The organism is Paenibacillus alkaliterrae (assembly GCF_021532375.1).
GTDB lineage: Bacteria > Bacillota > Bacilli > Paenibacillales > Paenibacillaceae > Pristimantibacillus > Pristimantibacillus alkaliterrae.
The window spans coordinates 1-50,370 of the sequence record NZ_JAKGAP010000049.1; the positions used below are offsets into that span (position 1 = coordinate 1).

Below are 50,370 nucleotides of genomic sequence, written 5' to 3' on the forward strand. Positions count from 1 at the left end.
GACTTGCTCATTACTTTTTTATCGCTTTTCTCACAATCCGTTAGGATTGCAAGGGCAGTTTCACTCGTTGTTCAGTTTTCAAAGAGCAATCTTTTCTTTCGTTTGTTTCGCTCGCCGTCCGCTCGTTTCTCTCGGCCGGACATACAATATATCACGATTCGATGCATTCTATCTACAGGTAATTCTTGTCATTTATTCGTTTTGTACTTCTCAGCCTTCTGTCTTGCGGCCAGAATAAGAATATATCATGTAATCTATTGTAATTGCAACTATTATTTTATTTTTCCCCAAAATAAATAGAATAGCAGGAATGCATTATGCTGCCGCTTACTCGAAAATGAATACATATCTGATTGTATGCAAATAATTAGGTGTCAGTTATAATGCGACCCGACCACGACGGATATATTTCCGGTACATTTCCATAAGAGGAGCGAATACCATTGGAAAAGACCAAATCACGTAAGCTGAACATAACATTCAAGAGCGACATGGACTTACTTGATCTAAATGAATCAAAAGGGAAAAAATCGAAATCGGACAAAGGTTCTAAAGGACGTATTTGGGAGTTCATTGCGATAGCCACCATCCCGATGGTGCTCGTATTTGGCAACTCGATGCTGGTGCCGGTACTCCCCGAAATGCAGAGGGAGCTTGATATCAGCAAATTTCAAAGCAGCTTGATTATAACCATTTTTTCCTTAGCCGCCGGGATTTTCATTCCAATAATCGGTTATTTATCGGACCGCTTCGGCCGAAAGGTCATTATCATTCCAGCATTGATCATTTATGGAGGAGGAGGGGTATTGGCCGGGTTTGGCGCCATATGGAGTTCCTATTCAATCATTATTACTGCTAGAGCGATTCAAGGTCTTGCGGCCGCTGGAACGGCACCGATCGCCATGGCGCTCGTAGGCGATTTATACGATGGCGGGACAGAAAGCAAAGCTCTTGGCTTGACCGAAGCTTCTAATGGGGCGGGGAAAGTTTTAAGTCCGATTATCGGTTCGTTGCTTGCTTTGATCGTTTGGTACGCTTCTTTTTTCGCCTTTCCGGTGTTTTGCGCCCTGTCGCTGCTAGCCGTGCTTTTTTTGATTAAAGAACCGAAGCATAATCAAAAACAGCCATTAAAGGAATATGTCAAAAAAATTAAACATCTGTTCAAGGAAAAGGGCCGATGGCTTATCACTTCTTTTTTTGCAGGCTCATTAGGGCTTTTTATTTTGTTCGGCGTGCTTTTTTATTTGTCCAATATTCTTGAAGAGAAACCTTACAACATTGACGGCGTCAGAAAAGGTTTGATATTAGCCATTCCATTGCTGTGCATGGTCATCACTTCTTATACGACAGGGAGCCTGATCAAGAAAAATGGCGTTTTGATACGCTGGCTCATGAATATCGGGCTGGTTGCCATGACCATTTCTCTAGCCGCCACTATTTTCTTTTTTAAAAATATTTACGTATTTATCGGACTGTTAACGATCAGCAGTATCGGTATCGGACTGCTTCTCCCGTGTCTAAATACAATGATCACAGGTGCCGTTCAGAAAAGTGAACGCGGAATGATTACTTCCCTTTATAATAGTTTACGATTTTTAGGGGTAGCCGCCGGACCCCCTTTATTCGGTTGGATGATGGACAAATCGGATCGGATTGTTTTCATCACCGTATCCGCACTATCTTTGCTTTCACTTGGTTTGGTGTTTTTCTTGATCAAACCACCGCGCGAAGTCAGCTGATTGGCCGTGAAAATTTTTGAAGATATAACCAGTGCCGATTTTTAAGCGTTGATCGTTAAATGATTCGAATCTGTTAAGTTACGGGCACACGCCCGGAACTGTCCGCATATGATACTCAAGTCATTCGATGACGCGAGAACACATATAAGAATTGAGGAGATAACAGATGAAATGTTCCCTACCTGCAGTTTGGCCCGCAGAGTTGCATGACCCGAGCGGAATTCGCAAAGCGTCCGAACTTGAAACCGATAATCGCAACGCGGATCGGATTGCCAGGCGCGGTCATACAATGGTCATCGATAAAGGTCTCGGCAGAAACGCATTTATGGATTTAATCGAAACAGCCGCAGACTATATCGATTGCGTAAAATTCGGCTTCGGAACATCCCCTCTCTATAATACTGATCTGCTTCTTTACAAGATCAAATTAGCAAAACAGCATGGCATTATGGTCATGCCAGGCGGTACACTGCTGGAAATCGCCGTTCAACAAGATGTGGTCAATGCGTTCTTCGATACGATAGGCTCCTTCGGTTTTAATGGTATTGAAGTGTCCGATGGCACGATTGAGATTTCTCGCAAAAAACGGACAGAACTGATCCAAGAAGGTTTGAAGCGCGGTCTTCGAGTCGTAACGGAGTATGGCAAAAAGCTGTCAGGCTCGCTCATTGATGCAACGAATTTGGCCGTTACAGCCGAGGCTGATTGGGATGCAGGCGCTGAACTTGTAACTCTGGAAGCCCGTGAGTCTGGTGTTGGCGTCGGTATCTTCGATGAGAATGGAGAATGCCGGGATGAGATTCTCGATGACGTCCTCAGGTTTGTTCCGGATACGAAACGACTGATGTGGGAGGCGCCGCTTAAACATCAACAGATCCTGCTTCTGCGCAAATTTGGTTCAGACGTGCATTTGGGCAATATTCCAACTTACGATACGCTTGCCCTCGAAACGTTGCGACGCGGACTTCGTTCAGATACATTTGAATTTGGAATTCGGGAGAAACAGGCCAATGCTAATTATTACATGATATAACGGATGAACTTGCTGAATAATTAGAAAAATGGCGCTCCGTTATGAGCGCCCCTTTCCATTTAACTATTTTTCAAATCAAAGCTCCCGCATTGCGGACGACTTGCATCGCTTGCTCATGATCCTCTTCCTCAACTACGACGGTCAATAAAATATCGCGTCCCGTTACTTGATTATCCGCCCCTCCGGAACTCATTCCACTAGCGCTCACGCTGGCGGCGCTCAATATACCAGCGTTACGATCTATAAAATCGCCTCCCAGCGTCAAATAGCCCAAGCCCGGAAAATCGCTGGTCAGCGGGTTCTCAATATGGTCGCTTCCATCCCCTGTATATCCATCGAATCGGTTTATCGAAGTGTCAATGATGCGCAGCGATTTTAACTGCGTCAAGGCTTCTTCCGCTTGCTCTGGACTTTTGAAAAAAGCAAGAATGTTTTTTTCAACCATCTTAAACTCCCCCTTTAATTAGGTATCCGCCGTAGTTTACCAGAGTGTGAAGCGATTTATGCACTTTCCTAAATTACTGAGCTAGAAATCGATTAACCGCATTAAAAATACAGCCAAGGGAAAATATATGGATGAGCGAAAAGGAAGCATATATTGAAGAATAAGAGGTGTGACCCATTATGGAAAACGAAAAAGTAATAAGCGGCACAAACGAAGGAGCGAAAGGCGCTGTTCAACAGCCCAAAATCGTAGCGGAGATGCCTCAGGATAAAAAACTTAAAAATCCGGAAGAGGCTGCACAAAACGACGGTTTCCCCGGCTCTTGCCAGCTTTAGCTGTCCGCCCACGAGAGGGCGCTTATTTTACAGCGTCCCTCCAATGAAGTGAATGACCTCCACAAAAAAAAGCTGTTCACACCTCTGCCCTCTCAAGGGTTAGGTAACGAACAGCTTCGCTTACATAAAAAGTTGTGTCTAGACTAATGCTTTTGCAGCAATGTCAGTGCGGTTTTGCTTGCCTTCGAATTGGATGACGCTGACCGCTTCGTACGCCCGGGCGCGCGCCTCCGCGATATCGCGGCCGCGGCCGACGATGCCGAGCACGCGTCCGCCGCTTGTTACGAATTGACCATCCTTCTCAGCGGTACCCGCGTGAAATACAAGCGCACCTTGTGCTTCCGCTTCTGCAAGACCGGTAATAACGCGGCCTTTAGGATAGGAGGCCGGGTAGCCCTCAGATGCGACAACGACGCAAACCGCCGCTTCTTCGCTCCACTGAATGTCCAGCTGGTCCAAATGACCGTTCATCGATGCGAGTACGATATCGACGAGATCGGTTTGCAAGCGAGGCAATACGACCTGCGTTTCCGGATCACCCATACGCGCATTGAATTCGATCGTTTTCGGGCCATCCTTCGTAATCATAAGTCCCGCGAACAATACGCCGCGGAAAGGCCGGCCTTCGCTAACCATCGCTTTAGCCGCAGGGATAATAATGTTGGCGATGGACTCATCAATGATTGCTTGATCGATGTGGGGAAGCGGCGTGTATGTGCCCATGCCACCGGTGTTCGGCCCTTTATCGCCATCAAAAATCGGCTTATGGTCCTGTGCAGGCACCATCGCGCGAACGGTCTCGCCGTCAACGAATGCCAGAATCGACATTTCTTGTCCTTCGAGAAACTCCTCAATTACGATTTGGTTGCCCGCCTCGCCAAACACTTTATCGACCATCGCATCGCGCAGCGCTTGCTCCGCTTCCTCAAGCGTAGCTGCAACCGTTACGCCTTTGCCTGCTGCCAAACCGTCAGCCTTGATGACGATCGGAGCGGATTGCCCGCGCAGGTAAGCGGACGCGCTTTCGTAATCGGTGAACGTTTCGTATTTGGCCGTCGGGATGTTGTATTTTTTCAGCAAATTTTTCATGAAAATTTTGCTTCCTTCAATTTCCGCCGCGTTTTTGCGGGGACCGTACGCTTGTATTCCAGCTGCTTCGAAGGCATCTACGATTCCATCCGCTAGCGGATCATCCGGGCCCACGAAGACGAGATCGATAGCTGCATCCTTTGCAAAACGGATCAGCTCATCGAATTGGCTGACCGGAATCGGCACACATTCGGCAAGCTGCGCAATACCGGCATTGCCCGGCGCGCAAAATATTTCCTTTACCTTCTCGCTCTTCTTCAGAGCCCAGACGATTGCATGCTCCCGTCCGCCGCCGCCTACTACCAAAATACGCATAACAATTAACCCCCTTAATGACTATATGAAACAGATACAGCCGCCGCCCTCGCCAGCTCTTTGTCGTTCACGCGCGGCTGTATCTTTGCAATTTAGTGCTTAAAGTGACGTACTCCTGTAAATACCATAGCGATGTTATTCGCGTTAGCTGCTGCGATCGACTCTTCGTCCTTGATGGAGCCGCCTGGCTGGATGATCGCGGTGATACCCGCTTTGGCAGCCAGCTCAACCGTATCGCCCATTGGGAAGAAGGCATCGGAAGCAAGCGCTGCGCCTGCCGCTTTCCCGCCAGCTTGCTCGATTGCGATCCGAGCCGCGCCTACGCGGTTCATTTGGCCTGCGCCAACGCCAACCGTCATGTCGTCCTTGGCAAGCAGAATCGCATTCGATTTCACGTGCTTAACGACTTTCCAGCCGAACAAAAGCTGTTTCAGCTCTTCCGCTGTCGGCTTGCGGTCCGTTACAAATTGCAGGTCTGCTTCAGCCAAGCTGTGAACATCGCTTTCTTGTACAAGCATGCCGCCGTCAACCGATGTAACGAGCCACTCCGGTTTGCGTTCGCCAGCTGCAGAATGCTCGCCCAGCTTAAGCAGACGAATGTTTTTCTTCTTCGTTAATATATCAAGCGCCTCAGGAGTGAAATCCGGAGCAATGATGATTTCGAGGAAAATGCCGCCGAGCAGCTCAGCCGTATCCGCGCCGAGCATGCGGTTAGCGGCAACGATCCCGCCAAAGATCGATGTCGGGTCAGCCGCATAAGCTTTCTCGTACGCCTCGTGGATCGTTGTGCCGATACCTACGCCGCAAGGGTTCATGTGCTTAACCGCGACAACGGCAGGCTCATCGAACTCTTTAAGAATCGCAAGCGCAGCGTTCGCATCGCTGATGTTGTTGTAGGAAAGCTCCTTGCCGTGCAGCTGCTCAGCAGTCGTTACGTTACCGCTTGCTGCCAGCGGCTTGCTATAGAAAGCAGCCTTTTGGTGCGGATTTTCGCCGTAGCGGAGATCTTGAACCTTTTCATAAGTAACCGTGTAAGTCTCAGGAAGAGGCTCGCCCATTTGCTTCGAGAGGTAATTGGAGATCAAGGAGTCGTAAGCAGCTGTGTGACGGAATACTTTGGCAGCAAGACGTTTGCGTGTTTCGAGCGTCGTATCGCCCTGCGCCTTCACTTCTTCCAGAATCGGGCCATAATCGCCGGCATCGACGACAACCGTTACGAAGGCATGGTTTTTAGCAGCCGAACGAAGCATGGTAGGGCCGCCGATATCGATATTCTCGATTGCATCCTCATAAGAAACGTTAGGCTTTGCAATCGTTTCTTTGAATGGATACAGGTTAACGATAACTAGGTCGATGTAGTCCAGACCAAGCTCCTTCATCGCTTTTTGATGCTCTTCATCGTCACGAACGGCTAACAGGCCGCTATGTACAGCCGGGTGCAGCGTCTTAACGCGTCCATCCAAAATTTCCGGGAAGCCCGTCACGTCGGAAATGCCGATAACTGGAACGCCTTCCTTTTGCAGCAGGCTGAATGTACCGCCCGTTGAAATAATTTGCACGCCCTGGTTTGCTAACTCTCTGGAAAACTCCACGATTCCCGTCTTATCCGAAACACTGATTAACGCTCTGCGAATAGCCATGCACATACCCTCCTTCATTTATTTGACCAAAACTTGTACTTGTTATGGATCGAAACTTCACAAAACCGCCTGTTGAACTCTCATACGCCTCAGCCGCCAGCCATAGGGCTCTTTTCGCCGTTTCCGCCGACATTAGTTCTAATTTCTAGATCAAATCAGCCTTAACTAACCCAAATGTGATGAATAGAGCTAATTTTCAGCTCTATTCAGTCAGCGTGCTAGCGGCGCACGGTCACGCGGCGGCCATCCAGCGAGACGCGTCCCTGCGCGATTTGCTGGATGACGGCCGGCAGAAGCGCCTGCTCCGCTGCGTGAATCCGCCCGGCCAGCGAGGCTTCCGTGTCCTCGTCCGCCACCTCGACCGCGGTCTGCGCGATGATCGGCCCGCTGTCCATGCCGCCGTCCACGTAATGGACGGTTACGCCAGTCAGCTTGACGCCGTATTCCAGCGCCTGGCGAATGCCGTTCACGCCGGGAAAAGCCGGCAGAAGCGCCGGATGAATGTTAATCATCCGCCCGTAGAACGGCTCGACCAATACCGTCGTGATAATGCGCATGTAGCCCGCAAGCACGATCAACTCGACGCCGCGGCGCTCAAGCTCGGCGATTATTTCCGTCTCGTACGCTTCGCGGGACGGGTATTCCTTCGGCGTGAACAGGAACGTGTCCACGCAGGCTTTCCGTGCGCGCTCCACGACCGGAGCGGCAGGCTTGTCACAAACAAGAAGCTCGATGGTTACATCGAGCTTCCCCTCCTGCACCGCATCCGCAATCGCTTGGAAGTTCGTACCCTGTCCCGAAGCGAAAACGGCGATGCGAAGTGCTCCCATTATACGTCCGCTCCCGTAAACGTCACGATGCGGCTTCCTTCCGTAACCGTTCCGATACGGTAAGCCTCTTCGCCAAGCTCCGCCGCAATGCGCAGAGCCTCGCCAGCCTGGTCAGCCGGAACGACAACGACCAGACCAATCCCCATATTAAAAGTCATGAACATGTCGCGGTTCGTAATGCCGCCCTTATTCTGCATCAAATCGAAGATGGGCAAAATCGGCCACGAGCCGTATTCCACGTCAACGTTAACGCCATCCGGAAGTACGCGCGGGATGTTCTCGATAAAGCCGCCGCCCGTAATATGCGCCATGCCTTTCACTTCTACCTTCTCGATCAGCTTAAGCGCCGATTTCACATAGATGCGGGTCGGCTCGATCAGCACGTCGCCAAGCTTCGCGCCGCCAAGCTCTTCAAGCTGCTGGTCCAGCTTATAGCCTGCTTCTTCAAGCAGCAAGCGGCGGACGAGCGAGAAGCCGTTGCTGTGAATGCCGCTGGACGCGAAGCCGATAACGGCGTCACCGGCTGCAATCGTGGAACCGTCGATCATTTTTTTCTTGTCGACGATACCAACCGTGAAGCCCGCGATATCGTATTCGCCGCCTTGATACATGCCCGGCATTTCCGCCGTTTCGCCGCCGATCAAGGAGCAGCCCGCTTGCACGCAGCCCTCCGAAATACCGGCAACAATCGCTTCGATCTTCTCAGGCACGACCTTGTCGCATGCCAAGTAATCGAGGAAGAACAATGGCTCCGCACCCTGTACGATAATGTCGTTCACGCACATCGCAACGGCATCGATGCCGATCGTGTCATGCTTGTCCATGGCAAAAGCAAGCTTCAGCTTCGTGCCGACGCCATCCGTACCGGATACGAGCACAGGCTCGTCATACTTGTCCTTGTTCAAGCTGAACAATCCGCCAAAGCCGCCAAGCTCTGCCAGCACCTCCGGGCGGTAAGTCCGCTTTACGTGCTTCTTCATCCGTTCAACCGCTTCGTTACCAGCCGCAATATCGACGCCGGCTTTTTTGTACGCTTCTGACACTCTCGGTCAACTCCTTAACATGTATTCAAGCTCATTACTTTATGCTATTAACAACTGCAGCTTTTGTCCGATTCCTCATTGACATAGGTCGGATAGTCATTATCGAAACATGCCAGGCACATGCCGCGATTGTATGCTCCGTCATTACCGCCAACCGAATCCACAAAGCCTTCCTCGCTCAAAAAGGATAAGGAATCCGCGTTGATTTGCTTCCGGATCTCCTCGACCGTCCGGCTAGAAGCGATCAGTTCCTTGCGGTCAGGCGTATCGATGCCGTAGTAGCAAGGATTTTTGAAAGGCGGCGATGTAATCCGAACATGCACCTCCGTTGCCCCTGCCTCGCGAAGCAGATTCACGATCCGTAGGGAGGTCGTGCCGCGCACGATCGAATCGTCAATCATGACGACGCGTTTGCCTTCAACGACTTTACGGACGGCGGACAGCTTCATCTTTACGCCCTTCTCGCGAAGCTCTTGAGAGGGTTGGATAAACGTCCGGCCGGTATATTTGTTTTTGATCAGGCCAAGCTCGTAAGGAATGCCGGTTTGCTCCGCATAACCGATCGCCGCCGATATACTCGAATCGGGCACACCCGTTACGATATCCGCATCCACGAACGATTCCTGCGCAAGCTGGCGGCCCATCCGTTTGCGCGCCGAGTGAATGTTAATGCCATTAATATCGCTGTCCGGACGGGCAAAATAAATATATTCCATCGCGCACGTCGCGCGGCGCTCTACCTTGGCATATTGATCCTCTCGCATGCCGTCCGCGTCAAAAATGAGCAGCTCCCCCGGCTGAACGTCACGCACGTATTCCGCTCCGATCGACTCGAATGCGCATGACTCGGACGAGAACACATAGCCGTCGCCTATGCGACCCATCACGAGCGGACGAAGCCCGTTCGGATCGGATGCAACGAGCAGCTTGTCGTTCGTCATAATCAGGAAAGCGAAGCCGCCAACAATACGCTGCAAAGCTTCCTTCGCAGCCGTCTCGAATTCCTTTGGCGAGCGGGCAATGAGATGCGCGATAACTTCCGTGTCGCTGGACGTTTGGAAAATCGAACCCGACATTTCCAGCTCCTTGCGAATTTCCGGCGCATTCACAATATTGCCGTTCGTAGCAACCGCCAGGTCGCCGTCCCGATAGCGGAAAATAAGCGGCTGCGCATTGGCCAGCTTGCTCTCCCCTGCCGTCGAATAACGAACGTGACCGATGGAGCGGTCGCCTGCAAGCATATCCAGCTTATCCTTATCGAATACTTCCTTTACGAGGCCCATGCCGCGGTGGTAGGCGAACTTATTGCCGTTCTTCGTATCTACCGTACAGATGCCCGAGCTTTCTTCACCGCGATGCTGCAGCGCATGCAGGCCGTAATAGGAAAGATTAGACGCGTCGGGGAGATTGAATACCCCGAACACGCCGCACTCTTCACGCAATTTATCGAAAATATCGTCCCGGCCAATGCCCTCGTTATAGTGGTCTCCCGTCCATAACAATGGCTCCTGTCTTATTTCATCAGACATGGAATCGCATCCTTCCAGACCTTCTCCAGTTGTTGTACCGGCGCCTGAATGCCGGCTTTTCCGTTTACGTTAATGGTCAGGCTGCTGCCTTGAACAGTTCCTATTTGTGAATGGACAACGCCTTGCTCCGCAAGCAGAGCTTGCAAAGCTGCCGCTTGGTCCGGTTTCGCCGACAGCAAGATACGCGATTGCGATTCGCTGAATAACAGGTGATCGGCACGCAGGTCAGTCGTCAAAGCAACTTCCGCGCCAAGGCGGCCGCTGATGCAGGATTCCGCGACAGCAACCGCGATACCGCCCTCGGACAGATCATGCGCCGATGCTACCAGACCTTTTTGGATAGCGCCTAGAACAGCATCAAGTACTTTCTTTTCCGTCGCAAGGTCAATCTCAGGCGGACGGCCTGCTGCCGCGCCTTCCAGCACGTATTGCAATTCGCTTCCGCCCAGCTCCGCTTTCGTCTCGCCAACAAGAATAATAATGTCGCCTTCCGCTTTAAATCCTTGCGTCGTAATGTGATCGATGTCGTGTACGAGTCCAACCATACCGATAACAGGAGTCGGGTAAATCGCACCCTTCGCGTTCTCGTTGTACAAGCTTACGTTGCCGCCGATAACCGGCGTATTCAATATCACGCAGGCCTCGGACATGCCGTCGGCCGATTTCTCCAGCTGCCAGAACACTTCCGGCTTCTCCGGGTTGCCGAAGTTCAGGTTATCCGTAACGGCAAGCGGCTCTGCGCCGGAGCAAACGATGTTGCGGGCCGCTTCCGCAACCGCTATGCGTCCGCCAACCTCAGGATCAAGATAAACATAACGTCCATTGCAGTCCGTTGTCATCGCAAGCGCCTTACGCGTGCCGCGAATGGTTACGACTGCCGCATCGGAACCCGGTTGAACGGCTGTCGATGTGCGAACCATGTAGTCATATTGGTTATATACCCACTCTTTGCTCGCAACAGTCGGAGAAGCCAAAACTTTCTCCAAAGCGCCAGTCAAATCGGTTACTTCCGCAAAAGCCGCCGTGTCTACTTTTGCATTCTCGCTATAGTAAGCAGGCTCTTTCGATGGCTTATCATATACCGGACACTCGTCTACGAGCGCTTTGACCGGCATATCGGCAACCTCTTCTCCTTTATGGAACAAACGAAGACGTCCGTCATCGGTTACTTTACCAACTTTGGCGCAAATAATGCCCCAACGGTCAAAAATTTCTTTCGCCTGCGCTTCATGCTGAGGCTCTACGACGAAGAGCATGCGCTCTTGCGACTCAGATAGCATCATTTCGTAAGGCGTCATGCCTGTTTCGCGCTGCGGCACCTCGTCGAGGTAAAGCTCAAGGCCGTTGCCCGCTTTGGAAGCCATCTCCGCGCTGGAGCAAGTAAGACCCGCCGCTCCCATATCTTGAATGCCGAGGACGATGCCGGAGTCGATGAGCTCAAGAGTAGCTTCCATAACGAGCTTCTCCATAAACGGATCGCCGACCTGTACCGCGGTACGTTTCTCTTCGGATTCTTCAGACAATTCAACGGAAGCGAAGGTTGCGCCGTGAATACCGTCGCGGCCGGTTGCAGGACCGACATAGAATACCGGGTTGCCTACCCCTTTAGCGACGCCGCGCTGAATTTTATCGTGATCGATAAGGCCTACGCACATCGCGTTCACGAGCGGGTTGCCCTCATAGCTTTCGTCGAACATGACTTCGCCCGCAACCGTCGGAATGCCGATACAGTTGCCGTAGCCGGCTATACCGCTTACGACATGCTCGAATAAATATTTAACGCGTTCATTCTCCAGGCGGCCGAAGCGCAAGCTGTTCAGCAAAGCAACTGGACGAGCGCCCATCGAGAAAATGTCGCGAATAATGCCGCCCACGCCTGTCGCCGCGCCCTGGAAAGGCTCAACCGCCGATGGGTGGTTATGCGATTCGATTTTGAATACGACCGCTTGATTGTCGCCGATATCAACGATACCCGCGCCTTCGCCCGGTCCCATCAGGACGCGGGGTCCGGTGACCGGGAATTTCTTCAGGATCGGCTTGGAGTTTTTGTAGGAGCAGTGCTCCGACCACATCACGCTGAATACGCCAATTTCCGTATAGTTTGGCTTACGGCCCAGAAAGCCGCAAATTAGCTCATATTCATAATCGGATACGCCAAATTGGCTGTAAATTTTCTGATCGGCTATTTGTTCCGCCGTCGGTTCCTTAGCCGTTAACTGCTGCGCCATGTTGTTCCCTCCATGCATTCAAAATCGATGTAAACATCCGTTTGCCGTCTTCCGAGCCCATCAATTGATCGACTGCGCGCTCAGGGTGAGGCATCATGCCTACCACGTTGCCCGCTTTGTTGCGAATACCCGCAATGTTCTCTATCGAGCCGTTCGGGTTCGTGTCGCCCGCATAGCGGAACACGATTTGGTTGTTCGCTTTAAGCTCAGCCAGCGTAGCGTCATCGCAATAGTAGTTGCCTTCGCCGTGCGCGATCGGAATATTTATCATTTCACCTTGCGAATATTGGTTTGTAAAGGCTGTGTTGTTGTTAACCACTTCAAGCTGCTCCTGCTGGCAAACGAATTTTAATCCGTTATTGCGGATCAAAGCGCCCGGCAGAAGGCCTGCTTCCGTCAAAATTTGAAAGCCGTTGCAGATGCCAAGAATATATTTGCCGGCTTCAGCCGCTTTTTTCACTTCATTCATGACATTCGCGAACTGAGCGATCGCTCCGCAGCGCAGGTAGTCGCCGTAGGAGAAGCCGCCCGGCACAAGAATCGCGTCATAAGCGGAAAGATCCGTAGTCGTATGCCAAACATAGTCAACGGACTGGCCGATGGTGTCCTCTACTGCTTTGTAGCAGTCGATGTCGCAGTTGGAGCCGGGAAATACGAGTACCGCAAACTTCATCGCCTTATCCCTCCAGTTCAAAACGGAAGTCTTCTACAACCGTGTTCGCGAACAGCTTCTCGCACATCGCTTTGATGCGTGTTTCCGCTTCTGCGCGGTCAGTCGTGTCAAGCTCAACTTCCAAGTATTTGCCGATGCGTACCTTTTCAACTTCGGAGAAGCCCAGCGTGTGGAGCGCTCCTTGTACAGCTGTTCCTTGCGGATCCAAAACGTTTTGCTTGATGGTGACGTAGACGGTTGCCTTCATAATAGCCTCCTGGAAATGTAAGTTTTCTCGAAAGGCAGATTATATGTGATAATCGCATTGCCGCGGGGGTTATTGTCTACGTCGCATTCGAAGCCAGGAAATTTGGATTACACGCTTTGCGGTAATTTCCCGGTCTTCAAGATGCGATCGCTGTCGCTCTACGACAACAACCCCGCACGCTTTGCTCATCCACATATTATAAAAACCTTTGCGAGTATGGTCGGTGAAGCAGTGGGAGCAGCCGCGCTTTGTGCGCTGGCCGCCGGGCTCTCGTTTCTATAATTCAACGCCGGTTAAGCGGCGGTAGATGTCACGGTAGCGGGCCGTTGTTTCGGCTACTACGGATTCGGGTAGCGGCGCCGGCTTGCTGTCGCGGTCCCAGTCGGAGCCGAGCAGGTAGGTGCGTACCGGTTCTTTGTCCATGCTGTCGATCTCGATGTCGTAAGCATAGTTCCCCTCTGCCCAGAAGCGGGAAGAGTCCGGCGTAAAGATTTCGTCGATTAGAATAACTTTGCCGTCGATGAGTCCGAATTCGAATTTGCAATCGGCAAGGATGATGCCGTGCTCCGCACAATAGCCGTGAGCGAACTTATAAAGCTTGATGCTGCGGTCGCGAAGCTCTTCGGCCAGCTCGGCACCGACCATTTCAGCCATTTTTTCGAACGGGATATCCTCGTCGTGGCCGACGTCGTTTTTCGCTGCCGGGGTGAAGATTGGAGCGGCAAAACGCTCGTTTTTGCGCATGCCTGCCGGAAGCTCGATGCCGTTAATCGCGGACGTTTGTTGGTATTGTCTCCAACCTCCGCCCGTGATATAGCCCCGAACGACACATTCGATGTCGATGCGCTCCGCTTTGCGGGTAACCATGATGCGGTTTTTGAGCAGCTCGGGCTCCGTTACGATATCGCCAAGCTTCTCAACATCGGTATGAACGACGTGGTTGACTTGAATATCGTCCGTTTGCTCGAACCAGTAAGCGGACAGGCGGTTAAGCACGTTGCCTTTGTCCGGTACGGCCGGGTCAAGCACATAGTCGAAGGCGGAGATGCGGTCGGTTACGACGATCAGGAAATGCTCTCCAAGGTCGTAGAGCTCGCGCACCTTGCCTTTGTAGATAAGCGGAGCCTTAATATAATCGACAGCCGTCGATAGAGCTTGCGCTTGTGCAGTCATTCAGGCCAGCCTCCCCTTAAATCAATCCCAACCGGGTGAAAATCGTATTCACATGCTTCAGATGCCACGCCGGATTGAAGCAGTCGTCGATTTCTTCCGTCGTCAGCACGCTTGTAATTTCCTCCGTCTCGCCGATGATGTCACGGAACTGGCGCTGCGTTTCCCAAGCCTGCATCGCGCGCGGTTGAACTGTGTCATAAGCTTTCTCGCGGCTGAAGCCTTTGTCGATCAGCTTCGTCAATACGCGGCCGGAGAAAGGTACGCCGTATGTCGCCTGCATGTTGCGCTTCATGTTTTCCGGGAACACGGTCAGGTTGTTGATGATGTTGCCCAAACGGTTCAGCATGTAGTTAAGCAGCATCGTTGCATCCGGCAAAATAATACGTTCAACAGACGAGTGGCTGATGTCGCGTTCATGCCAGAGCGGCACGTTCTCGTAAGCTGTAACCATATGTCCGCGAATAACGCGGGACAAGCCGGAAATGTTCTCGCAGCCGATCGGGTTACGCTTATGCGGCATGGCCGACGAGCCTTTTTGCCCTTTGGCGAATGGCTCTTCAACTTCACGGAACTCACTCTTCTGCAAAGCGCGAATTTCAGTTGCGAATTTATCAAGCGATGAAGCAACTAGCGCAAGTGTCGCCATGTATTCGGCATGACGGTCACGCTGAAGCGTCTGTGTCGATATCGGAGCAGCTGTTATGCCGAGCTTCTTGCAAACGAACTCTTCAACAAATGGATCGATGTCTGCAAAGGTACCGACAGCACCGGACATTTTGCCGAATTGGACGCCGTTTGCCGCATGGTGGAAACGTTCCAGGTTACGCTTCATTTCCTCGTACCAAAGCGCCATTTTCAAGCCGAAGGTCGTTGGCTGCGCGTGAACGCCGTGCGTACGGCCCATCATCGGCGTATCTTTGTATTGGATGGCTTTATCGCGAAGAATCTCGATAAAACGTTCGATGTCCTTGACTAGAATTTCGTTAGCTTGGAGAAGCAGATAGCCGATCGCCGTGTCCACGACGTCCGTAGAAGTCAGGCCGTAGTGTACCCATTTGCCTTCAGGACCAGCCTTCTCGGATACGGCGCGCGTGAACGCGATAACGTCATGGCGGGTATCCTGTTCGATTTCATAAATGCGGTCGATATCGAAGTCGGCGGAAGCGCGCAGCGCTGCAACGTCTTCTTTCGGAATAACGCCGAGCTCGGACCAAGCCTCGCATGCGCAAAGCTCAACCTCAAGCCAAGCTCTGAATTTGTTTTCCTCTGTCCATATGGCTCTCATTTCCGGTCTGCTGTAACGCTCTAACATCAATTCTTCACACCTTCCAAATAGTTGTTTCTTCAATCCAGTCAAGCGCAGCGTCCGTGTCCGGCGCCAAAACGTTGACATGGCCCATTTTCCGCTTCACGACCGCTTCCTTCTTCCCGTACAAATGCGCCTTCGGCGAAACCTTCAACCGCTCCGCCGCTTCATCCTGACGCGACATCCGTTCCAGCAGCGGCTCGACATGCTCGCCGAGCACATTAACCATCACGACCGGGCTCATCAGCGCCGTATCGCCCAGCGGCAGGTTGCAAACCGCGCGTACATGCTGCTCGAACTGCGAGGTTCGGCAAGCCTCCATTGTGTAGTGGCCGCTATTATGCGGCCGCGGCGCCAGCTCGTTCACGAACAGCTCGCCGTCAGCCGTATAGAACAGCTCGACTGCGATAAGCCCGATAACGCCAAGTCCTTCAGCGATCCGCATCGCCAGCCGTTCCGCCTCGCGCTGTACGTCCACGCTGACTCTTGCGGGAACGATGGATACATGCAATATATTATCGACGTGTATATTTTCCGCAACGGGGAAAGCTTTTATTTCACCCTGCGGATTTCTCGCCGCTATAACCGATAATTCTTTATCGAAACGGATGAATTGCTCAAGCACCAGCTGGACGCCGGCAAGGGAGAGCGTTTCATAGGCTTCCTCAATTTCCGATTCGCTGCGGATGACCCATTGGCCCTTGCCGTCGTAGCCGCCCATCGCGGTCTTCAGCACGCATGGCGTACCGAAGCGGCTCACAGCCTCGCGAAGCTCGTCTACGCTGCGGATCTCGCTGTACGGCGCCACTCTCACGCCTGCCGCTTCGATCGCCCGCTTCTCGCGAAGGCGGTGCTGCGTCGTGTACAGCAGCTTGCTGCCCTGCGGCACGTACGATTCTGCCATCAGCATCGCCGCTACATCGGCATCGACGTTTTCGAATTCGTACGTGATGACATCCGAACGCTTCGCCAGCTCGCGCGCCGCCTCGCGATTGTCATAAGCCGCGACGATCTGCTCCGCTACCTGCCCGGCCGGCGCATCCGGCGACGGATCCAGCGCTACGAACCGGTAACCCATCGCGCTGCCTGCGTTCGCCATCATGCGGCCCAGCTGACCGCCGCCGAGAATGCCGATCGTACTGCCCGGCAGCAGCGTCTTCGGCTGCTGCTTGTCCGCTTCGCAACTCATAGCGTTTCACTGCTTTCCAATACTTCCTGCTTCACGCGCTCGCGCCGCGCTTCCACGCGCGCTTGCACCTCGGGATCGAATGCTCCGATCATTTGCGCGGCAAGCAAGCCTGCATTCGTACCGCCCGCATTGCCGATCGCTACAGTCGCGACCGGAATGCCGCCCGGCATTTGCACGATGGAGAGCAGTGAATCCAGCCCGCTCAAATTCGATGATTTCACGGGAACGCCAATAACCGGCAAAATCGTCTTCGCAGCGACCATGCCGGGCAAATGCGCAGCTCCGCCGGCTCCGGCTATAATCACCTTAAGCCCGCGCTCTACCGCAGTTTCCGCGTATTCAAACATTAAATCCGGCGTCCGATGCGCCGAAACGACCTTTTTCTCATAAGGAATTTGCAATTCCTCCAGAATGTCGCAGGCTAGTTTCATTGTGTCCCAATCCGATTTGCTGCCCATGATGACGCCCACCTTCGCAGACATGCGATCAAACCCACTTTCGTGTATAAGATTAAAATTCACTTCAATGAACATAACAAAGCGGTGCGGCAATAGCCAAAGAGACAACAGAAGGCTGCCCCGTAAGAGAGGCAACCTATGTCCAGTCCGTAGGGCATCAAAAGCTGCGCTTATGCTTTATGGCGGGCCGAACCGCGTCGTATACATCTCGACATGAGGCTCGATTCCGCTTGTCGAATCATTTTCGCTCGTAGTCCGAAAATTAAAGTTTCCGGGTAGAAACATTCGGCCTTATCCCAAATAAATACGAGATCATTTTTCTTTGGGCGGCATGCTCCGCCTCAAACCTTCTCTAGTTTATCGAATCGCCAATCTACTGTCAATAAAATACGAACATTAAATTAGGATGCTTTTATAAAGGTTCGCTTTTCTGACTTAATGAATCGGAAAATGAGAACAGTTTGCCCAAAAACAGGTGTTTCGACCGCATTTATTTCCAACCCCCCCCGTATGCTAAACCTGTTTTCTTATTGTTCCCATTAATCGGCATTACTTCCGCTGAAGTTATGAGATTATGACTCATGCATTTCACTGAATTAATTGGTAATTGTGAGAAACTATGCTCGAATGTACTGATCAAGTCTTAACGGAGTCAATTAAACAGTAAGGTGATTGGTGTAACAGGCAGTAATGGCAAAACAACAGTTAAGGACATTTTTGCTTCAATATTAAGTACTAAGTATAAAGTTCATAACTTAGCAAAAACCAGCCTAACACTCTTCGTGTTTGTGACTGGTTTTTGTTTTAGTTCAATACCGCTCTATCTTTGGTTCCACGGAGCAGTCTCGCTTTCCGTTACTCCACCCAGACCGTTTTCGCCGTTGCCGGAATGCGCTGCGGCTCGATTGGCGACATATCCGGGTAGCCAAGGTACACAAACCCGACGAGCTGCTCATCCGCCGTTAATCCAAACGTTTCCTTCATGAGTGGATGATACATCGGATCGCCCGAGCGCCAAATAGCGCCGAGCCCGCTGGCATGCGCGGCGAGCAGCAGATTTTGCACCGCCGCCTGAACGGCGGCCAGCTCCTCCGCAAGCACCGCCCGCGGGTCGTTCGAAGGCGCGCATACCGCCGCAATCACAACCGGCGCCCGGTATGCCTTCGCCCGATCCTTCGCGAGGCGCTCCTCCAGCGGCTCGCCGCTAAGCTCCGGCACGGCGGCAGCCGATACGCGCGCGTAACCTTCAGCCAGCCTCGCCCTGCCTTCGCCTGTCATCACGATGAACTTCCATGGCTGCGTGTTGTGATGGCTTGGCGCCCACACCGCAGCTTCCAGCAGCTTCTCAATAATCGCTCGGTCAACGGGATCCTTCTTCACCCTCCCGATCGTTCTCCGCGTTCGAATCGCCTCTTCCACGTTCATTCCCGGTTTTCCCTCCACTCCATCTATTTTGAATCGTACACTTTCATTCCGTAAAACAAAATCAATAGAAATTCATCGTTTCAACTTGCCCGTTAATAGCAGCATAAAGAAGGAGATAACGATTGTACATACCGTCCATGCCCATGCCATAGTCAAATTGCCTGCATCAACCGCTACATAGATTGCAGTAGGAATCGTCTGCGTTTTTCCCGGAATATTTCCTGCGATCATAAGCGTTGCTCCAAACTCACCCAATCCACGGGCAAAACCAAGAATATAAGCCGACAGCACCGATCGCGATACAAGGGGGAAGGTGATGAACCGAAAAAGCTGCCACTCATTTGCTCCAATTGATCGAGCCGCTTCTTCAAAATCCCGATCTACGGAGTCGAAGCCAACTCTCATCGTTTGGTAAACAAGCGGAAAAGCTACAACGATCGAAGCAATAACCGCTGCCCACCACGTGAAAATAATGGGTGCTGTAAACAACCATTCAAAAAATCGGCCAACTGCACTCTTTCGCCCCAATATGACCAGCAGCAAGAAGCCGATTACAGTAGGCGGAAGCACCATAGGCAGCATAAATATCGTTTCAAGAATGAGCTTTCCGCTGAATTTTTTTCTGGACATCCACCAAGCTACTGCAATCCCTATGACAGCCGTCAGCACACTCGACAAAAAAGTAATTTGCAGCGACAATCTTATTGGAGGCCATAGTTCAAACCAGTCTATATTTATAATAGTCATTTAGGGATTGAAAACCCGTATTTCACAAATACGTCCAATGCTTCATTAGTTTGAAGAAACGCATAAAACTCTTCCGCTTCTTTGGCATGTTTTGTTGCTTGCACAATACCGACAGGATAATGAATTGGAGAATAGCTGTCCGGATCAACTGTGAATGCAATTTTTACTTTATCAGAGGTTAGAGCATCCGTTTTGTACACAAACCCCGCATCCACATTTCCTGTTTCTGCATATTGCAGCACTTGCCTGACATCTTTGGCTTGTACGATTTTTGTTTGCAAACCATCCCACAAATTAGCGTTGGTTATCGCTTCTTGGGCATATTTACCTGCAGGTACACTCTCCGGAATACCGATAGCGATTTTTTTCACTTCTTCTTTTTTCAAGTCCTGTTCGTTGCCAATGCTCAACTTGCTGTCTGAAGGCACAACGACGACAAGCTCGTTTGACAACAAATTATGCTGCTCTGCGGAATCGATCAGTTGTTTATCAACCAAATCTTTCATGTTTTTGGATGCTGCCGATATAAACAAATCCGCAGGAGCGCCTTGCTCGATTTGCTGCTGCAACGCTCCCGATGCGCCAAAATTAAAGACAAGCTTAATGTTATTATGTTTCGTTTCGTATATAGTCTGAATCTCATTCAATGCATCTGTCAAACTCGCACCCGCCGAGATGGTCAGCTCCACTGTTTCAGCCGAAGACTCGCTCGCTTGATTCGCAGCTGGGGATTGCGTAGAAGTTGCCGTTTGCGATCCGGAACCCGCTCCGCACGCAACCAATAAAATCGACAAGATTAAAACCACAGATAAAATCATATTCCTTTTAACTAATTTTAACATCAAGTTTCCTCCACATCTCTATTTAGTTATGTTTTAATATATCCAGTGTAAATTATACTTGCATTCCATAGGAAATGTAAACTGAAATCAGGCCTGTTCTAGCGCTTAACTCCCAAAGGTATGCTACAATATAATGAGTTTGTTTTTGTTAAATCTTTTTACAAAGGAGGCAGACGATGTCGCAAGAAATATCTTATACAACAGAAGAAATTTCGAAACTATTGAAGATTTCCAAACTTACGGTCTACGATTTGATCAAGAAAGGCGAGCTGTCCTCGTACCGTGTAGGCAAACAAATGCGAGTAGACGCCTCTGACTTGGAAGCATATAAGCTTAAAAGCAAAGGAACCCACACTCAGGTCCAACAAGAACCGCAAGCTGTCATATCCCCATCATCCTCCATGGTCAGCCAGGGCATTCGCCCCCTTGTCCTGACAGGGCAGGATATAAGTCTCGACATTCTAGCCAAACATTTGGAGAAAAAAACGACGGGCTTAAGGCCGCTGCGCTCCTATGCAGGCAGTCTCGACAGCTTGATCAGCATGTACAAAGGCGAATCTGACATTGTCAGCACCCATCTATTGGATGGCGACACCGGCGAGTACAACCTGCCTTATATCCGCAAGCTTCTGGTCGGCTCCTCGTATCTCGTCGTCAATTTGCTTTCCAGAAACGCCGGAATATATGTCGCACAAGGAAATCCGCACAACATTAAAAATTGGTCCGATTTAAGCCGTCCAGGCTTACGCTTTGTCAATCGGGAGAAAGGCTCAGGCGCACGCGTTCTGCTCGATGAACAGCTTCGCCTGCATGGGATCAAGACCGATCAGCTCAAAGGTTATAACTACATTCAGACCGATCATTTATCTGTCGCTGCCAAGGTAGCCTCAGGAGAAGCCGATGTCGGCGTTGGAATAGAGAAGACGGCCTCTATTGTCGATCAAATCGAGTTCATCTCATTGATTCAAGAACGCTATGATCTTGTAATGATCAAAAATGCGGAAAATCAATCATGGATTAACGCGCTAATGCTTATCCTGCAATCCAAAGATTTCAAGCAAGGGCTTCAGGCAATCGCCGGTTATGATTTGTCCCGTACAGGAGAAATCTTATTCGAAACCTGAACGATCAAGCGAATCGGCGAGCTTCTATCAAACGCAAAAAAGCCACTTCACAATTGAAGCGGCCAATATGCAGCACGTAATTACTGGACTATTCCTTAAATAGAGAAGCATACTCGCCATAACCTTCCATTTCCAACTTATCTTTGGGGATAAATCTGAGCGAAGCAGAGTTAATGCAATAGCGCAAACCGTTTGGGCCGGGACCATCATTAAATACATGTCCTAAATGTGAGTCGGCTTTGCGGCTTCGTACTTCTGTGCGAACCATACCATGCGTTGTATCAACTACCTCTTTTACATTGAGATTTATGACTGGTTTTGTAAAGCTAGGCCATCCGCAGTTAGAATCAAATTTCTCTTTCGAGGTAAACAAAGGCTCTCCCGACACAATGTCCACATAAATTCCATCTTCTTCAAAATCCCAAAATTCATTCTGGAAAGGTCTTTCCGTTGCATTATTTTGAGTCACTTCATACTGGAGCGGCGTTAGATTTTTTTTGAGCTCAGCACTATCTTTTTTTATAGCCCAGTGTTCATTAAGGAACCTGTCCCTTCCCGAGCCGCTGCGATATGATTTATAACGATATGGATTTTTCTTATGAAAATCTTGATGATATTCTTCAGCTTCATAAAACTTCTCCGCGTTAACAATCTCTGTAACGATCGGCTTTGTAAATTTACCGCTTTTCTCAAGTTCTTCTTTGGATTTTTCAGCTAAAATTCTTTGCTCCTCAGAATGATAAAAAATAGCTGTTCTATAAGAAGAACCTTTATCAAAAAATTGTCCTTCAGGATCTGTTGGATCAATCTGTTGCCAGTAGATGTTTAGAAGGCTCTTATACGGCATAATATTAGGATTAAATTCAATTTGAATTGCCTCAGCGTGACCTGTAGTTTCAGAACATACTTCTTCATAGGTAGGATTAAGCGTGTGTCCTCCGGTATAGCCAGAAACAACTCGAATGATGCCAGGCATATCTTCAAAGGGCGTTACCATGCACCAAAAACATCCACCGGCGAACGTAGCAAGCTCATTATTTTCCGTATTCATTGTTTCATCTCCCTTATAATAAAATGATAACCAAATACTCAAAACTTATTAATCCAATGATAACAAGTATCTCTATTATAACATGACAGGATAAGCGATCCACAAAAGGACGTCCGAATGTTACAATAAAATGGCATCCGCAACTATTGGGAGCCCGTTGATGTCTAATAGTATGAAAACATGCTTGCAGTTCGTTCATCCAATCTTCGGTGCAAGTGACCCACATGAGAGGTGAATGAATAAAATGAGTGATTTAATTTTGGAACAACGCACTGCCAGCCAATTCGAAAGCAAGACCCGCAAAAAGAAAGGAAACCGCGCGTTTCTCCTGTTCGTCTGCGTATGGATGATTATTTTATGCTCCGGCATACTAGGCGCCAAATGGTATGCGGATCGTATACAGCAGACGCTCTCCGCCGATCTGGAGCGGCAAACCGCCAGCCAGATTACAGCCATGCAGGAAGCTTATGAGGCCCGTATGCTGCAGCTTGAAACAAGCTATGCAGCCGATCTGGCCGAGCTCAAGACGAAGGTCGATGCCCTTAATGAGCTGCTTACGTTCACGAAGGATAATGCCGATTCCAAAACGGACAACAGCAACAAGCTGTACACGCAATTGAACGAAGTGAAAAAGCAGCTGGACGAGCTGAAGAAAAATCTGGATGTGCTCAAATGAACATCACCGTCAGAGCGTTAAACCGAACGGCGCTGCTCGCTTGCGCTCCTTTTCTAGGCATTATGATTTGGCTGCTATTATCCGATATGGTCATAGAATTGTCCGAAGAAGCGTTCCCGCAGCCGCTAACGGAGCAAGCGCCGCATCCGGCAGCCGATATAGAGCCCGCTTCAGCCGGCCTCGATCAGGCTCAGTCGACGGCCTCGCAAACGAGTCAATCCATTCAAAAGCAAATCAAGCTGTATAATCAGACCAATGCCGATATGGCGAAAATATCCGCGATGGCCGCCTCTCAGGCGATGAGACCGCTCGTCATTTACGATCGCAATATAACGGGCAAGCTGGGCAAGCCTGCCCGAACGGTCGACTCGGATAACATTCGCGCCCAGCTGTTCTATATCCAAGCGGAAAATTTCAAAGCCTATGCGCTGAAGGTTAAGCTGAAGAGCGCTGACGCTATGACGATGACCTTAGGCGGAGACCAGGTGGGCAAAGCGGAAACGACGCTCGAGGCCGCGAAGCGCCACAAAGCCATCGCCGCCGTTAACGCAGGCGGATATGCCGATGGCGGCGGCAAACGCTATCCTCTGAGCACAACGGTCGTGGGCGGTAAATATGCGACGGGCTTCGAGTCGTCCTATTCGGATTTGTTTTTTGTCGGATTAAATGAGCAAAACGAGCTTATCGGAGGGAAATACCTGACCAAGCAGCAGCTCGATGCCAAGAAACCGAAGTTTGGCGCATCCTTCGTACCAGTCCTGCTTCGGCGAGGAGCGGCGCAGCCGATTCCTGCCAAATGGCAGACAAGCCCGATGCGGGCTCCCAGAACGGTTATCGCCAACTACAAGGACGACCAGCTTCTGTTCCTCGTCACCGATGGATACAACGAAGCGGGAAGCAGCGGCGCAACACTGGAAGAAATGCAGATTCTGCTGAAGAGATACGGCGCGGTCGACGGCTATAATTTGGATGGCGGCGGCTCCTCCTCGCTTGTTTTTAATGGCAAAGTCATTAATAAACCGTCGGACGGCCAGCTTCGCAAGCTGCCTACGCACTTTTTGTTTTTTAAATAATTAAGCTGGAATAGCGCGATGCCGCCCATTTCGGAATATACTATACCGAGCTCCCGAAATAAGACTCCTACTATCGTTTTTCCGGAAAGGAGCAATACGGATGGGAATCGGATCGAAATGGTACCGCAAATCGTTATTGACAATCACGGGCATCCCGATGGTGGAGAAGCTCTCGACGACCTATGGCAAAGGGCTGGCAAGCCGGTTTATAGCTGGAGAGACACTGGAGGAAGCGCTGAAGGAGGTTGAAGAGCTGGGCAAGCTCGGCATCATGGCCACGCTCGACCATCTTGGCGAGGGCATACGCCAATTAAGCGAAGCAGCCGCCTACAAGGACCAATATATAAAGCTAATTACCGGAATTGCGGACTGCAAGGCGAACTCTAATGTCTCTCTAAAGCCGACGCAGATGGGACTCGCCCTTGACCCGGCCGTTTGCTATGCGAATATTCGCGATGTCGTCAAACATGCAAGGCGCAACCGAAACTTCGTTCGCATCGATATGGAAAATACGCCTTACACGCAAGCTACGATCGATATCGTAAGACGGCTTCATAAAGAAGGCTTGACGAACGTCGGAACCGTTCTGCAGGCTTACTTGTTCCGATCCGAGCAGGACGCGGCCGAGCTGCTCCGCGAGCGGATCAGTCTCAGGCTCGTCAAAGGCGCGTACAAGGAATCGGACGAGGTCGCTTTCCAGAAGACGTCCGAGATCATCCGAAGCTTCAAGCGAATCATCGGCCTGCATTTGGAGAACCGCGCATATACGGCAATCGCTTCCCATGACGATGAAATCATCAGCTGGGTGAAGGCCTATGCGCGTACCAAGGGCATTCCGAAGAGCGCCTTTGAATTTCAAATGCTTTACGGACTCCGAATGAACGAGCAGGCGAAACTTGCGAAAGAGGGCTACCGCATTCGCTGCTACATCCCTTACGGGGTAATGTGGTATCCATACTTTACCCGCCGGCTTGCCGAGAAGCCGGTCAATCTGATGATGGTGCTTAAGCATATGTCCGGACGCAAGCGCTGACGAAGCCTAATGGCTGCGCCGGTATCAACACATCGTCAGGTTGTTGCCTTTCGCAAGAGCTCCACATCAAGCTCGTAATTTTTACGCTCGATAGGCTCATTGTTGATTAAGCGGATCAAATAGTCCATCGCGGTTTTGCCGATAGAGTAAATTTGTTGGGATATGGTCGTAATTTCAGGGTAAACCATATCCATTCGAATCCCGTCGAAGCCGATTAGCTTCACTTGCTCCGGTACCGCAGCTCCCAGTTCGATTAACGCCTTCAATGCTCCGGCGGCCATCAGATCATTGCCGGCAAACACACCGTCCACATCAGGATGCTGCTTATAAATTTCTTTCATCGCCTGATAGCCGCCTGCAACGTTGAAGTTGCCGTAACCAATCAGACTAGGCATGAACCATGGCAAATCCCTGCATGCTTTCTCATAGGCAAGCGTCCTCTCCCGTGAGGCGTGCACATGCGAGGGGCCCGAAATATGAGCGATTTTGCGGCTGCCTTCAGACATAAGATGCTGTACAGCCATTTCACCGCCATGACGGTTTGCAGCTGTAACCGAAAGTATTGGATAATCAGAAAATGATTTGTCGATGACTACAATCGGAATAGAGCGGTCCTGCAAGGCAAGAATCTGCTCTGGCAGAATCGTATAAGATGAAATAATAATGCCATCTATTTGCTTATTAATAAGCGTTTCTATATACTTCTTTTCTTTGTCCGGATTATTGTCCGTATTGCATAGAACGAGCGTGTAGCCGAGTACTGCTGCGGCATCCTCGGCAGCACGGGCTATTTCGGGAAAGAAGGGATTTAAGATATCAGGCACCATTAAAGCAACGGCAGCGGTCTTTTTGCCTGCCAAGCTTCTTGCAATATTGTTAGGCTTATAATTCAGCTTTTGTATCGCAGACATAACTGCGATTTCTGCTTCCTTGCTGACATATCCGCTTTGATTAAGCAGGCGGGATACGGTGGCGACGGACACGCCGGCCAGCTTGCTCACATCTCTAATTGTAGTCATATATAACAAAATCCTTTCACGAATCAGCCTAGCCTTTGGTATAAAGTATACGGAATTATCTATTAAAAAAACAAGCGTGTCTACGTTTGCGAGTACGCAGACACACTTGTATGACTTGAAGCTAATCGTTACTTTTTAGCAGAATCTTTCGTAATTAGCTCCAGCTCAACAGGAATCGATGCCACCACCGTTTCGCCTTTGGCAATCTTTATAGCGGTTTGTACTGCCAAAATACCCATCATATCAGGCTTTTGCGCCACAGTCGCACTCAATTTCCCTGCGAATACTTCCTTCACAGCATCATCAGTCGCATCGAAGCCGACAACAAGAATTCCAGCTGCACCAGCTGCTTCAATAGCCTTGAGAGCGCCGAGCGCCATTTCATCGTTATGAGCGAAGACTGCTTTTATATCCTTGTTTCCTTGCAAAATGTTTTCCATAACGGTCAAGCCTTTGGCGCGATCAAAATCTGCTGGCTGCTTGGCTGCTATTTGAATACCGCTCGAATTGGCGATTTCTTCATTAAAGCCGGCTCCGCGCTCGCGAGCTGCGGAAGAGCCCGGAATACCTTCCAGCTCGACAACCTTGCCCGTTCCGCCAAGCTGCTCAGCGATAAACTTTGCAGCGAGTACGCCGCCAGCTTTGTTATCGGAAGCGATATGAGTCATTACTTTACCGCCGTCGGACGTCCGATCGACCGTAATAACCGGAATACCTGCTGTGTTAGCGGATTCCACTGCGGGAACGATTGCTGCCGAATCTGTAGGGTTAATAATGATGACATCTACCTTTTGTTGAATTAAATCCTCGATCGAAGAGGCTTGCTTGGCGGCATCATCCTGCGCGTCAACCGTAATCAATTCTGCTTCCCCAGCCGCAGCCGCTGTTTGGGCGCCTTCTTTCAAGGTAACGAAAAACGGATTGCTTTGCGTAGATACGGCAAGTCCAATCTTAATTCCCTCTGTTTTTGAACCGCCTTGTTCAGCTTCATTTGTTCCTGAACCGGGAGCCGTTGTTGAACAGCCCGCAAGCAACAGCGCAGTAATCATTCCAATGCTTACTAATTTCGTTGTCTTTTTCATGTTGAACCCGCCTTTTCTTTGTTTAGATTATATGATTTAGCTATTGGCTTTCTTGCGATCCAGCAATACCGCCAACAGAATAACCATCCCTTTAACAACTTGCTGATAAAACGATGAGACACCGAGCAGGTTCAAGCCGTTGTTCAAAACGCCGATGATGAGCGCACCCACAAGCGTGCCCACGATCCAGCCCCTGCCGCCTGACAAGCTGGTACCGCCTAGCACGACAGCTGCAATCGCATCCAGTTCATAGCCAAAGCCTGCGTTTGCCTGCGCTGAGTTAAGTCGCGACGTAAGAATAATTCCTGCGAGCGCCGACAGCAGGCCGGTCAAGGCATACACATAAATTTTAAAGCGTCCGGTCTTGATACCGGAAAGCAGCGAAGCCTCTTCATTTCCTCCGATTGCGTATACATTTCTTCCAAACGTCGTTTTACGTAATATGAAAAATAATATGGCGAAAATAATAATGGTAATAATAACGGGAACGGGTACTCCAAAAAAGTAACCTCCGCCAACCAATGTGAATAATTCGCTTTCAAATCCAGTTATCGGTCTGCCATCCGTATAGACGAGCGCAAAGCCCCGGTAGATGGTCATCGTCGCCAGTGTCGCGATAAACGGTGCGATATTCGCCTTCGTAATCAAAAGTCCATTGACCGCTCCCATTACTCCACCGGCAACCAGTCCGATAATAATCGCGGTCAATGGATCCATACCGCCATTCAGAAGTCCTGCGGTTAGCGCCCCCGACAGCGCAAGCGTCGCGCCAACCGATAAATCGATGCCCCCGGTTAATATAACGAAGGTCATACCAAAAGCTATTAAAGCATTAATCGATACCTGTCGGAACACGTTCAATATATTGTTGACGGTCAAAAAATTCGGACTTGCTATAATTAAAATGACGGTAATAATAAGAAGTCCGATGAGCGGACCCAGCTTTTGCAAGGTTGATGCTAGTTGTTTTTTGTCAATGGCCATTGCTGCTTCCCCCTGTCGCCGCAAGCATGATTGCTTCCTGATTCATTTGCGCTTTGTCCAAAATGGAGGAGATACGCCCCTCATGAATAACAATAACGCGGTCGCTGACACCTAAAACCTCGGGCAAATCTGATGAAACCATAATAACAGTGACGCCTTGCTCGCTGAGCTCGTTCATCATGCTGTAAATTTCTTTTTTCGCCCCTACGTCGACTCCTCTGGTTGGCTCATCCATAATAAAAACTTTAGGCAGCTCGCCCAGCCATTTTCCGATGGCAACCTTTTGCTGATTGCCGCCGCTTAAGGATTTAACCGTTTGCTCGGGATCATGCGTTCTAATATTAAATCGCTTAATCATTTTATCCGACAGCTCATAATCCTTCTTGGCAGAAATAACGCCAGCACTCGCAATACGCTTATAATTGGTCAAGGATAAATTTTCACGGACAGACATGCCGAGGACAAGTCCCTGATGCTTGCGGTCTTCCGTTACGAACACGATACCCGCTTCAATAGCTTGCGACGGGTTGGTGATCGCCACTTCCCGCCCATCCATATAGATTTTACCTTTCTTTTTCTTGTCGGCTCCGAACAGCATACGTACAATCTCCGTTCGTCCGGCTCCCATAAGTCCGGCGATACCGACGATTTCTCCAGCCGCTGCGGAGAAGCTGATTCCGCTCAGCTTCCTGCCGTCGCTTAAATTCTCGACACGAAGCCGCTCCGCTCCGATCTTGCTGCTGCGCTCCGGATAACGCTCACCAATCTCGCGGCCTACCATTAAACGGACAATATGCTCAACCTTGGTATCGGCTGTCTTCTCCGTTCCGAGAAACGCTCCGTCGCGAAGAACTGAAATACGATCGCACATCTGAAATATTTCCTCCATCCGATGTGAAATGTAGACAATACCTACACCTTCGCGGCGCAGCTGATCCATCATTTTAAACAACGCTTCGATTTCACGATCCGTCAGTGCAGCAGTCGGCTCATCCATAATAAGAACCTCAGCGTTTTTAGATAGCGCTTTCGCAATCTCGATCATTTGCTGCTGTCCGATAGACAATGTATCCGCCGCGGCCTCGGGATCAAGCTCAACGCCAAGCCGCTGCAAATATTCACGCGTCTTTCGTTTCATTTCCTTATCGCGCACAATTCCGGTTTTGCCATAGGTAAGCTGCCTGCCGAGAAACATATTCTCGGAAACGGACAGCTTCGGAATAATGTTCAGCTCTTGATGAATGATCGCAACTCCATGATCCTCAGCCTCCTTCGGATCAGCGAACATAACATCCCGCCCCTTAACCTTAACCGAGCCTGAGTCAGCCTTGTATATACCTGTCAAAATTTTCATCAAGGTCGATTTGCCAGCGCCATTCTCACCCATCAAAGCGTGAATTTCTCCCGGCTTAAGCTGAAATGCGGCGTTCTTCAATACTTGCACAGAGGAAAAGGATTTATGAATGCCAGACATTTCAATAAGAAACTCCATCTTTGCCACCCCTTTGCTAAACAGCAGCCCTTTATTTGAAAATAACGCCCGATTGAAGAATGATGTTCGCGTATGGTGTTGCTTCGCCTGTACGGATCACCGCTTTAGCTTGCATGGTTAGCAATTTAAGCTCCTCATGCGGCACTTGCTTGATAGGAATATCGTTCAACAGCATCCTCGTGCTGTCATAAATCGAAGTATTTTGCTCCTTCATTTCAATAGCGATAATGGCTGATTCAACCTCCATATCGGCAAGCACCGCTTCTAACGTATCCGGATAAGACGGGAGTCCCGGCTTTATAGCCAGATCGATTCGCTTAACCGAGTCGGGAATCGGCAGCCCGCAATCACCAATTACGATACAGTCGGTATGGCCCATTCGGGCAATAACTGCTGCGATATCACTGTTTAATATGCCGTTTTTTTTCATCTGTAAATCCTCTCGAAGTAAAATAGTAGGGTTATATTTCCATAAACCGCTCTACATCAGACCGTAAAGGCATACCGCTCTGAGCGCCAAGCTTTGTGACCGACAATGCGCTGGCAGCGACTGCAAACCGTACCGCCTCCCCCAGCGTCGAGCCTTCGCTCAGCTTAACGGCTAATGCGCCGTTAAAGGTATCGCCCGCGCCGGTCGTATCGACCGCCTCTACCTTTCTCCCCAGCTCATGCCTGATTTCGCCATCCGGCGTTTTGTAAAATGCGCCCTTACTGCCGCCGGTCATGACGATGGGATGCGGGTACAGCTCAATCAGCTGCTCGTAAGTCAGTTCCTGCTTATTGTCCAAACCAAGCAATATAGCGAGCTCGGATTCATTCGGCGTAATCAGATGAACCCGTTCCAGCAGCTCCATTGGGAGCTTAATGGCGGGAGCAGGATTTAAAATAACCGGAATGCCCAGCTCATTAGCCAGCTTAATTGCCGACTCCACTGTAACGAAAGGAATTTCCTGCTGCAGCAGTACCATATCCGAGCCCGCAATGATTTCCTTCAAAGACAATATATAGTCTGGAAGCAGACAATGGTTTGCGCCAGGGATAACAATAATCCGGTTATCGTTGTCGCATACGGTAATAGCAGCTACGCCTGTCGGTCGATGAGAAACCGTTTCCACATATTGCGTATCGACGCCTTCCTTCTCCAATGCCTCGATTAGCTGCTTAGCGAAGTGATCCTCGCCAACACAGCCGACCATCGTCACCTGTGCGCCAAGACGTGCGCAGGCAACAGCTTGATTAGCCCCTTTTCCACCGATAAAGCTAGAGAAACCGCTGCCAAATATGGTCTCGCCTTGATTCGGCATGGTCTCAGTTTCCGTAACCATATCTATATTCATGCTTCCAATAACGGTAATTTTCGGCTTAGTCATTAATGCACCTCTTTATCAGCATCAGATTTAACATTCGTTATGTGTAATCGGTTACATATCGTTTTTTTATTATATTGCCCGTTTTAGCGAATGTCAATAGGGTAAAATGAAGGCACCTAAAACTTAAGTGATACAGCCGCTTTCAGAATCTGTATGTCCCGCTCACTCTCTACTAATAGCTGCTCAGCCTCTTGCTGCGTGATGGCCTCAAATCGGAAGCGGTCGCCGGGCTTCAACTGAGCGAATACCGGGATGTCCACCGAAGCGACATTTGCTATTCGCGGATATCCGCCCGTTGTCTGTCGATCGGCTAGCAATACGATAGGATTACCGTCCGGCGGTACTTGAACCGTGCCAACCGCTACCGCCTCCGATAACAACTCGACTGGCGAAGACAGCTTCAGCTTCCGGGAGCCCTCCAACCGGCAGCCCATCCGATCCGACTGAACACTGATTTGAAACGTTTGGCTAAACAAGCTTTGCTGGCTTTCCACTGTAAACAAAGGATAATGAGAGCCTGTCAGTACACGAATTACCGGATCCGACAAATGAGCCGCAATGGCAAAATGACTCGCATGCCAGCCCGCAGCCGCAAAGCTGCCATTTCCCTTGGCAAGCAAAGACTGCTTGATTCGGTCTGACAGCTGACCTTCATTCTTAACGCGCAGCACATCTCCCGTTTTCAACGCTCTGCCTTCAAAGCCGCCGAACGCTCCTCGCAAATACGTGCTTTTGCTCCCTAGCAGATCCGGCACGTCCAGTCCGCCTGCGACAGCGACATACGTTCGGCAGCCTGATCGGCATACTCCAAATGTAACGGTAACGCCTTCTCGAACCAATACCGGCCTCCACAAAGGCAGACGCTCACCGCCCGCTGTTGCCGTAATATCCGCGCCGCAAACGGCAATCAACGTATCCTTCTCTAACCATAGCTCCGTTCCCGCTAGCGTCATTTCTATAACCGCTTCGCTTTCCTTGTTGCCGACTAGAAGATTGGCTGCCCGAGCTGCCCCAGTATCCATTACGCCGCCAACGGATACGCCGTATTTTTGCGAGCCATGTCTGCCAAGATCTTGTACGGTTGCAAACAGGCCTGATTTAATGACATTAATGCTCATCATACACCTTCTCTATAAAGCTCATATTGTTCCCGAGATATGGGCTTGAATCGAACGGAATCACCCGGACTCAACAGGCTTGGGATGGATGCTTGCGGCTGAAAAAGCTGAAGCGGAGTCCTTCCTATCAATTGCCAGCCTCCCGGCGTCGCAATCGGGTAGACGCCCGTCTGTTCACCGGCTATGCCGACGCTCCCCTGAGGAATAATCGTTCGCGGCGTCTGAAGCCTCGGCGCGGCAATTCGGCCTGACATACCGCCTAAATAAGGAAAGCCCGGTGCAAAGCCAATCATATAAACGAGGTACGTGCCGCGCGCATGAATGGCAATGACTTCTTCCTCCGCAAGTCCGTTGTGCTCAGCAACGAAGTCAAGGTCAGGGCCCAGCTCTTCTCCATAGCAGACGGGTATTTCAACGGTTCTTGACTTTCGTGACCCGTTGCTTAGCTGCTCCATCGATAGCAGCGACTGTATTCGTGAGCACACGGTATCATAGATCGTCGTATGTTGAAGCTCCGTGCCTATTCGGCTTTTCTTCACAAGGAACGGATCATAGTGAACAGCTATTGCCGCGAAGGACGGGACGCATTCGAGCAATCCCGCAAAAGGCCGAGCCTCCAACCTTGCTATTAAAGCCATCACTCTGCGATGCGTCTCCTCCGTAATGGTGCTGCCGAGCCGAAGCATAACAGCGGAATCTCCTAGCGGCGATAGCTGTACGTTCAAGTGTGAATCCGACATCGCCTCACTCACCTGCTCTCTGTACCGAAATTCCTTCTTGCGCAAGCATTGTCCGCAATTGCATGACATACTCGAGCGCATCGGGCGTATCGCCGTGCACGCACACCGTATCCGCCTTCAAACTAAAATCACTCTGCTGCCGCGTCCGTACAACGCCTCTCTTAATCATCCCTGCCGCTTGCTCCGCAGCAAGCTTAGGATCTGTAATGACTGCCCCTTCCGTTCCCCTTGGCGTAAGCGTGCCGCCCTCCTCGTAGGAGCGGTCCGCGAACACCTCATTGATCGCCCTGAGTCCGATCGCATTAGCCGCGCGAACCAGCTCGCTTCCTGCTAATCCGAACAGCATAAGCTGCGGATCGACCTTATACACCGCCTCCGCGATGGCTTCCGAGAGCGGCTTGCTCTTGGCAGCCATATTATAGAGAGCGCCGTGGGGCTTGACATGCGAAACATATCCCCCCTCCGACTTGGCAAAAGCATAGACCGCCCCGATCTGGTATACGGTCATCTCGTAGGCCTCCTGCGGCGAAATATTCATCTTCCGTCTGCCGAATCCGGCCAAATCCGGCAATCCGGGATGCGCGCCAATAGCCACGTCATGCTCCATCGCCAGCTTGACTGTCGCCCGTATGGTCGCTGCATCTCCCGCATGAAACCCGCACGCGATGTTCGCCGAAGTAATATGCTTCATCAGCTCGTTATCGGGGCCGAGACGATATGCGCCGAAGCCTTCTCCCATATCGCAATTCAAATCTATCCGGTGCATATGAGTTCTCCTTTACTCTTTCGAATGAACCTCTCCCGAAATTATAACAAATTTCTCGCTCCATGCCCCCTCGCCAGCCTCAATGCTGCATGGTCGCAAAATGCAAAAAAAGAAGCAGCGCCGGTCCAGCGCAGCTTCTTAGCTTATTTCATACTATAAGGACGGTATTAATGCCCGCCCATAAACACATAACGGCAGATAATGAGCACCGCGAGAATCCACATGAGCCAGTGTACGTTATATTTGCCTTTACCCGAAGCATTCGCAACCGATGCGAGTACAACGTACGATACGATACCGAACGAGATGCCGTTCGCAATGTTGTACGTAAATGGCATCAGCGCAAGCGTGAAGAACGACGGAATCGCGTACACCATATCGGAGAAATCGATTTCCTTCACAGATTGCATCATCAGCACGCCGACGATGATCAGAGCCGCAGCCGTTGCCGAGCCCGGAACGAGCGCTACAAGCGGCGATAGGAAGATCGCAAGCAGGAAGCAGATACCGGTCGTAACGGCTGTTAAGCCCGTACGTCCGCCCTGTGCGATACCGGCAGAGCTTTCCACATATGCAGTAACCGTGCTCGTACCGAGCACCGCGCCGCCGCCAACGCCGATCGCGTCAACGAACATCGCTTTGCCGATGCGCTTCTTGCCTTCCTCCGGGTTCTTCATAATGCCGGCACGGTTAGCCGTACCTACCAGCGTACCGAACGTATCGAACAGCTCAACGAATGTGAACGTCAGAATAACGGTGATCAGGCCCACCTCGAATACGCCCGCAAAGTCGAAATGCCATACGTTCATCGTCGAGAAATCCGGCATCCATGTTTGGCCGGTGAAGGCAGCCTTCGCATCGACATGGCCCGTGATCAGCGCGATGGCCGTCGTACCGAGAATACCGAACAAAATGGCGCCCGGTACGCGAAGCACCATAAGAATAGCAATCAAGAACAGCGCGATAACGGTAAAAGTGACCGTTTCATTCTCGAAGCTGCCGAGCTGGATAACCGTCTCAGAGCCGCTTACCGGCGTGAATGCGCCAGCCTTTATGTCCGCAAAGCTGGACACCGCGACCGTCATAAGGCCGCTGTTTTTCAAGCCGATAATGGCAATGAACAAACCGATGCCGACCGTGATCGCATGCTTCAAGCTGTCCGGCACAGCAGTTATAAGCATTTGGCGAATTTGCGTTATCGTCAAAATAATAAAGATAATACCCGAGAGAAACACAGCCGTTAAGCCCATTGCAGGACTTATCGGCGTATCCGTCGCCGCCGAAGCGATAATGACGGAAGCGAAGTAAGCATTGAGCCCCATGCCCGGCGCAAGCGCTACGGGGAAGTTAACGAACAAGCCCATTGCGATCGAGAAAATGCCTGCGGCAAGCGCCGTTGCGAGAAATACCGCCGTCCAGTCAAGGCCAGTCGGAGTAAGTATGATTGGATTGACGGCCAATATGTATGCCATCGTCATGAAAGTCGTCAGCCCCGCCATAATCTCTGTCCTGACATTTGTTCCGTGTTCCTTTAAGCGAAAGAAACGTTCCATTTTGATTACTAACCTCCCAAAATTGTGGTGGAACAAACAAAGAAGCCTAGAAAAAAATGCATATCATGCATTTCTACTAGGCTCTGCAAAAAGGGGAAAAGTATACACGCTGGACCGCTGCGCGCTTTTCCGCTGATTTCGTAGCCAGGCCATTTACGGTGACCGAGTAGAGACTCTCAAGCCGATTCTTGAGATTATACGAAAAAATATGCTGTTGTTGTTTTCCGTTTACAATTTTATAGAGAAGCAGCCGGTTTTGTCAATATTGCCGAATGCATTTATGGCTGTTTTCAGGAGGATGCGCGCTCTTTAATTTTTGTAAAAGCGAGGGAGATAAGCTTTGTTCGCTTCGAGCATCTCCTCGAGCAGCGTCTTGGCGACCGCGACGCTTGGAACGAGCGGATGATGCGCCAGCGCTTGCAGCGCGATGCCTCTATCACCGCTTATGGCAGCTTCGATCGTCAGCGACTCATAGGTTTTGACGGCATGCATAAGCCCTTTTATTTGCTCGGGAACGCGCTGCAGCGGCAGCGGGATCGGACCCTGCGCCGTCACGACACAGTTCACCTCGATACTGGCATCCGCCGGCAAGAAGTCGATAATGCCGCCGTTTCTGACGTTCAGCGTCTGAATATCGCGCTTATCCGTGTACAGCGAATGCATCAGATTCACCGCAGCCTCGGAATAATAGGCGCCGCCGCGCTTTTCCAGCTGCTTCGGCTTCTCGCTCAGGTTCACGTCCTTGTAGAGCTCGAACAGCTCCTCTTCGACCCGGCTCACCACATCCGCGCGCGTGCCGTTTTTCTCCATCGACTCCTTCATATCCTTGAACATCGCATCGGTCATGTAGAAGTAACGAAGATAGTACGTAGGAAGCGCACCAAGCGAGCTGAGGAAATCCGCATCCCAGTCAAAAGCGGTCACATTGGCCGCCGAATAGTCGCGTCCGCCGCCGATCATCTCCGGCAGCTTATCCTCGCCGTTCACGTAAGCGGCCGTAACCCAATGCAGGTGGTTGATGCCGACGAATTCAGGCAGCACGTCCCGTTCGCTCACGCCGTATTCCTTAGCCAGAAATTTTTGGAAATTGATCGGTGAGTTGCATAGTCCGACCGTCTTCACGCGGCTGTGCTTCTGCACCGCTTCCGTCACGATGCCCGCCGGATTTGTAAAGTTCAGCATCCATGCATCCGGTGCAAGCTCCTCGATATCCTTGCTGATGTCGAGAATGACGGGCACGGTGCGCAATGCCTTGAACATGCCGCCCGGACCGGTCGTTTCCTGCCCGATCACACCGTGGGAAATCGGTATATGCTCGTCGCGGCGCCTCGCTTCAAGAAGGCCGACCCGCATTTGCGTCGTGACGAAATCCGCGCCGGCAATCGCTTCGCGGCGGTCCAGCGTAAGCTTCACCTCGATCGGGACACCGGCTTTCTCGACCATGCGCTTAGCCAATTCGCCGACGATCGCCAGCTTGCGGCGGCCTTCCTCAATATCGACGAGCCAAAGCTCACGGATCGGCATTTCGTCGTATTTTTTGATGAAGCCTTCGACGATTTCCGGCGTATATGAGGAGCCCCCGCCAATGACGGCTACCTTTAACGGTTTTTTGGACATATGGATTACCTCCTAATGGTAGATGATATGCTCACGCTAAAATGTAATTCTTCTTAATGCCGCATCCGTCGCGTCATCAATCTTCATGCCGCTGCTGTCCATCGCGCTCATGACCGCACCGATGACCGGATCGACCGTCAGCTTAACCGTTGTCGCCAGCGGGGCTGCCGCATAAACGGCTTCCCGGATGGCGTCAATCATATGCGGCGTGCTGCCGCGCGACAGCACGCTGCCGGTCAAGACGACATCGAACGTTTCGTTTTCCATGCCCAGGCGCCTGATAAGCGCATTAACGGCATTTCCATGCTCCTTGCCCGCCTCCCGCAAAATACGGATGGCAACCGGATCGCCTTGGGCTGCCGCCTCAAACATCACCTTCGCCAGCTCGCGGGGAGGACGTATCCCATTATCGAGCGCATCGTCATACATTTCCTGTATGCTGCTGTATCCGAGGCGCTGCGGCACCAGCTCGCTTAGCAGCGTCGGCTGCTCTCTTCCCTCCCAGGCGCGCACCGCGCTGCGGAAGGCATGAATCGCCAGATCCGAGCCCGAGCCTTGGCCGTCTCCGAACAAATAGCCGAAACCGCCATACTGCAGCTCCTCTCCTTGCGCATTGCGGGCCGCAGCGTTAAAGCCGGTGCCGCTAATGATGACCGCGCCATAGGATTGCCTGGTGCCGGCGCGCATGCCGATCATTGTATCGCATGCGATGGCATGCCGTTCATAATGAAGGGAAGCGAACATCGGACGCAATATCGAGTAATCGCGCTCCCGGTCCGCGCCTGCGAGACCAAAGTAAGCAAAGGTCACATGCTCCTTCGCCGCTCCCGCTTCCCGCAGCGCCTGCTGACAGGCAGCATCAATATGATTTCCCGCTTCCTCAAAGGCCGTTTGATGGTTGCCGTTGCCGCCATGCCCGCGGCCCAGCACACGGCCAGCTTCGTCCACAATTAAGGCATGCGTCTTGCTGCCTCCTGCGTCTACGCCTAGAAAAATCAACTCGCTCACTCTCCTTCAGGAATAATCTATTGCTTTATTTTAAAACAAAAAAACACCGTTCTTCTAATGATAAAGAACGATGTTATGATACAATCTTACTGTTTTAGGAGCGGAGCTCGGATGGAAGCTTGCCAATATGCTGCTTGAACAGCCGGTTAAAATTGGATAGATTGCGGAATCCGCATTCCCCCGCCACTTCGATAATTTTATGATCGGTTGATTCCAATAAATGCGCAGCCTGCGAAAGCCGGAGCTGGATTAAATAGTCCATGGGCGAGGTGCCTACTGCTTGCACAAACAACGCGCTAAACCTTGAAGGGCTGAGATGCGCCGCTTCCGCCAGCTCCCTGAGCGTCCACGGATACGCAATATTGGCCTCAATCGCTGCCAACACGCCGCGAATCGTCTCCATCCCGCGGGCATGCTGCGGCCATCCCGCTTTATTTTTAGCGAAATAACGATTGACGTACGCAAGAAATTGAATAAGCTGCGCCCTGATTACCATCTCGAAATGCGGTTCCTTGCGTTCAAATTCGGCAGCCATTTGTATTATGATTTCTGCTAATCGGGTATGCTCGGGATGTCTCCGGTCCAGCACATTGTCAAAGCGCTGACCCATCTCGCGAAAAGGAACGAGCAGCTCCGGATCATAGCGCTGTTCCAAAGCGAGATAGGCAGGGTCGAACATGACAATAGTCATGACCAGATCCTCCGCTTCGAATGCGCGGTGCAGATCGTTAGAGTTGATCAGAATCAGATCTCCCTGCCGGAAATCGTACCGGGCTCCGTTGATCAGATAATAGCCGCTGCCTTTTTGTATATAGTTCATTTCGAGCGCTGTATGCCAATGCAGCCTTTGAAAGGTTGGCGATACACCCGCAGTTTGCGAAATCTTCATCGGAAAAGCTTGCGGGAGCTCGATTTGGTCTTTGCTGATGGAAGGAAACAGCTTCATGCTTAGTCCTCCTAAAAAGTTTGCATTCGCAAAACTTTGCATGTACATGATTTAATACATTTTTTCAGCGTCCCTCGGTAAACCTTGTACATGCCTAAGATGTGCAGACACTCTCTCGTCAACGCCAATCGAATACTCATAACCAAAAAACTCTGCTACTTGGACAGCAACGGTATATGTCTTTGACAACATATATAATATCATAGTCTTGAAAACAATCTTTCTTCACATTCGGATTTGTCCGGGAGCCATTCATAATAACCGCACGAATTCGTTCATCCGCTATGGCGGTGTTCAAGATTAAGTCCATCATTTCCTTTTCATTCCTCATTTTAGCCCCCTAATTCATTCTTGATTTTCATACGAGCGAAATTCCTGAAGGCAAGAAGTTTGGCTTGATCCCATTCCTTGCCGCCTGTTTTTCTATGTTCCTCCGTTACTTTATCCGACGAACGATAGACGTCAAGCGCTAGTTGGATAACGGTATGATATTCCTGAGGCAAATGTCCCAGTCCCCATTCACCGCCTTCATCTTTGCTATGTACAGACTGACAGTCTTCGCTCATTAGTTGAAATACACGGCAAATGTTCAGCACGCTGTAAAAAGGAGTCTCTAGAATATGCTCATCTTCAAGAATCCAGTCAAGGTCATCCATAACTGCTTCCATAAAATGCTGCCAATTCACTTGACCGAAAATCTCCGATATCGGTTTGCCATATAAGCAGACACCGCGCTGCGCTACATACGCTAAGTGTGAGGATAAGTCCGTATCGGTCCGCTCTTTGCTGTAGTCTACTTCAAGATTAAGGATCTTGTCATGCCACCCCGAACTGTAATGCACTTCAAAAGGCGTTGGTACGGGTACTTTCTTTGCGACATCAGCTGTGATAACACTTAGCTCAACGTTCCCAATCATAGGTCTATTGGACGTCACTTTAGCGATTGCGATTCCAACTGCTTCGGCCAAATCGGCTTCTAATTTGCCGTCAACAACCACAATTAAATCAATATCGCTTTTAGGCCGATAGTAGCTGCCCATGGCTAATGAGCCGTGAAGGTAGATTCCTGTCACCTTTTTACCTGCCTCGCTTTTCAGCCGCTCCATAAGATTTACGACAAATCGCTTTATATCTTCATCACAGTTGGGCCATGCTTGCGGTCCAGTCATAGATATCACTCCTAAAGCAATTTTAAAAAAGCTGTTTGAACATATTGGTCATGCCAATATGTCAAGCAGCTTTTTTTATTGATTTATTCGTTTATTATTCCCACTCAATTGTAGCAGGCGGTTTCGATGTTACGTCATAGACGATACGGTTCACGTTGTCTACTTCGTTAACGATACGTACGGAAATTTTCTCGAGCACATCCCAAGGGATACGCGCCCAGTCAGCCGTCATGCCGTCGATCGAAGTAACCGCGCGGATACCGACCGTGTAGGAATACGTACGGGCATCGCCCATTACGCCTACGCTCTTCATGTTCGGAAGAGCTGTGAAGTACTGCCAAATTTCACGATCAAGGCCGGCCTTCGCAATTTCATCGCGTAGAATTGCATCGGATTCACGAACGATATGCAGCTTGTCCTCCGTTACTTCGCCAAGGACACGGATCGCCAAACCCGGACCCGGGAATGGCTGACGCCATACGATCGCTTCAGGAAGTCCGCATTCCTCGCCGACTTTACGAACCTCGTCCTTGAACAGCGCTTTTAGAGGCTCAACGAGCTTGAACTTGATATCCTCCGGCAAGCCGCCGACATTGTGGTGAGATTTGATCGTTTGCGCCGTAGCCGTACCGCTCTCAACGATGTCGGTATACAGCGTGCCTTGCGCCAGAAATTCAAAATCGTCCAGCTTGTCCGATTCTTCCTGGAAAGAGTAAATGAACTCGTTGCCGATAATTTTACGTTTTTGCTCGGGATCGTCAACGCCCTTCAGCTTGCCGAGGAAACGCTCCTGCGCATCGATTTTCAAAACCTTCATATCGAACTTGCCGACAAATGTGTCCATTACACTTTCCGCCTCGCCTTTGCGCAGCAAGCCATGATCGATGAACATGCAAGTCAGCTGGTCGCCGATCGCTTTGTGAAGAAGAATCGCCACAACGGAGGAATCTACGCCGCCGGAAAGCGCGCACAGCACCTTTTTGTCGCCGACTTGGTTGCGGATGTCTCGAATCGCATCCTCAATGAACGACTCCATCGTCCAATTGCCGTCGCAATCGCAAACATTGTACAGGAAGTTGCGGATCATTTCGTTTCCGAATTCGGAGTGACGCACCTCCGGGTGGAATTGCACCGCATAGAAATGACGATCCGGATGGCTCATCGCCGCAACCGGAGCATGCTCCGTGCTCGCGTCGATCTGAAAGCCTTCCGGCAGCTCGACGACATGGTCGCCGTGGCTCATCCATACATTTTGAACCTTATCAAGTCCGAAGCCGATGCGGGTGCCATCCGCGAATACAACCTCCGCTTTGCCGTACTCGCGTTTGCCCGCGCGCTCGACCTTGCCCTGAAGCTGGTGGGACATCATCTGCATACCGTAGCAAATGCCGAAAATCGGAATGTTCAAATCATAGATAGCCGGATCTACAAGCGGTGAATTTTGTTCGTAAACGCTCGCCGGTCCTCCCGAGAATACGATACCCTTCGGCTGTAATTCGCGGATCCGTTCCACCGACGTGTTGTAAGGCAGCAGCTCGCTGTATACTCCTAAATCGCGAATACGGCGCGCAATCAGTTGGTTGTATTGTCCTCCGAAATCGAGAACAACGATGATTTCATTTTGCTTAGTCATTACCGAGCCTCCCTCAATAGATGTAGTAATTATATATAAGGCGGTTTGAGGGAGTCAAGGCGAATAAGCGGTACTTTTCGCTGGAAGCCGTGATTGGAGGAAAATGGTAAAGCACTCCCCGCAAAACCAGCATGCGGAGAGCGCTTCATTTTTCAAGGCTGATGGCGGGATTCGGGTGCATTTATGCACTTGGTGCTGCCGGGGCTCGAATGGTGCGCTATAGTGGATATATCCAGTAACTTCGGGCTGTTGAGGCTCGAATGAATCGCTATAGTGGAAAGATCCAGTTACTAAGTGCTGTCGAGCCCCGGATGGAGAAACTATTGTGCGTTTCATTTTCTTGGAAATTGGTTACTTGGGAGATTTGAGCGCATATTTGCGCTCATCCTGCTCCTTTTGGTCCGATCGGGCCGGCTGCTGCGTTTTGTAAACCGGGCGTTTGCCCAATACGCGGATGACGCTGCGAAGCGCCGAAGGCGTAGGGGCAGCCGGCCATCGTCCGGGTGCGGCGAACTGCGCTTCCTCGATCCAGCTGACAAGCCGGCGGAGCGCATCCTGCTGCTCCGCCGCGAGAGCCGGTTCAGCGGCGAGCGCGTATTCCCGCGCGGTCAGCCGCGGGGCGTGATCGCCGAAACGGCGATGAAGCAGCGGCGCCAGCGCATCCGCGACAGCGGCGAAGCTGGCGCGCAGGCGCGCATCCGCGCCGCGCGGCGCGGCGGCATAGCCGCGTCCGCGTGCTTTGGCTCGGCGCGGCGGCATAGCCGCGCCGGTTTGTCGCAAGCGCGAGTCCGCGGCTTGCGGAGCGGGGTCGGCTCCGCCGACGAGCTTTGCGACGTCGGCGTGAGCCGCGCCATAGCGGCGCAGCGCCAGCGCCAGGCGAAGCCGCTGGCGCTGCGCCGCGGCAATGGCCGCGCCCGCGAGCGCTAGCGCGGCCGCGCCTGCGGCGCCTGCAGCGGCGGGCGAAGCCGCCGCCGCGCCCTTGGCGGCGCCCTGCGCCGCCTGCGCGAGGGCATCCGCCCCGCGCGCCACGGCAGAGGCGGCATAGCCCGCCGCCGCCTCAAACCAAGCCGCGAGGCCCGCGAAGCTCGCCTCGCCCAACCGCCAAGCTCCGCCGGCTTCGCCCGCTTCACTCCCAAGGTCCGCGGCTGCAAGCTTGGCCGCGGCTCCGTCTGCGCCGTCCGCAGAACCGGCGGATGCGATATGGACGACGCCGTTAAATCCCGGCGTCGGATCGAAGGGCACCCAGCCTGCGCCTGGGAAATAAACCTCGACCCACGCATGCGCATCTGAGCCGCGCACCTCGTAGGCCACCAGCTCCGCAGCTCTCTCGCTGCCCTCATTCCGGCTCTCACTATACTCGCGCTCGCTGCCCGGGCTGCCCTCATTCCGGCTCTCACCATACTCGCTCTCACTACTCGAGTTGCCCTCATTCCGGCTCTCACCATACTCGCTCCCACTACTCGAGTTGCCCTCATTCCGGCTCTCACCATACTCGCTCTCGCTGCCGCGCTGGCTCTCCTGATTACCAGCCACATTCCCGCTAACAGCAATCTCCCCAACCGGTGTCCCGGCAGTAAAGCCCTTCACCCATCTGGCAGGGATGCCTTGCGAGCGAAGCAGCACGACCATCGCGCTGGAGAAATGCACGCAATAGCCTTGTCGCTTATCAAACAGGAAATAATCGACGAAATCGCTGCCTTCCGGCGGCACCGAGCTGCCGGCAAGCGTATAGGCGTAATTTTCTTTCAAAAATTGTTCAATCGCCTTCACCTGATCATAACGGCTGGTCACCCCTCCGCCGGCGACCTCCGCCGCTAATGCAGCCACGCGTCCGGGAAGCGAGCCCGGCAACTGCAAATACGGTTCCAGCTCAGCCTCAAGCTTTTCATCCGAAGACAACGAAGCTGCACTTGACCCTTCATCTTCGAAGTCCGCCGTCAATCCGCCTTCCGATTCTCCGTCCAAAAGCCGCAATTGCGCCTCATCCGTAATCGCCATCACGCTTTCCACCGTGTATTGCTCCACCTTCGCCGTTTCCGAAGGGGCATACATAGCGCTTGAATCTTCATCGAAAACGTAGCTGCCCAGCTTTCGGCGGGGATCCGCGGCGACGAGATCGGTCACTCGGCCGAATAGTCCGGACGTAAACAGCGGCATCGCTGCCGTCGGATCCTTCCATACGACCGTTTGACGAATAACGGGTCCTTGCAGTCCATTGCCCGCTGCCAGCGCTGCTTCCCCGGATGCCTTACCGTCTGCACCGCGAATGGGAAACAGCACGGTGCTGCTCCAGTCATCGCTCCAGCCGCGTCCGTCGTACAGCCGTTTCGATTCCCCGCGCCAATAAGCTTTTACCGCAGAGCTGCCCGTAAAGATAACCCGATTATCCTTCTGCACGGGAGCGCCCAGCTCCCTGTCGTCAAAGCCATAGCCGGTAAAAGCGCCGCCCAATCGTCCCGCGCTCGCTTGTCCCATAACAGATGCCGCTTCCGACTGATTTCCAAGCGAGCGAACGGCATTTTCCAATCGGTCGTTCATGGACGCCGTCCAGCTCGCGGGCGGCAGCGCGGATTCCCGTCCGTTCGAGAACAATAAGCTGCAGCCGATAATCGTCAGCACGACAAAAGCCGCCCCGAACAGCCAGCGCATATCCAGCCCCTTGAGCTTTCCGATTCCTGTCTCGAATATACGCTGAACGCGCGGAACGGAAACAATCGCGCCCAACAGAAGCCCTTCGGCCGCGGTTCGCATTAAGCTGCCCATTATGTCAAATCCCAGCCATACGTGCAGCGTAATTAAATAAACGACCGTTATGCAAGCAAGGCCGAGCGCGGTCTGACGCATCCATAGCAGCGCCTGCAGAGCCGGCGCCAGCATCGCCCAGCCAATGAACAGGAGCATCGTCCGCAGCTCGCCGGACATGGCCCAAAGCCCATTTTTAACAAGGAGCAGAAGATGATCCTTCAACATGCCGGGAAATGCTATTATCCATTGCATGCCGCTTTGGTCCGGGCCTTTATACAGCCACATGAGGCTCAGCACGCAAAGCACCGCATTCATCGACAGGGTAACGCCCATCGGCATTCGAAATATGCCGAGCATCAGAATGCAGCCGATCACGAGAAGAAGCGGTCCGGGATGATAAATAACCGACCATTCGCCGGCATTCACCCAAGGCAGCAGCCACTCGGCCAGCAAACCGAATAATAGAGCGCTCGTAACGAATCGGTAGGCAAAAGATTCTTCAGCCGCTTCACCGCTTATCAGCCCTTCACCCGCCTTCGTGCCGAGCCGGCCGCTCTCCGCGGACGCCTTCCCTTTATTGCCGCCGCCATTATCATTAAGCGTATTCATGCGCATCGCCTCCTTCCTCTGCGTAAGGAAGCTCGCTCATGCCAGGAGGTACATACAGCCACGTCACCTTGACTCCGCCGGCTTCAAGCCATTTTTGCTGCTCACGCATCGCGAAGGAAGGCACGCTGTTTCTTGTGACGATAAACAGCTCCTGTCTGCAGCCTTGCTCAGCCGCATAGCCGGCCAGCTCTCCCCAGTTCCGTCCGCCTCTCCAATCCGCCGTAAATACGAGGATCGTTCCGCCGCGGGTAAGTGTATAGCCATCCTTCACGAGGCTTCCGGCCATGGAACCCTTCCCGTCCGCACGCAGCAAGGCCATTCTGCGCAGCATAGCGGATGTGCCTCCGCGCATTTCCCCGCAGGCAGATTGCTCCGTCACGGTCATGCCTTCTGCTGTCAGCAGCGTCACTGCACTGCCCAAAGCGGCCGCTTGCTTGACTGCAAGGGCTGCCCAGCCTACGCATGCATCGAACAAGCGGTCATCAAGGTCATAAGCAGAGACGGCCGAATCAATCGCAATAAACGTTATATTGGGCTGCTCCAGCGAATGAATCCTCGTGTACAGTCCCCTACCTTTGGCCGCGCTGCGCCAATCCAAATGCCGCAGTGAATCGCCCTCCCGATAGGGTCTGCTGTCCGGTCCGATTCCCGCGGCTCTGACCGCTGCGATGATCTCTTCGCGGCCAGCCGCCCCGCGTGCATCGGGAGCCGCTCCAGCCAATCGCGACTCAGGCGAACCGGCGTCTGCGTCCCCCCTCCGGTCACCAAGTCCGATATCCCCGGTTTGGGGCAATCCCGGAAGAACGACAAACTCCGCCCTGCTTTCTATTCTTTTATGAATCGCTGTCAATCCCAGCCAGTCGCCTACCGTAACCGAAACATGGCTATACGGATGCCGGCCGCGGTATAATTTACGAAGCGTATACCGAATGGTCGACTCCTTCCGCAGCAGCGATCCAAATACGGTACGGAAGCTAATGCCGCGTTTTGCGATCGAGCTCTCGTTCACCGTTTCATCCCGCAAAGCGACCCAAACCAGCGGAACGCAATAGGAACGCTTGAGCGTTAATTGAACCTCTACCTGCCCGCCCTCGCCCGTTTCCTGACGCGTCAGCGACCGGACGGCCGTCAAGCCGGCAGCCGCAATAACCGGCGCTAGTCCGCTGGTGATGATAATCCCGCTAAGCACCGCTGCCAAAAACCATTCAACCGCGCCGCCGCGCAGCACTGTGGCGGCTATGCTGCAAATCCAACCCGCAGCGATTACCGTCCAAGCGATCCATCTCGTGCGGTATATGCCGCCAAGCAGCAGCTCCCCCGTTTCCGAGGCAGCTCCTTGCTTAACGGCATGTGAACCGGTGCGGTTCCCGCTTAGCCAAATACCGTTATCCAAGCGCTGCGTATTCGTCCGTTCGGCAACTTGACCGTTTTCTGCATCATCAATACGGCCAGCTAATCCCTCGTTCTGAACCGTTTCATCCTGATTAAAAGCATTCATCGGCGTTTCCCGCCTCCAAAGCCGCTTCCTGCGGCAGCGGGCAGCGGGCATTCGCGAATCGTCCGGCGAATGACGGCAGCGGAATCGGCGCCGGCCGCGGCAGCGCTGTAGCGGAGCAATAGGCGATGCGGCAGCACAGCGTCCGCCGTCGTCAGTAAATCATCCGGCACCGCATAGCTGCGCCCTTCCATATAGGCGCTCGCCTGCGATGCCCTCAGCCAATCGCGCAATGCGCGGGGGCTAAGCCCAAGCACCGCCTCCGGCGCCCGGCGGGTCGCATCGGCTACCTGCACCATATATTCGAGCAGCGCCGGATGCATATGCGTCTGCCGCGCCTCCGCCTGCATTTGCAGCCATTCCTCCGTTGCAATGACGGGGCGAAGCCGCTCCGGCTCAATCCGACAGCCCCCCGCGTATTGCTCCAGCATCCGTTTCTCTTCAGCAGGTCCGGGATAGCCGATCGTCAGCCGCATCATAAAACGGTCAAGCTGCGCTTCCGGCAGCGTATTCGTCCCCTCGAAGCTGAGCGGGTTTTGCGTAGCGATCAGCATAAACGGAACCGGCAGCTTGCGGGTTTTGCCCTCTACCGTAACGCGTCTCTCCTCCATCGCCTCAAGCAGCGCCGACTGGGTTCGCGGCGACGTGCGATTGATTTCATCGGCCAATACGACATTGCCCATAATAGGGCCGGGGCGGTAGACAAGCTCGCTGGAGCGGGCATCAAGCACAACGCCCCCGACGATATCGGCCGGCAGCATATCGGACGTAAACTGAATTCTTTTGAAATCGCCGCCCACCGCTCTGGCAAAAGCTTGCGCAAGCAGCGTCTTGCCGACGCCAGGCACGTCCTCCAGCAGCACATGGCCGCCGGCCAGCATCGCAATTAACGTATTTTTAATGACCTGCTGCTTGCCTAGCAATACGCTCTCTACCTTTACTAGTAAACGATGCAGCAGCACCTGCGGCGCTTCCGGCCAATGACTATAGCGGTTTTCTTGCACATCCTCAGAAAATTGGGGAGAAATCATAATGTCTTTCGCCTCCTGAAAAATAAATCTATCTACTTTTCAGTGTCCCCAGCTTTCTCTCTCTTTAGACCTGCTAGAAGCCTTTCTATTATTCGGCTACCCAAATTTCGCGCTGACGGTCATTGTAAACGAAACCGGCAATGCCGATCCCGAAAGCTTGCAGCGTTGCCCGTATAGGGACGACTGCCTGCTCCGCCTGCCCGGCGGTCGGCTTCCCGGTCGTATCGAACAGCCACACCGCGCGTTTTCCATTCATTTGCGCCTCAATCACGCCTTCTTCCAAATCAAGCTCCGCGCTGCCGCCGATCCACGCCATCAGCTTAAGCAGCGGCACCTCCGTCGAGCCATCGCGGAGCCCATACTCGCCGGGATTAAGCTCCAGCCGCTCCTCCCCCCGATGCAGCACAAGCTTCGGTTCCGCCAGCTGCGTTTGTTCCGCCAAATCCGTTTGTCTCGATGACTTTGTCTGCTTCGTCGGTCCAGTCTGTTCCGCAGGCTCCACTTTCACCTGGCCGACGCTCCGTCCGAAAGCCTCTGAGAACCGCGCCAGCTCTATCCCTTCCGCCTTCGTCACCTTCGCTCTAGTCCACTTTTGCTTATCGGCTACGCGGAATTGGATCGGCTCGACTTCTTCCGTTAACGGGGCAAAAGAATACCCTTTCCCCTTATAGTATTTAATAATAGCCGGCAAAGCTTTGACCGATTCCTCATGCCCGGCGCTGTCATGCAGCAGTACGACCAGCTTATTCACCAGTCTGGAGCCTTTTATAGTTGCAATGATTTCCGATGCCGGCACGCCGCGCCGCTTCGAATCTCCGCTGTCCACGTTCCAGTCATGCACCTGATAGCCGGCTGCCTTCATCGCATCGAAATAGCCTTGATCAAAATTGGTGTACGTTCCGCCCGGCGCGCGAAACAGCGTCGTTCTAACGCCCGTCGTCTTATAGATCAGCTCGTCGGTTTTGGCCACCTGTTCGGAAAACTCCGCAAAGCTGCCGTAAAGCTTCGCATATTTATGATTTAAGGTATGATTGCCAATCGAATGGCCCTCCTCGATGATTCGTTTCGCGATTTCCGGCTGCTGCCGTACATGATCCCCCAGCACAAAGAAAGTCGCCTTTATCTCTTCCTCCCGCAAAATCTCAAGCACCCGCTCCGTGTTTTTGCTCGGCCCATCGTCGAAAGTCAAATAAACGACCTTATCGCTTGCAGGAGACGGCGTCGGCACGATGGCAGCCTCCGCCTGCTTGTCCCGCTCCGCGTTCTGACCAGCTTCTTGCGGCGTCTGCTTCTCCTGTCCCTCTTTCCGGTGAGCTTCATCAGCTAAAGGCTTGTTCCGCACATGTTCCACCTTTTTGCCAGATTCATAGACTGCCGGCTCAGCAAGCAACGGCTTGGTGTCATAAGAAGATGCAGCCGCAACAACCGCCGCAGCCTGCTGCGCGCTCCCCGCCTCTATCGCCGCTTCACCGTTATACGGAGCAAAGCCTCCCGGCTCAAACAAGCCAAACCATACGACCATCGCACAAATCGCCGCCTGCATTACTCGCTGCATCAAACCTGCCACCCTTCTCTACCTCCGAATATGCACCCTCGTACATTCTGATAGATTATATGAACGGCAGCTCTAGTAAATGACAAGACTAAAGACGTACTAAAGACTCAATCTTATACATTACTGAGGAAAACCTCACTAGCGATGAAACTACCTTCACGGGGAATGAGGTTTTCCTCACTAAATCAAACGATGTACCATGAACCATTGATAATAGTGATGTTAGCCTCTCTAAATAATGAGTTTTACTCATTAATACCAAGAGGCTATTTATACAAACAAAAAAACGTCCGGCATAACCCGCATATTGCGGCGTTACATCAAACGTTTTTTACAAATATCAATTCATATCGCTCCGTCGTACTGGGGATACTGTGCAGCCAGCTTCCTCCGGAACGTTTGCACAAAAGTCCACAGAAGCTTCTGCAGGTCTTTGTAATCCTCTGGAAGAGGCATTGAAAACAGTCCGCGCTTATCGACATCCTTAAGCAAAATATCGCAAAACCGATCCAGCATAAAATCATTATACGCAGCGTCGTTCAATCTCAGGCTGAACAAAACCTTATGCATCAAAGCGACCGTTTCTGAAGGAACTGCTGCCGAATACGTGGAGTCTGCCAATGGCAGGAGATATTTTAAATAAGATGCTCTATGATTTTCTTGAGAGGCAACCGCAATTTTATCCAGAACCTCATCAGGATGAGACAGCTCGACACCAGACTCCAACCACTTCTCAGCCAAACCGTATACATACTGTCTGAACGCAGCCTTATAAATCTCCTCGGGTATTTTAGTTTTCGGAATCATCGAATCTCACCTCGGAGTAATTCTTAACTAATTCGGGACTATCGTTAAACCAATGCAAATTCCACTGCCCAAACATAGCATCTAACATACTCGTATCGACCACGCCCTCTTTGATCATCTGGATCATATCAACCCTATCCTTACTTCGAAATGCTCCCAGCTTGGTGAACCAGATATCATGCGAATCCACATATTTGACCGTCAGACTCCGATATCTCTTATCGACTTCTTTAGCTCTCGTCGTATAATCCGTCGGAAGATGAATACTCCCACCACTTACCGATGCAGACGCTTCGGCTGAAGTGGGGGTTTCTGATGTATCGTCCTTACTTATTTCAGGATGCTTAACACCAGTGGAGTTGACACATTGATGGTCTGGTTACCACCC

Annotated in this window: 45 protein-coding genes, 2 pseudogenes and 2 riboswitches; of the genes and pseudogenes, 8 read left to right on the forward strand and 39 right to left on the reverse strand. The window is 51.7% G+C overall.

Annotation, left to right across the window (positions count from 1 at the left end; all coding sequences use genetic code 11):
- The first annotated feature begins 443 nt into the window (after positions 1-443).
- Both L1N85_RS19055 and comA read left to right on the forward strand, forming a co-directional pair.
- The gene (locus tag L1N85_RS19055) at positions 444-1,739 is read left to right on the forward strand and encodes an MFS transporter (RefSeq protein WP_235240634.1); all 1,296 of its coding nucleotides are present in this window, start codon (positions 444-446) and stop codon (positions 1,737-1,739) included.
- Positions 1,740-1,905: 166 nt separating this feature from the next.
- Positions 1,906-2,772 carry a phosphosulfolactate synthase gene (comA, locus tag L1N85_RS19060; RefSeq protein ID WP_235240635.1) on the forward strand — a complete coding sequence of 289 codons (867 nt, stop codon included), beginning with the start codon at positions 1,906-1,908 and terminating at the stop codon, positions 2,770-2,772.
- A 70-nt stretch (positions 2,773-2,842) separates the two neighbouring features.
- On the opposite strand, the gene L1N85_RS19065 is transcribed toward comA, so the two are convergent.
- Entirely contained in the window at positions 2,843-3,217 is a 375-nt protein-coding gene (locus L1N85_RS19065) for a hypothetical protein (protein ID WP_235240636.1), read from the reverse strand.
- A gap of 179 nt (positions 3,218-3,396) precedes the next feature.
- On the opposite strand from L1N85_RS19065, the gene L1N85_RS19070 reads away from it, so the two are divergent.
- Complete coding sequence (locus tag L1N85_RS19070; RefSeq protein WP_235240637.1) at positions 3,397-3,552, forward strand: hypothetical protein; 156 nt, start codon at positions 3,397-3,399, stop codon at positions 3,550-3,552.
- Positions 3,553-3,690: 138 nt separating this feature from the next.
- Here L1N85_RS19070 and purD read toward each other — a convergent pair whose 3' ends face one another.
- From purD to purE, 12 genes are all read right to left on the reverse strand, one after another.
- On the reverse strand, positions 3,691-4,956 hold the full coding sequence (gene purD, locus L1N85_RS19075; RefSeq protein WP_235240638.1) for a phosphoribosylamine--glycine ligase: 1,266 nt from the start codon (positions 4,954-4,956) through the stop codon (positions 3,691-3,693).
- Positions 4,957-5,048: 92 nt separating this feature from the next.
- Positions 5,049-6,596 carry a bifunctional phosphoribosylaminoimidazolecarboxamide formyltransferase/IMP cyclohydrolase gene (purH, locus tag L1N85_RS19080; protein ID WP_235240639.1) on the reverse strand — a complete coding sequence of 516 codons (1,548 nt, stop codon included), beginning with the start codon at positions 6,594-6,596 and terminating at the stop codon, positions 5,049-5,051.
- Positions 6,597-6,814: 218 nt separating this feature from the next.
- Complete coding sequence (gene purN, locus L1N85_RS19085) at positions 6,815-7,426, reverse strand: phosphoribosylglycinamide formyltransferase (RefSeq protein ID WP_235240640.1); 612 nt, start codon at positions 7,424-7,426, stop codon at positions 6,815-6,817.
- Complete coding sequence (purM, locus tag L1N85_RS19090) at positions 7,426-8,469, reverse strand: phosphoribosylformylglycinamidine cyclo-ligase (protein ID WP_235240641.1); 1,044 nt, start codon at positions 8,467-8,469, stop codon at positions 7,426-7,428. The genes purN and purM overlap by 1 nt, the downstream gene beginning before the upstream one ends.
- Before the next feature lie 47 nt (positions 8,470-8,516).
- On the reverse strand, positions 8,517-9,998 hold the full coding sequence (gene purF, locus L1N85_RS19095) for an amidophosphoribosyltransferase (protein WP_235240642.1): 1,482 nt from the start codon (positions 9,996-9,998) through the stop codon (positions 8,517-8,519).
- A complete protein-coding gene (gene purL, locus L1N85_RS19100; RefSeq protein WP_235240643.1) occupies positions 9,983-12,226 on the reverse strand; it encodes a phosphoribosylformylglycinamidine synthase subunit PurL in 2,244 nt (747 codons plus the stop codon). The genes purF and purL overlap by 16 nt, the downstream gene beginning before the upstream one ends.
- Positions 12,204-12,899, reverse strand: a complete 696-nt coding sequence (gene purQ, locus L1N85_RS19105) for a phosphoribosylformylglycinamidine synthase subunit PurQ (protein ID WP_235240644.1) — start codon at positions 12,897-12,899, stop codon at positions 12,204-12,206. Before purQ ends, purL begins: the two co-directional genes overlap by 23 nt.
- A gap of 4 nt (positions 12,900-12,903) precedes the next feature.
- Positions 12,904-13,149 (reverse strand): phosphoribosylformylglycinamidine synthase subunit PurS, encoded by a 246-nt coding sequence (gene purS, locus L1N85_RS19110; protein ID WP_235240675.1) that lies wholly within the window; start codon positions 13,147-13,149, stop codon positions 12,904-12,906.
- Between the two features lie 273 nt (positions 13,150-13,422).
- Complete coding sequence (locus L1N85_RS19115) at positions 13,423-14,319, reverse strand: phosphoribosylaminoimidazolesuccinocarboxamide synthase (protein WP_235240645.1); 897 nt, start codon at positions 14,317-14,319, stop codon at positions 13,423-13,425.
- A 16-nt stretch (positions 14,320-14,335) separates the two neighbouring features.
- The gene (gene purB / locus L1N85_RS19120) at positions 14,336-15,631 is read right to left on the reverse strand and encodes an adenylosuccinate lyase (RefSeq protein WP_235240676.1); all 1,296 of its coding nucleotides are present in this window, start codon (positions 15,629-15,631) and stop codon (positions 14,336-14,338) included.
- A 7-nt stretch (positions 15,632-15,638) separates the two neighbouring features.
- Positions 15,639-16,814, reverse strand: a complete 1,176-nt coding sequence (purK, locus tag L1N85_RS19125; protein ID WP_235240646.1) for a 5-(carboxyamino)imidazole ribonucleotide synthase — start codon at positions 16,812-16,814, stop codon at positions 15,639-15,641.
- Positions 16,811-17,296, reverse strand: a complete 486-nt coding sequence (gene purE / locus L1N85_RS19130) for a 5-(carboxyamino)imidazole ribonucleotide mutase (protein ID WP_235240647.1) — start codon at positions 17,294-17,296, stop codon at positions 16,811-16,813. The genes purK and purE overlap by 4 nt, the downstream gene beginning before the upstream one ends.
- Before the next feature lie 207 nt (positions 17,297-17,503).
- A riboswitch (purine riboswitch) is annotated at positions 17,504-17,602 on the reverse strand.
- Between the two features lie 317 nt (positions 17,603-17,919).
- Here purE and L1N85_RS19135 point away from each other — a divergent pair.
- Positions 17,920-18,030 (forward strand): annotated as a pseudogene (locus L1N85_RS19135) (Mur ligase family protein); the annotation flags it as partial.
- A gap of 97 nt (positions 18,031-18,127) precedes the next feature.
- Here L1N85_RS19135 and L1N85_RS19140 read toward each other — a convergent pair.
- The 3 genes from L1N85_RS19140 to modA all read right to left on the reverse strand — a co-directional run bounded on the left by L1N85_RS19140 (position 18,128) and on the right by modA (position 20,286).
- Complete coding sequence (locus L1N85_RS19140) at positions 18,128-18,697, reverse strand: nitroreductase family protein (RefSeq protein WP_235240648.1); 570 nt, start codon at positions 18,695-18,697, stop codon at positions 18,128-18,130.
- Positions 18,698-18,769: 72 nt separating this feature from the next.
- The gene (gene modB / locus L1N85_RS19145) at positions 18,770-19,444 is read right to left on the reverse strand and encodes a molybdate ABC transporter permease subunit (protein ID WP_235240649.1); all 675 of its coding nucleotides are present in this window, start codon (positions 19,442-19,444) and stop codon (positions 18,770-18,772) included.
- Positions 19,441-20,286 (reverse strand): molybdate ABC transporter substrate-binding protein, encoded by an 846-nt coding sequence (modA, locus tag L1N85_RS19150; RefSeq protein ID WP_235240650.1) that lies wholly within the window; start codon positions 20,284-20,286, stop codon positions 19,441-19,443. Before modA ends, modB begins: the two co-directional genes overlap by 4 nt.
- Before the next feature lie 176 nt (positions 20,287-20,462).
- Between modA and L1N85_RS19155 the strand changes: the two genes are divergently transcribed.
- On the forward strand, positions 20,463-21,410 hold the full coding sequence (locus L1N85_RS19155; protein ID WP_235240651.1) for a helix-turn-helix transcriptional regulator: 948 nt from the start codon (positions 20,463-20,465) through the stop codon (positions 21,408-21,410).
- Between the two features lie 88 nt (positions 21,411-21,498).
- On the opposite strand, the gene msrA is transcribed toward L1N85_RS19155, so the two are convergent.
- Positions 21,499-22,461 carry a peptide-methionine (S)-S-oxide reductase MsrA gene (msrA, locus tag L1N85_RS19160; RefSeq protein ID WP_235240652.1) on the reverse strand — a complete coding sequence of 321 codons (963 nt, stop codon included), beginning with the start codon at positions 22,459-22,461 and terminating at the stop codon, positions 21,499-21,501.
- Between the two features lie 244 nt (positions 22,462-22,705).
- Here msrA and L1N85_RS19165 point away from each other — a divergent pair, with 244 nt between their 5' ends.
- The 3 genes from L1N85_RS19165 (at position 22,706) to L1N85_RS19175 (ending at position 25,243) form a co-directional block, all read left to right on the forward strand.
- Positions 22,706-23,137 (forward strand): hypothetical protein, encoded by a 432-nt coding sequence (locus L1N85_RS19165; RefSeq protein WP_235240653.1) that lies wholly within the window; start codon positions 22,706-22,708, stop codon positions 23,135-23,137.
- A complete protein-coding gene (locus tag L1N85_RS19170; protein WP_235240654.1) occupies positions 23,134-24,210 on the forward strand; it encodes a phosphodiester glycosidase family protein in 1,077 nt (358 codons plus the stop codon). Before L1N85_RS19165 ends, L1N85_RS19170 begins: the two co-directional genes overlap by 4 nt.
- A gap of 100 nt (positions 24,211-24,310) precedes the next feature.
- Entirely contained in the window at positions 24,311-25,243 is a 933-nt protein-coding gene (locus tag L1N85_RS19175; RefSeq protein WP_235240655.1) for a proline dehydrogenase family protein, read from the forward strand.
- Between the two features lie 35 nt (positions 25,244-25,278).
- On the opposite strand, the gene L1N85_RS19180 is transcribed toward L1N85_RS19175, so the two are convergent.
- The 22 genes and pseudogenes from L1N85_RS19180 to L1N85_RS28015 all read right to left on the reverse strand — a co-directional run bounded on the left by L1N85_RS19180 (position 25,279) and on the right by L1N85_RS28015 (position 50,316).
- Positions 25,279-26,262: a LacI family DNA-binding transcriptional regulator gene (locus L1N85_RS19180; RefSeq protein ID WP_235240656.1), complete on the reverse strand. Its 984-nt coding sequence runs from the start codon at positions 26,260-26,262 to the stop codon at positions 25,279-25,281.
- A gap of 128 nt (positions 26,263-26,390) precedes the next feature.
- Complete coding sequence (locus L1N85_RS19185; RefSeq protein ID WP_235240657.1) at positions 26,391-27,344, reverse strand: D-ribose ABC transporter substrate-binding protein; 954 nt, start codon at positions 27,342-27,344, stop codon at positions 26,391-26,393.
- Positions 27,345-27,380: 36 nt separating this feature from the next.
- Positions 27,381-28,328 carry an ABC transporter permease gene (locus tag L1N85_RS19190; RefSeq protein WP_235240658.1) on the reverse strand — a complete coding sequence of 316 codons (948 nt, stop codon included), beginning with the start codon at positions 28,326-28,328 and terminating at the stop codon, positions 27,381-27,383.
- Positions 28,318-29,820, reverse strand: coding sequence for a sugar ABC transporter ATP-binding protein (locus L1N85_RS19195; protein ID WP_235240659.1), 1,503 nt, complete (start codon positions 29,818-29,820; stop codon positions 28,318-28,320). Before L1N85_RS19195 ends, L1N85_RS19190 begins: the two co-directional genes overlap by 11 nt.
- Positions 29,821-29,851: 31 nt before the next feature.
- Positions 29,852-30,250 carry a D-ribose pyranase gene (rbsD, locus tag L1N85_RS19200; protein WP_235240660.1) on the reverse strand — a complete coding sequence of 133 codons (399 nt, stop codon included), beginning with the start codon at positions 30,248-30,250 and terminating at the stop codon, positions 29,852-29,854.
- Between the two features lie 31 nt (positions 30,251-30,281).
- The gene (rbsK, locus tag L1N85_RS19205) at positions 30,282-31,190 is read right to left on the reverse strand and encodes a ribokinase (RefSeq protein ID WP_235240661.1); all 909 of its coding nucleotides are present in this window, start codon (positions 31,188-31,190) and stop codon (positions 30,282-30,284) included.
- 116 nt (positions 31,191-31,306) lie between these two features.
- Positions 31,307-32,308 (reverse strand): 5-oxoprolinase subunit C family protein, encoded by a 1,002-nt coding sequence (locus tag L1N85_RS19210; RefSeq protein ID WP_235240677.1) that lies wholly within the window; start codon positions 32,306-32,308, stop codon positions 31,307-31,309.
- Positions 32,308-33,048: a 5-oxoprolinase subunit PxpB gene (gene pxpB, locus L1N85_RS19215; RefSeq protein ID WP_235240662.1), complete on the reverse strand. Its 741-nt coding sequence runs from the start codon at positions 33,046-33,048 to the stop codon at positions 32,308-32,310. Before pxpB ends, L1N85_RS19210 begins: the two co-directional genes overlap by 1 nt.
- A 4-nt stretch (positions 33,049-33,052) precedes the next feature.
- Entirely contained in the window at positions 33,053-33,814 is a 762-nt protein-coding gene (locus tag L1N85_RS19220; protein WP_235240663.1) for a LamB/YcsF family protein, read from the reverse strand.
- Between the two features lie 167 nt (positions 33,815-33,981).
- Positions 33,982-35,367, reverse strand: coding sequence for an NCS2 family permease (locus L1N85_RS19225; protein WP_235240664.1), 1,386 nt, complete (start codon positions 35,365-35,367; stop codon positions 33,982-33,984).
- A gap of 121 nt (positions 35,368-35,488) precedes the next feature.
- Positions 35,489-35,589, reverse strand: a riboswitch (purine riboswitch).
- Positions 35,590-35,676: 87 nt separating this feature from the next.
- Positions 35,677-36,984, reverse strand: coding sequence for a 6-phospho-beta-glucosidase (locus L1N85_RS19230; protein ID WP_235240665.1), 1,308 nt, complete (start codon positions 36,982-36,984; stop codon positions 35,677-35,679).
- Positions 36,985-37,020: 36 nt separating this feature from the next.
- Positions 37,021-37,992 (reverse strand): N-acetylglucosamine kinase, encoded by a 972-nt coding sequence (locus L1N85_RS19235; RefSeq protein ID WP_235240666.1) that lies wholly within the window; start codon positions 37,990-37,992, stop codon positions 37,021-37,023.
- A gap of 94 nt (positions 37,993-38,086) precedes the next feature.
- Entirely contained in the window at positions 38,087-38,938 is an 852-nt protein-coding gene (locus L1N85_RS19240) for an AraC family transcriptional regulator (RefSeq protein ID WP_235240667.1), read from the reverse strand.
- 175 nt (positions 38,939-39,113) lie between these two features.
- Positions 39,114-39,269: pseudogene (locus tag L1N85_RS19245) on the reverse strand (aminoglycoside 6-adenylyltransferase); the annotation flags it as partial.
- Position 39,270: 1 nt separating this feature from the next.
- The gene (locus tag L1N85_RS19250; RefSeq protein WP_235240668.1) at positions 39,271-40,107 is read right to left on the reverse strand and encodes an aminoglycoside adenylyltransferase domain-containing protein; all 837 of its coding nucleotides are present in this window, start codon (positions 40,105-40,107) and stop codon (positions 39,271-39,273) included.
- A 94-nt stretch (positions 40,108-40,201) separates the two neighbouring features.
- Positions 40,202-41,740, reverse strand: a complete 1,539-nt coding sequence (gene guaA, locus L1N85_RS19255) for a glutamine-hydrolyzing GMP synthase (RefSeq protein WP_235240669.1) — start codon at positions 41,738-41,740, stop codon at positions 40,202-40,204.
- 351 nt (positions 41,741-42,091) lie between these two features.
- Positions 42,092-45,094, reverse strand: coding sequence for a transglutaminase-like domain-containing protein (locus L1N85_RS19260; RefSeq protein WP_235240670.1), 3,003 nt, complete (start codon positions 45,092-45,094; stop codon positions 42,092-42,094).
- On the reverse strand, positions 45,081-46,592 hold the full coding sequence (locus L1N85_RS19265; RefSeq protein ID WP_235240671.1) for a DUF58 domain-containing protein: 1,512 nt from the start codon (positions 46,590-46,592) through the stop codon (positions 45,081-45,083). Before L1N85_RS19265 ends, L1N85_RS19260 begins: the two co-directional genes overlap by 14 nt.
- Positions 46,589-47,620: an AAA family ATPase gene (locus tag L1N85_RS19270; RefSeq protein ID WP_235240672.1), complete on the reverse strand. Its 1,032-nt coding sequence runs from the start codon at positions 47,618-47,620 to the stop codon at positions 46,589-46,591. The genes L1N85_RS19265 and L1N85_RS19270 overlap by 4 nt, the downstream gene beginning before the upstream one ends.
- An 88-nt stretch (positions 47,621-47,708) precedes the next feature.
- A complete protein-coding gene (locus L1N85_RS19275) occupies positions 47,709-49,175 on the reverse strand; it encodes a polysaccharide deacetylase family protein (protein WP_235240673.1) in 1,467 nt (488 codons plus the stop codon).
- A 345-nt stretch (positions 49,176-49,520) separates the two neighbouring features.
- Positions 49,521-49,982 carry a hypothetical protein gene (locus L1N85_RS19280; protein ID WP_235240674.1) on the reverse strand — a complete coding sequence of 154 codons (462 nt, stop codon included), beginning with the start codon at positions 49,980-49,982 and terminating at the stop codon, positions 49,521-49,523.
- Positions 49,966-50,316 (reverse strand): DUF6036 family nucleotidyltransferase, encoded by a 351-nt coding sequence (locus L1N85_RS28015; RefSeq protein ID WP_407946519.1) that lies wholly within the window; start codon positions 50,314-50,316, stop codon positions 49,966-49,968. The genes L1N85_RS19280 and L1N85_RS28015 overlap by 17 nt, the downstream gene beginning before the upstream one ends.
- Positions 50,317-50,370: the final 54 nt, after the last annotated feature.

What these genes read in the sequence shown, in the direction of transcription:
- comA (WP_235240635.1), top strand. Translation starts at nt 1,906, where the DNA reads ATGAAATGTTCCCTACCTGCAGTTTGGCCCGCAGAGTTGCATGACCCG.
- L1N85_RS19065 (WP_235240636.1), bottom strand. Translation starts at nt 3,217, where the DNA reads ATGGTTGAAAAAAACATTCTTGCTTTTTTCAAAAGTCCAGAGCAAGCG.
- L1N85_RS19070 (WP_235240637.1), top strand. Translation starts at nt 3,397, where the DNA reads ATGGAAAACGAAAAAGTAATAAGCGGCACAAACGAAGGAGCGAAAGGC.
- purD (WP_235240638.1), bottom strand. Translation starts at nt 4,956, where the DNA reads ATGCGTATTTTGGTAGTAGGCGGCGGCGGACGGGAGCATGCAATCGTC.
- purH (WP_235240639.1), bottom strand. Translation starts at nt 6,596, where the DNA reads ATGGCTATTCGCAGAGCGTTAATCAGTGTTTCGGATAAGACGGGAATC.
- purN (WP_235240640.1), bottom strand. Translation starts at nt 7,426, where the DNA reads ATGGGAGCACTTCGCATCGCCGTTTTCGCTTCGGGACAGGGTACGAAC.
- purF (WP_235240642.1), bottom strand. Translation starts at nt 9,998, where the DNA reads ATGTCTGATGAAATAAGACAGGAGCCATTGTTATGGACGGGAGACCAC.
- purL (WP_235240643.1), bottom strand. Translation starts at nt 12,226, where the DNA reads ATGGCGCAGCAGTTAACGGCTAAGGAACCGACGGCGGAACAAATAGCC.
- purQ (WP_235240644.1), bottom strand. Translation starts at nt 12,899, where the DNA reads ATGAAGTTTGCGGTACTCGTATTTCCCGGCTCCAACTGCGACATCGAC.
- L1N85_RS19115 (WP_235240645.1), bottom strand. Translation starts at nt 14,319, where the DNA reads ATGACTGCACAAGCGCAAGCTCTATCGACGGCTGTCGATTATATTAAG.
- purB (WP_235240676.1), bottom strand. Translation starts at nt 15,631, where the DNA reads ATGTTAGAGCGTTACAGCAGACCGGAAATGAGAGCCATATGGACAGAG.
- purK (WP_235240646.1), bottom strand. Translation starts at nt 16,814, where the DNA reads ATGAGTTGCGAAGCGGACAAGCAGCAGCCGAAGACGCTGCTGCCGGGC.
- purE (WP_235240647.1), bottom strand. Translation starts at nt 17,296, where the DNA reads ATGTCTGCGAAGGTGGGCGTCATCATGGGCAGCAAATCGGATTGGGAC.
- L1N85_RS19140 (WP_235240648.1), bottom strand. Translation starts at nt 18,697, where the DNA reads ATGAACGTGGAAGAGGCGATTCGAACGCGGAGAACGATCGGGAGGGTG.
- modB (WP_235240649.1), bottom strand. Translation starts at nt 19,444, where the DNA reads ATGACTATTATAAATATAGACTGGTTTGAACTATGGCCTCCAATAAGA.
- modA (WP_235240650.1), bottom strand. Translation starts at nt 20,286, where the DNA reads ATGTTAAAATTAGTTAAAAGGAATATGATTTTATCTGTGGTTTTAATC.
- L1N85_RS19155 (WP_235240651.1), top strand. Translation starts at nt 20,463, where the DNA reads ATGTCGCAAGAAATATCTTATACAACAGAAGAAATTTCGAAACTATTG.
- msrA (WP_235240652.1), bottom strand. Translation starts at nt 22,461, where the DNA reads ATGAATACGGAAAATAATGAGCTTGCTACGTTCGCCGGTGGATGTTTT.
- L1N85_RS19165 (WP_235240653.1), top strand. Translation starts at nt 22,706, where the DNA reads ATGAGTGATTTAATTTTGGAACAACGCACTGCCAGCCAATTCGAAAGC.
- L1N85_RS19170 (WP_235240654.1), top strand. Translation starts at nt 23,134, where the DNA reads ATGAACATCACCGTCAGAGCGTTAAACCGAACGGCGCTGCTCGCTTGC.
- L1N85_RS19175 (WP_235240655.1), top strand. Translation starts at nt 24,311, where the DNA reads ATGGGAATCGGATCGAAATGGTACCGCAAATCGTTATTGACAATCACG.
- L1N85_RS19180 (WP_235240656.1), bottom strand. Translation starts at nt 26,262, where the DNA reads ATGACTACAATTAGAGATGTGAGCAAGCTGGCCGGCGTGTCCGTCGCC.
- L1N85_RS19185 (WP_235240657.1), bottom strand. Translation starts at nt 27,344, where the DNA reads ATGAAAAAGACAACGAAATTAGTAAGCATTGGAATGATTACTGCGCTG.
- L1N85_RS19190 (WP_235240658.1), bottom strand. Translation starts at nt 28,328, where the DNA reads ATGGCCATTGACAAAAAACAACTAGCATCAACCTTGCAAAAGCTGGGT.
- L1N85_RS19195 (WP_235240659.1), bottom strand. Translation starts at nt 29,820, where the DNA reads ATGGAGTTTCTTATTGAAATGTCTGGCATTCATAAATCCTTTTCCTCT.
- rbsD (WP_235240660.1), bottom strand. Translation starts at nt 30,250, where the DNA reads ATGAAAAAAAACGGCATATTAAACAGTGATATCGCAGCAGTTATTGCC.
- rbsK (WP_235240661.1), bottom strand. Translation starts at nt 31,190, where the DNA reads ATGACTAAGCCGAAAATTACCGTTATTGGAAGCATGAATATAGATATG.
- L1N85_RS19210 (WP_235240677.1), bottom strand. Translation starts at nt 32,308, where the DNA reads ATGAGCATTAATGTCATTAAATCAGGCCTGTTTGCAACCGTACAAGAT.
- pxpB (WP_235240662.1), bottom strand. Translation starts at nt 33,048, where the DNA reads ATGTCGGATTCACACTTGAACGTACAGCTATCGCCGCTAGGAGATTCC.
- L1N85_RS19220 (WP_235240663.1), bottom strand. Translation starts at nt 33,814, where the DNA reads ATGCACCGGATAGATTTGAATTGCGATATGGGAGAAGGCTTCGGCGCA.
- L1N85_RS19225 (WP_235240664.1), bottom strand. Translation starts at nt 35,367, where the DNA reads ATGGAACGTTTCTTTCGCTTAAAGGAACACGGAACAAATGTCAGGACA.
- L1N85_RS19230 (WP_235240665.1), bottom strand. Translation starts at nt 36,984, where the DNA reads ATGTCCAAAAAACCGTTAAAGGTAGCCGTCATTGGCGGGGGCTCCTCA.
- L1N85_RS19240 (WP_235240667.1), bottom strand. Translation starts at nt 38,938, where the DNA reads ATGAAGCTGTTTCCTTCCATCAGCAAAGACCAAATCGAGCTCCCGCAA.
- L1N85_RS19250 (WP_235240668.1), bottom strand. Translation starts at nt 40,107, where the DNA reads ATGACTGGACCGCAAGCATGGCCCAACTGTGATGAAGATATAAAGCGA.
- guaA (WP_235240669.1), bottom strand. Translation starts at nt 41,740, where the DNA reads ATGACTAAGCAAAATGAAATCATCGTTGTTCTCGATTTCGGAGGACAA.
- L1N85_RS19260 (WP_235240670.1), bottom strand. Translation starts at nt 45,094, where the DNA reads ATGAATACGCTTAATGATAATGGCGGCGGCAATAAAGGGAAGGCGTCC.
- L1N85_RS19265 (WP_235240671.1), bottom strand. Translation starts at nt 46,592, where the DNA reads ATGAATGCTTTTAATCAGGATGAAACGGTTCAGAACGAGGGATTAGCT.
- L1N85_RS19270 (WP_235240672.1), bottom strand. Translation starts at nt 47,620, where the DNA reads ATGATTTCTCCCCAATTTTCTGAGGATGTGCAAGAAAACCGCTATAGT.
- L1N85_RS19275 (WP_235240673.1), bottom strand. Translation starts at nt 49,175, where the DNA reads ATGCAGCGAGTAATGCAGGCGGCGATTTGTGCGATGGTCGTATGGTTT.
- L1N85_RS19280 (WP_235240674.1), bottom strand. Translation starts at nt 49,982, where the DNA reads ATGATTCCGAAAACTAAAATACCCGAGGAGATTTATAAGGCTGCGTTC.